56 protein-coding genes (2 of these 56 cut by a window edge) are annotated in these 54,715 nt (G+C 57.9%); 19 read left to right on the top strand and 37 right to left on the bottom strand.

The features are described from left to right. The 4 genes in view from AC2FFF_RS13235 to AC2FFF_RS13220 are tightly spaced (at most 45 nt apart) and all read right to left on the bottom strand, a layout consistent with a single transcriptional unit that may run on beyond the window. A protein-coding gene (locus tag AC2FFF_RS13235; RefSeq protein ID WP_281973288.1) for a 4a-hydroxytetrahydrobiopterin dehydratase crosses the window boundary here: on the bottom strand, positions 1-44 show its beginning. 250 nt of this gene lie to the left of the window's left edge; the window shows 44 of its 294 coding nt (coding positions 1-44); it begins with the start codon at positions 42-44; the stop codon falls past the left edge of the window. After that, positions 41-1,228, bottom strand: coding sequence for a GNAT family N-acetyltransferase (locus AC2FFF_RS13230; protein WP_281973289.1), 1,188 nt, complete (start codon positions 1,226-1,228; stop codon positions 41-43). Before AC2FFF_RS13230 ends, AC2FFF_RS13235 begins: the two co-directional genes overlap by 4 nt. Before the next feature lie 45 nt (positions 1,229-1,273). Then, on the bottom strand, positions 1,274-2,041 hold the full coding sequence (locus tag AC2FFF_RS13225; RefSeq protein WP_281973290.1) for a glycerophosphodiester phosphodiesterase family protein: 768 nt from the start codon (positions 2,039-2,041) through the stop codon (positions 1,274-1,276). Further along, the gene (locus AC2FFF_RS13220; RefSeq protein WP_142638661.1) at positions 2,038-2,493 is read right to left on the bottom strand and encodes a RidA family protein; all 456 of its coding nucleotides are present in this window, start codon (positions 2,491-2,493) and stop codon (positions 2,038-2,040) included. Before AC2FFF_RS13220 ends, AC2FFF_RS13225 begins: the two co-directional genes overlap by 4 nt. Before the next feature lie 345 nt (positions 2,494-2,838). On the opposite strand from AC2FFF_RS13220, the gene AC2FFF_RS13215 reads away from it, so the two are divergent. Next, positions 2,839-3,609: an MlaA family lipoprotein gene (locus AC2FFF_RS13215; protein WP_142638706.1), complete on the top strand. Its 771-nt coding sequence runs from the start codon at positions 2,839-2,841 to the stop codon at positions 3,607-3,609. Continuing rightward, positions 3,599-4,207 (top strand): MlaC/ttg2D family ABC transporter substrate-binding protein, encoded by a 609-nt coding sequence (locus AC2FFF_RS13210; RefSeq protein WP_142638660.1) that lies wholly within the window; start codon positions 3,599-3,601, stop codon positions 4,205-4,207. Before AC2FFF_RS13215 ends, AC2FFF_RS13210 begins: the two co-directional genes overlap by 11 nt. Positions 4,208-4,209: 2 nt before the next feature. On the opposite strand, the gene AC2FFF_RS13205 is transcribed toward AC2FFF_RS13210, so the two are convergent. The 5 genes from AC2FFF_RS13205 to AC2FFF_RS13185 all read right to left on the bottom strand — a co-directional run bounded on the left by AC2FFF_RS13205 (position 4,210) and on the right by AC2FFF_RS13185 (position 8,803). Next, positions 4,210-4,542 carry a putative quinol monooxygenase gene (locus tag AC2FFF_RS13205; RefSeq protein WP_281973291.1) on the bottom strand — a complete coding sequence of 111 codons (333 nt, stop codon included), beginning with the start codon at positions 4,540-4,542 and terminating at the stop codon, positions 4,210-4,212. Positions 4,543-4,634: 92 nt separating this feature from the next. Beyond that, positions 4,635-5,732 carry an ABC transporter ATP-binding protein gene (locus AC2FFF_RS13200; protein ID WP_281973292.1) on the bottom strand — a complete coding sequence of 366 codons (1,098 nt, stop codon included), beginning with the start codon at positions 5,730-5,732 and terminating at the stop codon, positions 4,635-4,637. Between the two features lie 4 nt (positions 5,733-5,736). Then, positions 5,737-6,636 (bottom strand): carbohydrate ABC transporter permease, encoded by a 900-nt coding sequence (locus tag AC2FFF_RS13195; RefSeq protein WP_281973293.1) that lies wholly within the window; start codon positions 6,634-6,636, stop codon positions 5,737-5,739. Continuing rightward, positions 6,629-7,501, bottom strand: a complete 873-nt coding sequence (locus tag AC2FFF_RS13190) for a carbohydrate ABC transporter permease (protein ID WP_142638652.1) — start codon at positions 7,499-7,501, stop codon at positions 6,629-6,631. The genes AC2FFF_RS13195 and AC2FFF_RS13190 overlap by 8 nt, the downstream gene beginning before the upstream one ends. A 57-nt stretch (positions 7,502-7,558) precedes the next feature. Beyond that, a complete protein-coding gene (locus AC2FFF_RS13185) occupies positions 7,559-8,803 on the bottom strand; it encodes an ABC transporter substrate-binding protein (RefSeq protein ID WP_281973294.1) in 1,245 nt (414 codons plus the stop codon). A 214-nt stretch (positions 8,804-9,017) separates the two neighbouring features. On the opposite strand from AC2FFF_RS13185, the gene AC2FFF_RS13180 reads away from it, so the two are divergent. Both AC2FFF_RS13180 and AC2FFF_RS13175 read left to right on the top strand, forming a co-directional pair. Then, positions 9,018-9,755, top strand: coding sequence for a response regulator transcription factor (locus AC2FFF_RS13180; protein WP_142638648.1), 738 nt, complete (start codon positions 9,018-9,020; stop codon positions 9,753-9,755). Further along, positions 9,752-11,203, top strand: a complete 1,452-nt coding sequence (locus AC2FFF_RS13175; RefSeq protein ID WP_142638646.1) for a sensor histidine kinase — start codon at positions 9,752-9,754, stop codon at positions 11,201-11,203. Before AC2FFF_RS13180 ends, AC2FFF_RS13175 begins: the two co-directional genes overlap by 4 nt. A gap of 4 nt (positions 11,204-11,207) precedes the next feature. On the opposite strand, the gene fliP is transcribed toward AC2FFF_RS13175, so the two are convergent. From fliP to fliF, 4 genes are read right to left on the bottom strand one after another with little or no spacing between them, the layout of a single operon-like run. Then, positions 11,208-11,936: a flagellar type III secretion system pore protein FliP gene (gene fliP, locus AC2FFF_RS13170; RefSeq protein WP_281973297.1), complete on the bottom strand. Its 729-nt coding sequence runs from the start codon at positions 11,934-11,936 to the stop codon at positions 11,208-11,210. Next, positions 11,936-12,223 carry a FliM/FliN family flagellar motor switch protein gene (locus AC2FFF_RS13165; RefSeq protein WP_281973298.1) on the bottom strand — a complete coding sequence of 96 codons (288 nt, stop codon included), beginning with the start codon at positions 12,221-12,223 and terminating at the stop codon, positions 11,936-11,938. Before AC2FFF_RS13165 ends, fliP begins: the two co-directional genes overlap by 1 nt. Further along, positions 12,216-12,812, bottom strand: coding sequence for a FliH/SctL family protein (locus tag AC2FFF_RS13160; RefSeq protein WP_281973299.1), 597 nt, complete (start codon positions 12,810-12,812; stop codon positions 12,216-12,218). The genes AC2FFF_RS13165 and AC2FFF_RS13160 overlap by 8 nt, the downstream gene beginning before the upstream one ends. Next, positions 12,812-14,398 carry a flagellar basal-body MS-ring/collar protein FliF gene (gene fliF, locus AC2FFF_RS13155; protein WP_281973300.1) on the bottom strand — a complete coding sequence of 529 codons (1,587 nt, stop codon included), beginning with the start codon at positions 14,396-14,398 and terminating at the stop codon, positions 12,812-12,814. Before fliF ends, AC2FFF_RS13160 begins: the two co-directional genes overlap by 1 nt. A gap of 119 nt (positions 14,399-14,517) precedes the next feature. Between fliF and AC2FFF_RS13150 the strand changes: the two genes are divergently transcribed. From AC2FFF_RS13150 to AC2FFF_RS13130, 5 genes are read left to right on the top strand one after another with little or no spacing between them, the layout of a single operon-like run. After that, on the top strand, positions 14,518-15,015 hold the full coding sequence (locus tag AC2FFF_RS13150; RefSeq protein ID WP_281973301.1) for a flagellar basal body-associated FliL family protein: 498 nt from the start codon (positions 14,518-14,520) through the stop codon (positions 15,013-15,015). A 9-nt stretch (positions 15,016-15,024) separates the two neighbouring features. After that, positions 15,025-15,534: a hypothetical protein gene (locus AC2FFF_RS13145; RefSeq protein WP_281973302.1), complete on the top strand. Its 510-nt coding sequence runs from the start codon at positions 15,025-15,027 to the stop codon at positions 15,532-15,534. Continuing rightward, positions 15,531-16,106, top strand: a complete 576-nt coding sequence (locus AC2FFF_RS13140) for a MotE family protein (protein WP_281973303.1) — start codon at positions 15,531-15,533, stop codon at positions 16,104-16,106. Before AC2FFF_RS13145 ends, AC2FFF_RS13140 begins: the two co-directional genes overlap by 4 nt. A gap of 46 nt (positions 16,107-16,152) precedes the next feature. Continuing rightward, on the top strand, positions 16,153-17,022 hold the full coding sequence (gene motA / locus AC2FFF_RS13135) for a flagellar motor stator protein MotA (RefSeq protein ID WP_281973304.1): 870 nt from the start codon (positions 16,153-16,155) through the stop codon (positions 17,020-17,022). Next, positions 17,019-19,154, top strand: a complete 2,136-nt coding sequence (locus AC2FFF_RS13130; protein ID WP_281973305.1) for a hypothetical protein — start codon at positions 17,019-17,021, stop codon at positions 19,152-19,154. Before motA ends, AC2FFF_RS13130 begins: the two co-directional genes overlap by 4 nt. Positions 19,155-19,276: 122 nt before the next feature. Here AC2FFF_RS13130 and betB read toward each other — a convergent pair whose 3' ends face one another. Next, a complete protein-coding gene (betB, locus tag AC2FFF_RS13125) occupies positions 19,277-20,731 on the bottom strand; it encodes a betaine-aldehyde dehydrogenase (RefSeq protein WP_281973306.1) in 1,455 nt (484 codons plus the stop codon). A gap of 166 nt (positions 20,732-20,897) precedes the next feature. On the opposite strand from betB, the gene AC2FFF_RS13120 reads away from it, so the two are divergent. Next, positions 20,898-21,227, top strand: a complete 330-nt coding sequence (locus AC2FFF_RS13120) for a hypothetical protein (protein ID WP_271952366.1) — start codon at positions 20,898-20,900, stop codon at positions 21,225-21,227. Positions 21,228-21,240: 13 nt separating this feature from the next. Here AC2FFF_RS13120 and AC2FFF_RS13115 read toward each other — a convergent pair whose 3' ends face one another. Continuing rightward, a complete protein-coding gene (locus tag AC2FFF_RS13115; RefSeq protein ID WP_281973307.1) occupies positions 21,241-21,744 on the bottom strand; it encodes a potassium channel family protein in 504 nt (167 codons plus the stop codon). A 73-nt stretch (positions 21,745-21,817) separates the two neighbouring features. Beyond that, positions 21,818-22,723: an oxygen-dependent tRNA uridine(34) hydroxylase TrhO gene (gene trhO, locus AC2FFF_RS13110; protein WP_281973308.1), complete on the bottom strand. Its 906-nt coding sequence runs from the start codon at positions 22,721-22,723 to the stop codon at positions 21,818-21,820. Positions 22,724-22,819: 96 nt separating this feature from the next. Here trhO and pncA point away from each other — a divergent pair, with 96 nt between their 5' ends. Then, positions 22,820-23,413 carry a bifunctional nicotinamidase/pyrazinamidase gene (gene pncA, locus AC2FFF_RS13105; RefSeq protein WP_281973309.1) on the top strand — a complete coding sequence of 198 codons (594 nt, stop codon included), beginning with the start codon at positions 22,820-22,822 and terminating at the stop codon, positions 23,411-23,413. Here the strand turns inward: pncA and AC2FFF_RS13100 are convergent. Next, positions 23,410-23,943 carry a hypothetical protein gene (locus AC2FFF_RS13100; protein ID WP_281973310.1) on the bottom strand — a complete coding sequence of 178 codons (534 nt, stop codon included), beginning with the start codon at positions 23,941-23,943 and terminating at the stop codon, positions 23,410-23,412. The two genes, pncA and AC2FFF_RS13100, sit on opposite strands and share 4 nt — an antisense overlap. A 165-nt stretch (positions 23,944-24,108) precedes the next feature. Here AC2FFF_RS13100 and pncB point away from each other — a divergent pair, with 165 nt between their 5' ends. Next, the gene (gene pncB / locus AC2FFF_RS13095) at positions 24,109-25,401 is read left to right on the top strand and encodes a nicotinate phosphoribosyltransferase (RefSeq protein WP_142638615.1); all 1,293 of its coding nucleotides are present in this window, start codon (positions 24,109-24,111) and stop codon (positions 25,399-25,401) included. Between the two features lie 3 nt (positions 25,402-25,404). On the opposite strand, the gene AC2FFF_RS13090 is transcribed toward pncB, so the two are convergent. Genes AC2FFF_RS13090 through AC2FFF_RS13065 form a run of 6 tightly spaced genes read right to left on the bottom strand, consistent with a single transcriptional unit; the run spans position 25,405 to position 32,818 of the window. After that, complete coding sequence (locus AC2FFF_RS13090) at positions 25,405-26,856, bottom strand: aldehyde dehydrogenase family protein (protein ID WP_496697859.1); 1,452 nt, start codon at positions 26,854-26,856, stop codon at positions 25,405-25,407. A gap of 32 nt (positions 26,857-26,888) precedes the next feature. Further along, the gene (locus AC2FFF_RS13085; RefSeq protein ID WP_496882969.1) at positions 26,889-28,487 is read right to left on the bottom strand and encodes an ABC transporter ATP-binding protein; all 1,599 of its coding nucleotides are present in this window, start codon (positions 28,485-28,487) and stop codon (positions 26,889-26,891) included. Continuing rightward, positions 28,484-29,299 (bottom strand): ABC transporter permease, encoded by an 816-nt coding sequence (locus AC2FFF_RS13080; RefSeq protein ID WP_496882968.1) that lies wholly within the window; start codon positions 29,297-29,299, stop codon positions 28,484-28,486. The genes AC2FFF_RS13085 and AC2FFF_RS13080 overlap by 4 nt, the downstream gene beginning before the upstream one ends. Continuing rightward, a complete protein-coding gene (locus AC2FFF_RS13075; RefSeq protein WP_496882967.1) occupies positions 29,296-30,243 on the bottom strand; it encodes an ABC transporter permease in 948 nt (315 codons plus the stop codon). The genes AC2FFF_RS13080 and AC2FFF_RS13075 overlap by 4 nt, the downstream gene beginning before the upstream one ends. Before the next feature lie 40 nt (positions 30,244-30,283). Further along, on the bottom strand, positions 30,284-31,303 hold the full coding sequence (locus tag AC2FFF_RS13070) for a hypothetical protein (RefSeq protein ID WP_281973313.1): 1,020 nt from the start codon (positions 31,301-31,303) through the stop codon (positions 30,284-30,286). 27 nt (positions 31,304-31,330) lie between these two features. Continuing rightward, a complete protein-coding gene (locus tag AC2FFF_RS13065; RefSeq protein ID WP_271952348.1) occupies positions 31,331-32,818 on the bottom strand; it encodes an ABC transporter substrate-binding protein in 1,488 nt (495 codons plus the stop codon). 170 nt (positions 32,819-32,988) lie between these two features. Here AC2FFF_RS13065 and panB point away from each other — a divergent pair, with 170 nt between their 5' ends. From panB to glpK, 3 genes are all read left to right on the top strand, one after another. Further along, positions 32,989-33,828 (top strand): 3-methyl-2-oxobutanoate hydroxymethyltransferase, encoded by an 840-nt coding sequence (gene panB, locus AC2FFF_RS13060; protein ID WP_142638602.1) that lies wholly within the window; start codon positions 32,989-32,991, stop codon positions 33,826-33,828. Beyond that, positions 33,825-34,667, top strand: a complete 843-nt coding sequence (gene panC, locus AC2FFF_RS13055; protein WP_142638600.1) for a pantoate--beta-alanine ligase — start codon at positions 33,825-33,827, stop codon at positions 34,665-34,667. Before panB ends, panC begins: the two co-directional genes overlap by 4 nt. A 69-nt stretch (positions 34,668-34,736) precedes the next feature. Further along, positions 34,737-36,215 (top strand): glycerol kinase GlpK, encoded by a 1,479-nt coding sequence (gene glpK / locus AC2FFF_RS13050; protein ID WP_142638598.1) that lies wholly within the window; start codon positions 34,737-34,739, stop codon positions 36,213-36,215. 73 nt (positions 36,216-36,288) lie between these two features. Here the strand turns inward: glpK and AC2FFF_RS13045 are convergent, their stop codons facing one another. Then, entirely contained in the window at positions 36,289-37,434 is a 1,146-nt protein-coding gene (locus AC2FFF_RS13045) for an AraC family transcriptional regulator (RefSeq protein ID WP_281973315.1), read from the bottom strand. A 202-nt stretch (positions 37,435-37,636) separates the two neighbouring features. On the opposite strand from AC2FFF_RS13045, the gene AC2FFF_RS13040 reads away from it, so the two are divergent. Continuing rightward, positions 37,637-39,010: a metal-dependent hydrolase family protein gene (locus AC2FFF_RS13040; RefSeq protein WP_496882966.1), complete on the top strand. Its 1,374-nt coding sequence runs from the start codon at positions 37,637-37,639 to the stop codon at positions 39,008-39,010. A gap of 288 nt (positions 39,011-39,298) precedes the next feature. On the opposite strand, the gene smpB is transcribed toward AC2FFF_RS13040, so the two are convergent. The 10 genes from smpB to AC2FFF_RS12990 form a co-directional block, all read right to left on the bottom strand. Then, a complete protein-coding gene (gene smpB, locus AC2FFF_RS13035) occupies positions 39,299-39,775 on the bottom strand; it encodes an SsrA-binding protein SmpB (protein WP_271951849.1) in 477 nt (158 codons plus the stop codon). Between the two features lie 46 nt (positions 39,776-39,821). Then, positions 39,822-40,364 (bottom strand): isopentenyl-diphosphate Delta-isomerase, encoded by a 543-nt coding sequence (idi, locus tag AC2FFF_RS13030; RefSeq protein WP_281973317.1) that lies wholly within the window; start codon positions 40,362-40,364, stop codon positions 39,822-39,824. Between the two features lie 199 nt (positions 40,365-40,563). Then, the gene (locus tag AC2FFF_RS13025; RefSeq protein WP_142638581.1) at positions 40,564-40,977 is read right to left on the bottom strand and encodes a c-type cytochrome; all 414 of its coding nucleotides are present in this window, start codon (positions 40,975-40,977) and stop codon (positions 40,564-40,566) included. Positions 40,978-41,090: 113 nt separating this feature from the next. Then, positions 41,091-42,104, bottom strand: coding sequence for a P1 family peptidase (locus AC2FFF_RS13020; RefSeq protein ID WP_281973318.1), 1,014 nt, complete (start codon positions 42,102-42,104; stop codon positions 41,091-41,093). A gap of 85 nt (positions 42,105-42,189) precedes the next feature. Continuing rightward, a complete protein-coding gene (locus AC2FFF_RS13015; protein ID WP_281973319.1) occupies positions 42,190-42,936 on the bottom strand; it encodes an SDR family oxidoreductase in 747 nt (248 codons plus the stop codon). Between the two features lie 59 nt (positions 42,937-42,995). Then, the gene (gene arfB, locus AC2FFF_RS13010) at positions 42,996-43,415 is read right to left on the bottom strand and encodes an alternative ribosome rescue aminoacyl-tRNA hydrolase ArfB (RefSeq protein ID WP_281973320.1); all 420 of its coding nucleotides are present in this window, start codon (positions 43,413-43,415) and stop codon (positions 42,996-42,998) included. Positions 43,416-43,677: 262 nt separating this feature from the next. Continuing rightward, positions 43,678-44,322, bottom strand: a complete 645-nt coding sequence (locus tag AC2FFF_RS13005) for a queuosine precursor transporter (RefSeq protein ID WP_281973321.1) — start codon at positions 44,320-44,322, stop codon at positions 43,678-43,680. 91 nt (positions 44,323-44,413) lie between these two features. Beyond that, on the bottom strand, positions 44,414-45,298 hold the full coding sequence (locus AC2FFF_RS13000) for an esterase-like activity of phytase family protein (protein WP_281973322.1): 885 nt from the start codon (positions 45,296-45,298) through the stop codon (positions 44,414-44,416). Beyond that, a complete protein-coding gene (mepA, locus tag AC2FFF_RS12995; RefSeq protein ID WP_142638569.1) occupies positions 45,271-46,134 on the bottom strand; it encodes a penicillin-insensitive murein endopeptidase in 864 nt (287 codons plus the stop codon). Before mepA ends, AC2FFF_RS13000 begins: the two co-directional genes overlap by 28 nt. Continuing rightward, positions 46,131-47,498, bottom strand: coding sequence for an MFS transporter (locus AC2FFF_RS12990; RefSeq protein WP_281973366.1), 1,368 nt, complete (start codon positions 47,496-47,498; stop codon positions 46,131-46,133). Before AC2FFF_RS12990 ends, mepA begins: the two co-directional genes overlap by 4 nt. A gap of 132 nt (positions 47,499-47,630) precedes the next feature. On the opposite strand from AC2FFF_RS12990, the gene AC2FFF_RS12985 reads away from it, so the two are divergent. The 3 genes from AC2FFF_RS12985 to yaaA all read left to right on the top strand — a co-directional run bounded on the left by AC2FFF_RS12985 (position 47,631) and on the right by yaaA (position 50,861). Next, on the top strand, positions 47,631-47,918 hold the full coding sequence (locus AC2FFF_RS12985) for a YggT family protein (RefSeq protein ID WP_271951835.1): 288 nt from the start codon (positions 47,631-47,633) through the stop codon (positions 47,916-47,918). A 78-nt stretch (positions 47,919-47,996) separates the two neighbouring features. Continuing rightward, entirely contained in the window at positions 47,997-50,036 is a 2,040-nt protein-coding gene (recQ, locus tag AC2FFF_RS12980) for a DNA helicase RecQ (protein ID WP_281973323.1), read from the top strand. A gap of 33 nt (positions 50,037-50,069) precedes the next feature. Continuing rightward, positions 50,070-50,861 carry a peroxide stress protein YaaA gene (gene yaaA, locus AC2FFF_RS12975; RefSeq protein WP_142638565.1) on the top strand — a complete coding sequence of 264 codons (792 nt, stop codon included), beginning with the start codon at positions 50,070-50,072 and terminating at the stop codon, positions 50,859-50,861. Here the strand turns inward: yaaA and AC2FFF_RS12970 are convergent. The 3 genes from AC2FFF_RS12970 to AC2FFF_RS12960 all read right to left on the bottom strand — a co-directional run. Beyond that, on the bottom strand, positions 50,831-51,292 hold the full coding sequence (locus AC2FFF_RS12970) for a VOC family protein (RefSeq protein WP_281973324.1): 462 nt from the start codon (positions 51,290-51,292) through the stop codon (positions 50,831-50,833). The two genes, yaaA and AC2FFF_RS12970, sit on opposite strands and share 31 nt — an antisense overlap. Before the next feature lie 9 nt (positions 51,293-51,301). After that, complete coding sequence (locus AC2FFF_RS12965; protein WP_496882965.1) at positions 51,302-53,518, bottom strand: response regulator; 2,217 nt, start codon at positions 53,516-53,518, stop codon at positions 51,302-51,304. Positions 53,519-53,830: 312 nt separating this feature from the next. Then, a protein-coding gene (locus AC2FFF_RS12960; RefSeq protein ID WP_496882964.1) for a hypothetical protein crosses the window boundary here: on the bottom strand, positions 53,831-54,715 show its 3' portion. The gene runs 1,158 nt beyond the window's last position; the window shows 885 of its 2,043 coding nt (coding positions 1,159-2,043); its start codon lies off the right edge, out of view; the stop codon is at positions 53,831-53,833.

Below are 54,715 nucleotides of genomic sequence, written 5' to 3'. Positions count from 1 at the left end.
TCCAGCAAGGGGCCACGGGTCTCGGTCGACAGAAGTTCAGTCATTGGTGTTCCTCCGGGTTCGACTTTCTGAACGGGCCATAATCAGTCAGAATCTCGATTTCTTCTCCCACTGCTTGGGCCTCGGCGTCCAGATATTTTTTGATCGCATCGGCAAAGCTGGGGTCATTGACCCAGTGCAGGCTGTGCGTGCGCGTGGGAAGATAGCCGCGCGCCAGCTTGTGTTCGCCCTGCGCCCCAGCCTCGACCCGAGCCAGGCCTTGGGCAATGGCAAAGTCGATTGCCCTATAATAGCACAGTTCGAAATGCAGGCAGGCATGATGTTCGACGCAGCCCCAGTAACGGCCATAAAGCGTCTCGCGCCCGATAAAGTTCAGCGCCCCCGCAATCGGATACCCGCCGCGCTCGGCCAGAACCAATGCCATGTCATCCGCCAAGGTTTCCTGAGCGATATCAAAGAATTGCCGCGTCAGATAGGGCACGCCCCATTTCCGAGCGCCGGTATCCTGATAGAACTCCCAGAACGCGTCCCAATGTTCAGGGCGCAGGTCATCACCCGTCAACGCGCGGATTTCGCCGCCAAAGGCGCAGGCCTGCGCGCGTTCCTTGCGAATGTTCTTGCGTTTGCGCGAGGATAAAGCGGCCAGAAATCCATCGAAATTCGCATACCCGTCGTTCAGCCAGTGAAATTGCTGGGAATGGCGCAACATCAGGCCCATCTGTTCGCCCGCCAGCGCCTCATCTTCAGTGCAAAAGGTCGCATGGACCGACGATACCTGATTATCCGCGGCCAGCTGCACCGCCCCCTGCACCAAGGCGGACATTCCCACCGCCTGATATCCCGGCCGCAGCAGAAAGCGGCGCCCGGTGGCCGGGGTGAACGGCACGGCAATCTGCAGTTTGGGATAATACCGCCCGCCGGCGTTTTCATAGGCATGCGCCCAGTTGTGGTCGAAGATATATTCGCCCTGACTATGCGATTTGGCATACATCGGGGCGGCCCCGATCAACATTCCATCCAGATAAACCGTCAGGTATTGCGGCTGCCAGCCGGTACCCGGCCCGACCGACCCGCTCTCCTCCAAAGCCAAAAGAAAGCGATGAGTGGTAAAGGGATCAAGCGGACGGCCCCCATCCGCAGCCTCGGGGCAGGCACAGCTGTCCCACTCTGCCGCAGTAATCTGCGAGAGCGATCCAAGTACCCGAACCTCGATTTGTGCCTGATCCATGTGCCCTCTGCGTTTGATCTTTATCTGTGACGGAAGGGGCGCGGTTCAACCCGGATGCGCGGCTAAGTACCCTTCGAAAGTCACATTATCGGCAATCTTGCGAGCCTCGGCCTCTTGCGCGGCCGAGCGAACGGTCCAGCACAGGACCGGAACACCCTGCGCCTTCAGCTCGGCAACCCTTGGGCGGGACAGGTCTTCGACTTCGTGGCTGATGAAACTGGCCCCGACCCTTACGAAATCCGGGATGTCCCGCAGGTAATCGCACACCGCCGCAGGCAAAAGTTCGACTTTGGGCTGATACGAACAGGTCGTGATCCCCCTGGGCAAATGCGGCGCCAACCGCGCCAGTTCAGCCACCGAATTGGGGTTGAACGACATCAGCGCCACCGGACCTTCATAACCCTCAAGGGCTCGTACAGTATCGCGCTCGAGCGGGCCCACATTCGGGCCCATCACACCGTCCTGATCCTTAAGCTCGATCAGCAGGGGCACCTTGCCCGCCACGATTTCCAGCACATCATCCAGTGTCGGAATACCGTCATCAGCGTGCAACAGCTGTGTCTCGGACGCTACCTGCGCCGAAATCTGCCGAACTGGCCCCGGTCGCCCGGTCAGTCGCCCCAGGTCATAGTCGTGAAAGACCAAAGCCCGGTTGTCGGCGCTCAACTGCAGATCAATCTCAATCCCGTAACCGGCCTTAACAGCGGCACGAACCGCCGCCCGGCTGTTTTCCGGGCGGTTGTCCAATTTGTCGTGCAGGGCCCGATGCGTGATCGGGGCCTGTAGGAACGTAGCGGGCAGTAACGGGGTCATGCGATCTCGAAGATGCCTTCGATCTCAACCGCGACGCCCAACGGCAACGACGCTGCACTCACGGCCGAGCGCGAATGGCGACCAGCCTCGCCCAGCGCCTCGACCAGAAAGTCCGACGCACCATTTATCACCTGCGGCTGGTCGGTGAAATCGGCGGTTGAATTCACAAACCCTGTCAGTTTGATCACGCGCACCAGCTTTTCTATATCGCCACCGCAAGCAGCCTTGACCTGCGCCAGAAGATTGATCGCGCAGACCTTGGCGGCCGCAGCACCCGCTGCAACATCCATGTTATCACCCAGCTTGCCGGTGATCAGTTCCGCATCCTTGGAAATCTGTCCTGAAACGTAGACGATATTGCCGACCCGCACGAAAGGCACATAGTTGGCGGCGGGCGCCGGCCCGTCTGGCAGACTGATTCCCAGGCTTTCGAGTTTTGCTGCGATACTCATATGTTGATCCTCACCTGATATAGACTCGGCGGGACGCTATCCGGGATCGTTCGGCTGGAAAAGTGTGAAACCAGTAAAACTGCGGTCAGTGGCGTATTAAGCGTAACTTCTCTTATCCCGAGGTGTTGAACTTGTGTCACTTTACCAGATGCAGTCGGCCGGGTTAAACGCGAACTGTTTCAAAATGGGCCCAAAACCTTTATGTGACGACAGATTGAGCCGCAAAATGGCCGCAGGCATTATTGATTGAGCGTCCAGCCCCACTCACAAAACGGCTGGCGCGTTTGGAGTTGAAATACCGTGTTGAGCAAGATCAGATTCAAGCCCCTGATTGTCGTGACCCTGATGACCGTTCTTGGCGCTTGTGCGTCCCAACCCGCCGATCAGGCCGCGCGCGGCGATACTTTCGATCCCTACGAGAATACAAACCGCGGCATTCACAAGTTCAATCTGGGCGTCGACCGGTTCCTGTTCCGTCCGGCCTCGAAAGGCTATGTGAAGATCGTGCCCGATCCGATGGTGACCAGTTTCAACCATTTTGCCGAAAACCTGACTATGCCGGGTCAGGCTCTGGATTATCTGCTGCAGGGCAATCTGAAGCAGTCGGGCAATGCCCTGCTGCGGTTCCTCATCAATACGACCGTTGGTGGCGCGGGTCTGTCTGACCCGGCCAGCGAATTGAACCTGCCGCCCGTGGATACCGATTTCGGTGAAACCCTGCACGTCTGGGGTTTTGGCGAAGGTGCCTATGTGGAATTGCCCTTCTATGGTCCCTCAACATCCAGGGATGCGGTCGGCGTCGTCGTCAACCTGTTTTCGAACCCGATCAACTTCACACCGGTGCGCCCGGTTGAGAATATCGGCGTCTACGCCGAAATCGTAAGGCGGATGGGCGACCGTGGACGGTTCTCGGACACAGTCGATTCCATCCTCTATGAAAGTGCTGACAGCTATAAGCAGGCACAAACAATTTACCTGCAAAATCGACGTTTCGAACTGGCACGCGATGATGAGGACGCCTATCTGGGATTGTATGACGATCCCTATGCAGATATCGGGACCGACCCTGTCAGAGACCCCTACCTTGACCCCTACGAGGATCCATATGCCGAGTAATTATTTGAAGAGAAGAGAGTTTATTGCATCTGGCATCGCCGGCCTGGCGCTAGCCACCCTCCCTTTGCCAAGCTTTGCACAGACAGAGGCCAGTGCAAAAGCGTTGGTCGTTAGCGTTGTGGATGACATCAACCGCGTCATCAGTTCGGGAAAATCCGAAAAGAGCATGATCCGCGATTTTGAAAAGATCTTCGTGCAATATGCCGACGTTCCGATCATGGCCCGCTATGTGCTGGGGGCCGATGGCCGCTCGGCCAGTGCGTCACAGATAAAGCAGTTCACCGACGCGTTTCAGGGCTATATCTCGAACAAATACGGACGTCGCTTTCGCGAGTTCATTGGCGGCGAGGTGACCGTTCGAAATGCGCGCAAGATCAAAGCCGGATACGAGGTGCGTACCTCGGTCAAGCTGCAGGGCTCCTCGCCCTTTGAGGTGACCTTCCTGGTGTCCGACAAATCCGGCCGCGACAAATTCTTCAACATGTTTATCGAAGGCGTGAACATGCTGCTGACCGAACGTACCGAGATTGGCGCCATGCTGGACGCGCGCGGCGGTGATCTGAACCGTCTGATCAAGGATATGAAGCGAACCGGGTGAATTCACAGCGATTTGCTGCAGTCAAAACTTTCAAATCCGATCGTAGTTTCGACCAGTTCGGCCTCATAGTGTGCGATCATTGGCATTGCAATGGGTTCGATCTGGTCATTCCAGACCGCCTCACCATAGAAGCTGTCCTTTATCCTGTCGCGTTCTTCCAACGAAGAAAACGCGCGCATCCAATGCACTTTGTCAGGATTTTCCAGGTCTCTGAGCGGCCCAAACACAAGCATTCCTGCATCCCGCAACGCAGCGCGATTGTGTTTCTCAAAGAATTCTATGAACGCTTCTCGGCGGCCCGGTTTTAGTGTGTAATGTCGAATTTCCAGTATCATCGATATTCCCCGGGCAATCTCGTTGGCCTGACATGGCATCAGTACTTGGCGAAATTGCCCGAGTTTAGCAAGAACAAGTCCTGCGCAGTGCGCTAGTTCAACCGCTCGCCGGTTTCCTTGGCAAAATAGGACACTTTGCTCATGTCAAAGGCCAGGTTCAGCTCTTGTCCGGCCTGGGCGCTGGTTTCCGCGTGCAGGCGCGCAGTGACCAGTTTGCCGCCCAGTTCGGACACTACATAGGTGTCAGCTCCGGCAGGTTCGACCATGTCGACCATGCAGACCGCCTCCTGCACACCGTCGCCTGCGCGGAATCCGGCCTCGGCGATATCCTCGGGGCGCAGGCCCAGAATCACGTCCTGCGGCAGCGACAGATCACGGGCATCCTTGAGAACCAGCGTTTCACCGGATGACCGCTCAATGGCGATTTCGGTGCCCGTGCCGTTCTTGGTGGCCTTTGCAGGGATCAGGTTCATCGCAGGCGAGCCCATGAAATCGGCGACGAACAGGTTGGCGGGGTTGTTATAGATCTCCGCCGGGCTGCCGATCTGTTGCACGATCCCGCCTTTCAGAACCACAATCTTGGTGGCCAGCGTCATCGCCTCGATCTGGTCGTGGGTGACATAAACGATCGAGGCATCCAGCGTCTGGTGCAGCTTCTTGATCTCGGTCCGCATCTCAACCCGCAGCTTGGCGTCGAGGTTCGACAGCGGCTCGTCAAACAGGAACAGCTTGGGATCACGCACCAGCGCCCGTCCCATCGCCACCCGCTGACGCTGACCGCCGGACAGCTGGCTGGGGCGACGGTTCAGCAGAGGTTCGATCTGCAGCAGGGACGCGACCTCTTTCAGCTTGGCGTCCTGCGTGGGCTGATCCACGCCGCGCACTTTCATGCCAAAGGTAATGTTCTTGGCCACCGACATGGTTGGGTACAGGGCGTAGGACTGAAACACCATGGCGATGTCCCGGTCCTTAGGGCTGACATGGGTCATGTCTTTGCCACCAATGGCCAGCGTACCGCCGGTGATCGGTTCCAGCCCGGCAATGCAGTTCAGCAAGGTGGATTTACCACAGCCCGATGGGCCGACCAGCACCAGAAAGTCGCCCGGTTCGATCGAGATGTTGATATCCTTCAGGATCTCGGTTGCGCCGTAGTTCTTGTACAGCTTGTTGATATCAAGGATGGGAGCCATCATTCTATCCCTTCACAGAGCCAGCGGTCAGGCCGCGGATGAAATACTTACCGGCAACGACATAGACGAGCAGCGTCGGCAGACCCGCGATGATCGCGGCGGCCATGTCGACATTGTATTCTTTGACACCGGTGGTGGAGTTTACGATGTTGTTAAGCGCCACAGTCACAGGCTGTGTGCCCGCCTGGCTGAACGACACGCCGAACAAGAAATCATTCCAGATCTGCGTGAATTGCCAGATCACGGTTACCACGATGATCGGCAGTGACAGTGGCAGGAAGATCGACCAGAAAATCCGCAGGAACCCGGCCCCATCGACGCGAGCGGCCTTGGTCAGCTCGGCCGGGATAGAGACATAATAGTTGCGGAAAAACAGCGTGGTGAAGCCAAGACCATAGATTACGTGGACAAAAATCAGACCCGGAATGGTTCCGGCAATACCCATCATGCCCAGAAGGCGCGCCATCGGCAGCAGGACGACCTGAAACGGAATGAAGCAACCAAACAGCATCAGCGAGAAGATGATGTTAGCCCCTTTGAACCGCCACTGCGCGACAACGTAACCATTCAGAGCGCCCAGCAGGGTCGAGATAGCCACCGCAGGCACCGCAATCAGGACCGAGTTCCAGAAGTAAGGCCGCAGACCTTCGCATTGGATACCCGTGCAGGCGCCCGACCAAGCGGTTTTCCAGGCCTCGAAACTCACCTCACGCGGTAACGATATCAGACTACCGGTTCGGATTTCCTCAAGACTTTTGAGCGATGTCGTCAGCATCACAAATAATGGCGTCAGGTAATACAGCGCGAACAGGCACAGCACCACGTAAAGCAGCCAGCGCAGGACGATTTTGCTCATGTTACTTTGACTGCGGGTTTGGGTGTGGGGCATCGACAGATCAGTCATTTTTGGCCCTCAATTCTGAGTAGAGATAAGGAACCACGATGGCAAAGACGACCAGCATCATGATCATTGCAGAAGACGCCGCCTGACCGATATCGCCGCGCGAAAAGGCCATCGCATACATGTAAGTGGCGGGCAGATCGGTGGCATAACCCGGGCCGCCGCCAGTCAGGGCGATGACAAGGTCAAAGCTTTTGATTGCCAGATGCGCCAACACGATGAAAGCGGACAGGAAAATCGGGGCCATCGACGGGATGATGATCGCGGTATAGATACGCCATGTGGGAATACCATCGACCTGTGCGGCCTTGATGATCTCGCCATCGACCGAGCGCAGACCGGCCAGAAACAGCGCCATCACAAAGCCCGAGCTCTGCCAGAGTGCAGCGATCACAATAGTGTAGATCGCGTAATCGGGGTTCACCAGCCAATCGAATTCGAAGTTGGGAAAGCCCCAACCCTGCACCATGGACTCAATCCCCAGACCGGGGTTCAGGATCCACTTCCACGCCGTGCCCGTGACGATCATCGACAGCGCCATGGGGTAGAGATAGATTGTTCGGATCGCTCCTTCGACGCGGATTTTCTGATCCAGCAGGATGGCCAGCAGCAGGCCCAGCAGCATCGCGATCACGATGAACAGAGTGCCAAAGATATACAGGTTGCCAATCGCCGTATCCCAGCGAGGAGAGTCGAACAGGCGCTCATACTGGATGAAGCCATGGATCTCGTATTTCGGCAGCAGTTTTGAGCGTGTAAGCGACACCCATGCGGTCCATCCGATAAATCCGTAGACAAAGATCAATACGGCGATGAACGACGGTGCCAGCACCACCTTGGGCAGGTGGTTTTCCAGCCATTCGGACATGTTTTCCTCCGGGGAAAGATGCTCTGCCCCACACCTTGGGGGGCAGAGCGTATTGGATCAGTAGCTGTTGGCCACCGCGTCCGCCAGTTGCTGAACCGCGTCAGCCGAGGACATATCCGAGTTGAAATGCGCGGTCACAACATCTGTGATCGCACCAGCCTGCGACCCGCGCAGCGCCATGCCATGCGCGTAAGACGGCAGCAGCGAACCATTCGCCGATGTCGAGCCCATGTCTTCGGCCGAGATTTGCGCGCAGATGTCAAAGGCATCCAGCGACACATCGGTCCGGGCCGGAATCGAGCCCTTGTTCAGGTTGAACACTTCCTGAAAGTTCGGTGCAACAATCAGCTTGGCCAGCAATTCCTGACCGGCGCGATTGTCGTCGCCCTCAACCTCGAACATGGCAAAGCTGTCGACATTGTACAGATATCCATCGCCGGGGGTCGAGGCGCACAGGAAATCCTCACCAGGCTTCTTGCCCGCTGCAAGGAATTCGCCCTTGGCCCAGTCACCCATGATCTGAAAGGCCGCTTCGCCGTTCATCACCATCGCGGTGGCAAGGTTCCAGTCGCGACCCGAGAAATTCTCGTCCACATAACCACGCAGGGTGCGCATCTGGTCAAAGACCTGGATCATTGTGTCCGAGGTCAACGCCTCGGGGTCCAGATCGACCAGGGCTTTCTGATAGAATTCCGGTCCGCCAAGACCCAGCGCGACGGCTTCGAAAACCGTAGCGTCCTGCCAGGCCTGACCGCCATGCGCCAGCGGGATCACACCGGCGGCCTGCAGTTTTTCGGCTGCGGCGTTGAACTCGTCCCATGTGGTCGGCATCTCAATTCCGTTTGCGGCCAGCACATCGGCATTGGCCCAAATCCAGTCAATGCGGTGAACGTTCACCGGTGCCGCGCACCAGGTGCCCTCGCACATCATGTGACCGGCGATCGACGCGGGCAGAACCTCGGCCCAGCCCTCGGCGGCGGCCACGTTCGAGATATCGGCCAGTACGCCCTCTTCATACCATTCCTGAATCGCCGGGCCTTTCAGCTGAACCGCTGTCGGCGCGTTGCCTGCCAGAACCCGCGCCCGCAGCGCTGTCATGGCCGCATCACCGCCGCCGCCTGCGACAGGCATATCGGTCCATGTGCCCCCGTTCGAGGCAAACTCTTCCTGAAGCACGGCCACCGATTTGGCCTCGCCACCGGATGTCCACCAATGCAAGACCTCCGCCTGTGGTTCGGCCACCACAGATGATCCGGCTGCGACGGCCAATGCGGACACAGTCGCAAAAGAAAATCGTTTCATGTTTTCTCCTCCCTGAGAATTCGGTGCCAGTCAAAATGGCAATGCCGCAATACTGTGCCCCTATCTGAGTCTGACAACGCTTAATCCGGGCCAATACCCGGGAAAGGCGCAAATTTTCACCGCTTTTGTTACAGCGTGTTACGTTAGCATTGAATCTGTTTCCGTTCGTTACAATGGACGAAGTTAGGGGCCAGAGAACAGGAGGACAAACACTGTGAGCATTCCGCGGCTGTTGGTGGTGGATGACGACCCTGAAATGCGGTCGATGATGACCCAGTTCCTGCAACAGAATGGCTTCATTGCGCTGCCCGCCAGTTCCGAAAGCGAAATCCGCGCGCATCTCAAGTCGGGTCGGATCGACCTGATTCTGTTGGATGTGATGCTGGGGGATGAAAACGGCGTTGATATCTGTGCCCGCCTGCGGGCCGAACAGGACGTGCCGATCATTCTGGTCTCGGCCTTGTCCGCCGATCATCAACGCATGGCCGGGTATGAGGTGGGCGCCGACGATTACATCGCCAAGCCTTTTAATCCGCAACTGATGCTGGCTCGCGTACGCGCCGTCATGCAACGGGCGCGTCGTACACCTTCGCTTGCCTATCGCCGCCGCACCCGCTCCTTTAGGTTTGACGGCTGGCTCTATGACGGCAAACGGGACGAAGTGCATTCGCCCGACGGATATCTGGTATCCCTGTCGCAGCGAGAAACAGCAATGCTCAAGGTTTTTCTGGCCAACCCGCATATTCCCCTGACCCGGGATGAAATCGCCGCGGCCCTGGATGTAACAGGCGCTAATGACAAGAGCGAAGGCCAGGGACGCGCCATCGACATGCTGGTCGGGCGGCTGCGATCCAAGATCGAAGCCAACCCCAAAGACCCGCAAATGCTGAAGACCGAACGCGGTGTGGGCTATATCTTTGCCGCAGAGGTGTCTGTGGACGAAACCGCATGACCGTCCGCGCCACGCGCCTGCGCAGCCTGGGCTGGATCTGGACCTGCGCCGCTTTTACCTCGGGGTTGCTGGCCGCAGGCCTTTGGTTCGCCTCGGCCCGGGCATGGCAGGAATTCCAGACCCGTGCATATGTTGCCGGGTTCGCTATTTACGAGGATTTGCGCATCGGTAAATCCCCACCGCCAGGCATCTCCATCGTACCATTGCCGCCCAAAGCAGCCAGCCTGGCGGATGCCGGGCAGTTTGAGCAACTTCCCGGGTTTTCGGATCGCAGCTTTGTCACCAACCTGTCGATCCTGACTGACAGCTCAGCACCCGTTTCAGGCCGAGAGCTGACGCTGGCTGTGATGTCAGACCGGCTGGTTTACCCGGTGTCCGACATCCTCTCCGGCATCGACCAGACCGGCCCAGAGAAAATGGGCAATCTGACCCGGCTTTTGGCGACCTATTGCAGCGAACCGATACTGATCGCCCGCTATGGGCGCGGCGCATGGCAACAGGTGGACGGGACAGATATCTGGGGATGCCGTGCAGCCCCAACCGACCTGCGTCTGCCTACGATTCTGGTCGCTATTGTCGCGCTGGCGGTGATCCTGACCTCGGTGGGCAATGTATCAGACAGTTTCACCCGCTTTTCTACTGCCTTGCGCGACCGCAAAAGGCGGGGTGGGCCGAACAGTTATGAGGCCGATGGCCCGGCCGAACTGCGCGACATCGTCTCTGCCGTGAACGAGCATCTGGACGCAGAGCGCATGCAACTGGAAAAGCGCGCCACTGTTTTATCGGGTGTCAGCCACGATCTGGGCACCCCGGCCACCCGCGTCCGGCTGCGTGCCGCATTGATCCCAGATGCCGAGCTGCGCGAAAAACTTGAGGCCGATGTCGATCAGATGACCGGCATGATCGAAAGCGTTCTGACCTACACACGGTCCGAGCTGAGCATCGAAGAACCGCGGCAGATTTCACTGACGTCGCTGGTCGAGGCTCTGGTCGCGGACTATCAGGATATGGGACTGCCGGTGACCCTGAAAAAGCTGGCCCCAGTGGCGGTACAGGGCGGCACGTCCGTTTTCATGTCGCGCCGAGGGCATGGATCACTGCCCGAGACCCGGCGGATACTGGTCGTTGGCAGGCCAATTTCGCTAAAGCGCGCCCTGACCAACCTGATCGACAATGCGCTGAAATATGGGCGCCATGCCGAGGTTCAGCTGGAAACCGATGCCAAAATAGCAACCATCACCGTCGAGGACAAAGGGGCCGATCTGTCCGTCTCGGATATCGAAGCCCTGATGGCCCCGTTCCGGCGCGGGTCAAACTCCGGGTCTTCGGATGGGTTTGGTCTGGGACTGACAATCGCGGCGACAATCGCGGAACAGCATGGCGGCACCCTCAGCTTCGAAGCCGGAGAGCAAGGCCTGCGCGCACGTCTGCAGATCACCAGGCAGTGACGATTCATGTCATATAGCTACGCACCAAAGCGCTTGCGATCAGCGACCAGCCGTCGGCAATGACAAAGAAGGCTAGTTTGAACGGCAGAGACACTGTTGCAGGCGGAACCATCATCATCCCCATCGACATCAGCACAGCGGCCACCACAAGATCAATGATCAGAAACGGCAAGAAGATCAGAAACCCGATCTGAAAGGCCCGCGCGATCTCAGATAGCATGAAAGACGGCATCAAGATCGACAAGGGTGCCTCGGCCGACAAGGACACAGTATCACCCCCGGGTCGTAATGCTGCCATGGCGTGGAAAGTATCCGGATCAAGGCGTCCGGCCATGAAAGCACGAAACGGCTGCAACGCGCGCTCCAACGCTGGTTCGACCTCCATCGTTTCTTCGACCATGGGGCGAATACCTGTGGTCCAGGCCGCCGAAAAGACCGGCTCCATGATGAAATAGGTCAGAAACAGTGCGAGGCTGACGATCAGCATGTTGGGGGGGGATTGCTGCAATCCGATCCCTTGCCGCAAGATGGCCAGAACGGTGATCAGGAAAGGGAAACAGGTGATCATGATCGCCAGCCCAGGCGCAATGCTGAGCACGGTAATCAGCAAAATCAACTGAATGGTGCGCGCGGAGATCGAACCACCTTCGCCCAGTGACAGCGACACCTCTTGCGCGGCGGCCAGAGACGGGGTCAGCGTCAGCAACACCGCCACCCAAAACAGGAAACGCATTACCCGATCCCGTTCTGCAGATCCGCGATTTCGGTTAGGCGCACGGCCAGTTGCCCGGCTTGATCACCCTCCATCTCTTCCAGCAGACCGCGCGCCACCAGTTGATCGCCAACATATAGGTCCACAGGATCTTCGATCCGTTTGTCCAGGGTGAGAACAGCATTCTCGCCCATATTCAGCAGATCTCGGATTAGCGGGCGCGCCCGACCGACTGACACGGTTACCTCGATCGGAACGGTATCAAACGGGCTGGCTTTTTCGGATTTTGGGGATTGCGGGTCACTCATTGTTCAATGCCTCTTTTGCCTCATACACGTAAGCGTCAAATGCTGAACGGATTGTCTCTAGCAAGGCGCTGCTATCCACCTCTCGCTGCGAGGTACCAACCTGCAGACGTGCCTGACCAGCCCCAAGAGACGGGTCCTCGACAACGCGGGTCGGGGTGGCCAATTCGGGGGGCAACAGCCCTTCGACAACACTCGCGAACCCCGAAGGCACAAAGATTTGCATCGGTTGGCCAATCTGTTCACCGGCCATTTCTGTAAGCTGTTCGACCAGCCGCGTGGCCTGCCCCCGATCCAGGGTGTTCGGCAACACCAGATTGACGAGGCTCTGGAACATGGGCTCCAACGACATTGTCATCCGGCTCGTCGCCTCATGATAGGTAAAGGACATATCCTCGAGTGCGCGGGCAAGGTTGTCTGATACCTTTCCACGACCCTGTTCCTGGGCCTGAAGGGCATCGTCCCATCCGGCGCTATAGCCGTGTTCGAAGGCACCAAGCCGCTGTTCTTCCAGCGCCTCTTCGTCCAGTAAATGAACTTTGCCGCCGCCTGCCTGTACAGTGAAATCCTCAAGAAGATGAGCTATCGACATCACGCACGCTCCTCACTTTCTTCAAGCCAGCTGCGCAGAATTTCCACGGTTTCCTCCTGCTTGTCGCCGATCATGGCGCGCAGCCGATCAACCGGATCAGCGCCTGGATTTGCCGCCAATGCCGGCACGTCTGCTCGGGCGTGCCCCGGAATGGCGGCAAATTGCACGCCCTCTTCGGTCGCGATCTCACCGGTCAGAACCGCCTCGGGCTCTGGCGGTGTTCCCGCCGGCAAAAGGGCGGGTGCAAGGGCCGGTTTCATCAGGATCGGGCGGATCACGAACAATCCCAGAACCAGCATCACGATCGCCAGAACGGCCATTTGGACCAGTGACATCGCGTCAAAATGAACCTGCTGCCAGATCGAGGACGAAACCACAGTTCCGCCAGGCTCTACTGCGGGCAGATCCAGCGATTTCAGTGTGATGACGTCGCCACGTTCGGCATCGAACCCAACGGCCGAGGCCACAAGCTCAGCCAGCGCATCAAGCTCTGTCTGAGGCAACGGCACAAAGCTTTCAGCACCAGAGGCATCCACAGAACGCGTTCCATTCACCAGAACCGCAACGGTCAAGCGCTTGATCGCACCGGGTGCGGTGTGAACCTCTAACTCAGTCTCGGATACCTCATAGTTGACCCGTTCCCGTGTCTGTGTGGCATTCGAATTGGATGCATCCCCGCCCGCGCCGTCGCCATCGGGCAGGTTCGACGCCACCGTGACATCGGACGATTGGTTCCGGGCGCTGTCAGACCGTTCCTCGACATCGGTGCTGATGGCCACGCGCCCCTTAGGATCAAAGCGCCTTTCACGGATGGATTCGGTTTTAGTGACCGTATCAACACTGACCTCAACGACTGCATTTCCGGCCCCCACTCGGGCCTCAATCAGACGAAGGACCCGTTCGCGCAGCTGGCGCGACTTGTCATCCGCAGAATCTGCTGCCACCGCAGTCTCTTTTGCGCCAATGACCGCACCATTGGAATCAATCACCGCCACATTCTCGGGTGCGAGGCCGCTGACGGCAGAAGAGACCAGAAAACGGATCGCCTTGGCCTGATCCGAAGTGATATCCGCACCCGAGGACACCAGATAGACCGAAGCCGTCGGCGCGACGCTGCGCTGAAACGGGTTCGTTGACCCGTTGGCAATATGCACGCGCGCCTGACTTATGTGAGGGCTGCCGACAATCGTGCGCGCGAGCTCACCCTCTTTCGCACGCCAATAGGCCGCATCGAACATTTGCGAGGTGGTGCCAAAGCCGCTGAGTGAATCCAAAAGCTCATACCCGCGGTTTCCGTTCGCAGGCAGGCCTTCGCTGGCCAGAGTCATGCGCAATTCGTCCCGCTGCGAGCCGGGCACGTAAATCGAACCGCCCCGAATCTCATACTGTACGCCGCGCTGATCCAGCGATCGGACGATATCCCCCGCCGCGCCGCTTTCCAGCCCGGCATATAGCAGGGTCATCGACGGCGCCGTCGCCAACCGCGACATCGCAAGGACCCCTAGAAACACCAGCACAACTGCACCGGCGACAATGACTTGCTTTCGCCTGTCCAAACTTGCCCAGACAGTTCCGATCTGCTGCACGCTCACCTCCGACTCGCCGACATTCTGCCCGGCGCATCCCCTGTTTGGACGATTGCCCTTAACAATCGGTTAGTCCCTGCCGGGTTATGACATCCCCAGACTGAATGAATGAGGACGTCATGACTGACGCGGCTGCAGAACAGGCAGAAGCCCCGGAAAAATCGGGGAAAAAAGGATTGATCATAGGGGTGATTCTGGCCGTTGCCGGGGCTGCGGGCGGGTATTTCCTGACCACTTCTGGACTGCTGCCATTTGGCGGCCAACCAGCCGCGGAAGACGCCAAGGAAAAAGACAAAGGGACCGAGGTTAAAACCCTGCCCGAGGTTGGTTTTATCGACCTGCCGGCGGTGATCGTCTCGGTCAATGCCGGCGATTCGCGGCATCTGAAATTCCACGCCCAGCTTGAGGTGAACAGCAACTACGTCTCGGATGTCGAGAAGATGAAGCCTCGAATCATGGATGTTCTGAACGGGTATCTGCGGGCGGTCGAAGTGTCGGATCTGGAGGATTCGCTCGCACTGATGCGTATCCGTGGCCACCTTTTGCGTCGCATTGAAATCGTCGTCGGGGAAGGGCGCGTGCGCGATGTCCTCGTGATGGAATTCGTATTGAATTAGGAGGCCGAGATGGAGCTGATTGCAGATATTTTGCTGGTCGCAGGTGCGCTGGGTGCGGGTCTTTACTGTTTCGTGCTGTCCCGTCGGCTAAAGCGGTTCACTAATCTGGAACAAGGGGTCGGTGGCGCGGTCGCTGTCCTGTCATCCCAAGCGGATGAGTTGAAGAAATCGCTTGATTCGGCACGAACTGCTTCGGACCAGTCGGGCCTTGTACTTGAGGCACTAACCCAAAGGGCGGAATCGGTTGCTCAGCGGCTCGAACTGATGATGGCTTCGATGCATGATGTCATTCCGGCCGAAGAACCCGCCGAAGACATCACGGTTGAAGAACCCAAGCCGCAAGAACCCAAGGCCGAGGAACCAACGACGGATCCTGAGCCTGAAGAGGCTCCGGTCGAAGCGGTGGAAAAGCCAGAAGCCCCTGTCGCGCCCAAATCCGGGGACGCTCAGGAAAAAAAGCGCCCGGGCGGGCTGATGTTTTTCCGCCACGACCGCAATAGCGGAGAGGCCGCGACATGAGCGGACACGTTGTAGAGAAACGACCAAGAAGCGGTGTCCTGACAGTTATTTCACTGTTGATGCTTGGGTCAGCCGCGATTCGGCTGGGGTTTGAGGCTGCACCAGCCCTGGCAAAAGGGGCCGAGCAGGCAGAAGCAAAACCGAAAGAGACCCCAGCAGAGCTGCCCGGAGCCCGGATACTGCTGACCGAATTGCTGCGGCGCGAAGAAGCGTTGAAAAAACGCGAAGCCACAGCCATTGATCGGGAAAAGGCGCTGGCCATTGCCGATAAGGCCATCGAGACCCGCCTGGCCGCCCTGCAGCAGGCAGAAGAGGCGCTGCGTGAGACGCTGGCCATTGCAGAAAAAGCGGCTGAGACAGACCTGACGCGCCTGACGGATGTCTATCAGAACATGAAGCCGAAAGACGCGGCCGCCCTGTTTGAAACGATGGACCCGACCTTTGCCGCCGGATTCCTGTCACGGATGCCGCCCGATGCCGCAGCCGGTGTTTTGGCAGGCCTGAACCCCGGGGCTGCCTATACAATCAGCGTGATTATGGCCGGGCGAAACGCTTCGGCTCCGCAGGAGTAACCCCCATGATTTTCAACCCTGCATCGGAATTCGCCGGAGACCTCTTATGATCGGAATTGTCGGAATTGTTGTTATTTTCGTCATGGTGTTCGGCGGCTATTTGGCGGCTGGCGGGAAAATGAACATCATCATGAAATCCCTGCCGTTCGAAATGATGATGATTGGTGGCGCTGCGGTCGGCGCATTTATGATCAGCAATGACCTAAGCGCCGTGAAGCACACGATCAAGGATATGGCAAAAGTATTCAAAGGGCCGAAATGGAAACCGGATGACTACCGTGACCTGCTGTGCCTGTTGTTTTCGCTGATCCGTATCGCCAAGGCCAACCCGGTCGAGGTTGAACAGCATATCGAAGACCCCGAAAACTCGCCTCTGTTTTCGACTTATCCGAAAATTCAGGCCGACAAAGAAGCCGTCGATTTGATCTGCGACACGATGCGGGCTGCCTCTTTGAATTATGACGATCCCCACCAGGTCGAAGAGGTGCTGGAAAAGCGGATGGAGGCGAATTTTCACCACGCCATGCACTCTAGCCACGCGCTACAGACTGTTGCTGACGGCCTGCCCGCACTTGGAATTGTTGCGGCAGTTCTGGGCGTTATCAAAACGATGGGCTCGATTGATCAACCCCCAGAAGTGTTGGGAAAGCTGATCGGTGGCGCTCTGGTCGGGACGTTCCTGGGGGTCTTTCTGGCTTATGGGTTGGTCGGCCCATTTGCAGGAAAACTCAAATCCGTGGTGGAGGAAGACAATCATTTCTATCAGTTGATCAAAGAGGTTCTGGTTGCCAACCTGCACAACCACAACCCTGCCATGTGCATCGAAGTCGGACGGCAGAACACTCCCACCCATAACAGGCCGGGTTTCTCAGAACTTGAAGAGGCCTTGAAAGAGCTAAAGCAGGCAGCGGCATGATCCGATACGCCCTAATGGTTTCAGCGGCGCTTACGGCCGCTGGACAGGCTGGCGCGCGCGACATTTCTGTGCGATCGGGCGAGCATGACGGATATACGCGTCTTGTTGTGCAGGTGCCCCCGGGTACGGAATGGGGTCTGAAGCAAACGAAGAATGGCGCAAGACTCGACATAGCGCTTCCTGATGCCGAATTTCAAACCGGAGCGGTATTTCAGCGGCTGTCGCAGAACCGTCTGTCTGCGATCTCACAGACCAACCCGGGTGATGCGTTAGAGATGGAATTCGGCTGCGACTGCTTTGCCACCGCATTTCTGCATCAAAACACGATGATCGTTGTGGATATTGCGCCGGGGGCAGCCCTTCCACCGATCAGCAGCGACACTCCACCCCCAACGCTGCCCAAAACGGTAGTGGTAAACGCCCCGCTGCCCGGGCCACAGGCGCTTGATCCTCTGGTATTGCCGCTTTTGAATCTCAATGCGCAAGTATTTGAGGACCAGCTATCGACGCGATTGTTGCAGGGCGCTGACCGAGATCTGGTTGATCTTGAACTATCTCAGATTGGGCCCAGGAACTCGAATGGCAAACAATCGCTCGACATGCCACCGCGTATGGACCTGAACATCGCAGTTACGTCGGTACTGGACGATCTGGATGGCTTGCTGGGACCATCCATTCCAAAACTGGAAAAGAAACCAGCCTGCATTTCCAGCGCCGAGCTAGGCTTTGACAGCTGGTCCGATGGGCGCCTGTTCCCCGAACAGGTGGCAGAGCTGCGCACTGGCCTGTTTCAGGAGTTCGATCGCGTTGACAAAGAACCGGCCATGAAGCTTGCCAAGCTCTATGCGTATTTCGGCTTCGGTGCCGAGGCGGTTCGCAGCCTTGGCTGGATGGGTGAAGAGACGCCGGAAACGAACCGGATTTCTGTGATTGCCACTGTTCTGGACGACCGGCCACTGAAAGGGTCAAATCCATTCCGCGACCTACAGCGTTGCGAAAGTGACGCCGCAATCTGGGCCGCTCTGACCGAGGGTAAGCTCGCCGAAGATGCCCAGATAAGGGTTATGGAACAATCGTTTGCGCGACTACCGGATCATCTGCGCCGGCAAGTCGGACCTATGCTGTCCGACATTTTCGTTGCAGCCCAAAAACTTGAAGCCGCGCGGCGCGTCTTGCGGGCTGTTGATCGCATCGAAACCAAACCCAGCCCCGGCGCGATTCAGGCCGAGGCCGGTATTGCAAAGGCCGAAGGCGATCAGGAGAAATCCGAAACCTTGTTGAAAGACGTGGTGGGCAGCTCGGAAGCAGGGCTCGAAGCGCCTCTGGCGCTGGCGCGACTGATTGAACAGCGGTGGGCGGAACGCGGGTCAGCCTCCGCCCGGGAGCTCGAACTTGCCGCATCTTACACGGTCGAATTGCGCCGATCTGAGATCGGCCCACTTATGCAACGGACATATGCGCTGGCGCTGAGTTTGGGCCAAGAGTTCGACCAGTCTTTTGATCTGTTAGAAGATATTCCGAATTCAGCTGAAACGCTGGACCGGGCCGTTCAAGTACTGACTGCGCGCGCCGACGACGATACCTTTTTGCGGCGCATCTTCAACCTGCCCGAACCGATGGCACAATCGCTGACAACCGAAACCGCAATCTCGATTGCCGAAAGGTTGGCATCGCTGGGGTTTGCCCGTTCAACGTTATTTTGGTCCAACCGACCTCAGGACACTATCAGGCGAAAGGACCGAGCCCTTTTGCGCGCGCAAGCGGCATTGTTGTCCGGCCAGCCACACAAAGCCTTACTGGAGTTAGGAGATGACCCCTCGGACAAGGCCATGTCACTGCGGGCGCAGGCCAATCTGGATATAGGTGAGTTTGAAAATGCAGGGCGGGTACTGTTGCAGTTTGACAGGGTGAACGAAGCAGAAAGATTGTTCTGGCTTTCTGATATGGAAGACGTCCCGCAGCCTGCGGTCGACCAAAAATTCGGACAGGTCAGGCGGGCGACTCTGGCATTGGCAGAACCTGTAACCAGGATTGAAGAACAACCATTGGCGGATGCAACTGCCCTGCTTGAAAACAGCGCCAACGCCCGAGAGAATATCGCTCAGCTTCTCGCACTTGTGAGGGCAGACTGAAACGTCTGGGCAAAACTCAGGGTGGCCACTCAGTCAGGGCTGATCTCCTGACGAACCGCGGCATCCAATGCTCTGTTCCAGAGGGAAAACCCCATGAACAGAGCCTGAATTGGTGGGTTTAGTCAGTAAGGCGCCTCGACGTCATTCATCGAGACATAGACCGTTTTCATCTCGCTGAAATGATTGATTGCCAATTTCGAGTTTTCCCGCCCGACCCCAGACATTTTTGACCCGCCAAACGGGGCTTCAACCGGTGCGAGGTTGTAAGTGTTGATATAGCAGGTGCCCGCCTCGAACGCGGCCACGATACGATGGGCTCGGGTCAGATCTTTGGTGAACACACCGGCTGCCAGACCGAATTCGGTGTTATTGGCGCGGGCCATCACCTCTTCCTCGGTTTCGAATTCCAACACTGACATAACCGGGCCGAAGATTTCCTCGCGCGCGATGGCCATTTCATCGGTCACATCGGCAAAGACGGCGGGCTGAATGTAGAACCCGTCGCCTTCGATACGCACACCGCCATAGACCAAACGGGCACCTTCTGCCTTGCCTTTTTCAACATAACCCAGAGCGATATTCATCTGGTTTTCGCTAACCATCGGACCGAAATTAACCTCTTCATCCATCGGGTCGCCGATTTTCACATTCGCCAGACGCTGGGACAGGCGATCGAGGAAGGCTTCTTTGATGCCTTTGTGTACAAAAACGCGGGTGCCGTTGGAACAGACCTGACCCGAGGAGTAGAAATTCCCCAAAATGGCGCCAGACACGGCGTTTTCGATATCTGCATCGTCGAACACGATTATGGGGGACTTGCCGCCCAGTTCCATCGTGACATGCTTCATGCCATCGGCTGCTGCGGCATAAACCTTGCGCCCTGTCGGTACCGATCCGGTCAGCGAGACCTTGGCAACACGGGGGTCCGTCACAAGTGATGCGCCCACATCGCCATAACCCTGAATTACGTTATAGACACCCTTTGGTGCCCCGGCCTCGACCAGGATTTCGGCCACTTGCAGAGCAGACAAGGGCGTGGTCTCGGAAGGCTTGAATACCATCGTGTTGCCGCAGGCCAAAGCAGGCGCGCCTTTCCAGCAGGCAATCTGGGTTGGATAGTTCCACGCGCCGATTCCGACGCAAACCCCAAGCGCCTCACGGATCGTATATACGAAATCCCCACCACCCAGCGGGATATGCTCGCCGGTCAGCGAGGCCGCCAGACCTCCGAAATATTCCAACGCATCGGCTCCGCTGGTAGCATCGGCAACCAACGTTTCCTGCAGCGGTTTTCCAGTATCGTGGGTTTCGATGATCGACAGATCACGATTGCGTTCGCGCATGATGTCCGCGGCGCGGCGCAGAACACGGCCCCTTTCGGTCCCAGACATCGCGGCCCAGTCTGCCTGTGCCGATTTTGCACTGTTTAGAGCCTGATCTATGATCTGCGGAGTAGCAGAATGCAGCCGTGCGATCACTTCCCCTGTTGCAGGGTAGATCACGTCTATGGGTGCTCCGGTCGTGTCGTCGACATATTCACCGTTGATGAAATGGCTCGCCTTGGGCTGAAATCTCATTGTGGGGATTCCCTGATCAGAAGCTGTTTCCTCCGCGTTTATATTTTATTGACTCAGCAGTCAATAAAACTGATCCAGAGCGATTTCCTGCCAATTCCAACAGGCCGTGGCTTGAAATTTTCGGTAAATGTTCTATTTATGTTCTACATAGTCAGAGGATCAACCGATGGCCCATTCATTGCGAAACACCGCCCCGCACGGCCCGACAAACGACTATCACCTGCTGCCCGCCACCGATCGGCAGATACGCTATGCCCGCGCCATCGCGGAGCAAACTGCACTTGAGATTCCGGTCGAGGCGCAGCGCGACCGTCAGTCCATGTCCGCCTGGATTTCCAAACACAAACCTGATGATCCCTCGCCATTTGCGAATTACCCGACCGGCAAGCAGGTTGCCTTTGCCGAACGTATCTCGCGCAGCAAACGCCGCCCAATCCCGTCGGAGTGCTTTCGCGACAAACAGATGATGTCGCGTTGGATAGATCAAAACAAATAGACGAAATCAGAGCCTAATCCGGACTATGATTGCGGGCATACAACGCCACCGCCGCCGCGACGAACAGGCCCAGTAGGATATAGCCGGTCACCGCCTCGGCCACGGCCAGGGCGCGGCACAGCCCGGTTGGGGACATATCGCCGTACCCAACGGTGGTGAATGTAACATAAGAAAAATACAGGATATCAGCGGGCCCTTGCGCCCCGATGACGCAATTATCCTGGTACCCGAATGCGCCATAGGCAGCGGCGAACAGGAACGGAACGACCTGAATAAAGGACACACCCATCAAAAACAGAATGCGGCGCGGTGATTTCACCTGAGTCATATAGAACCAGGATTGAGACACCATCCACACAACCAGCCCCACAGAGGCGATCGTACCGATCGTGTCACCTGCGGTGCCCTCGCTCAGACGGGACAGACCGAACCATGCGAGGAAACTGGCAACCACCATTGCGGCTGCCGCCAGCAGCGTTGATTTCCATTCTTCCAAAGTCGTGGGTTTTCGGGACATGGAACCTCCAACGCGCTGAAATCTCCGGGATTATCCGGTGGACTGTCCTGCGTGGCAACCAGATTTCAGCAAATCAGTCTGCGCCCAGATGCTCCTGTCCCCGCTGACGTGCCAGCAGGATCTGTTTTTGACGTTCCCGGAACCGGGTTTTGTCGACCTCAGAGGTTTCCTCTATGCATTGATGGCAGGACACGCCGTGTTCGTATTCGGCACGTTTCACATCCTCGGGAAGGATCGGGCGACGGCAGCCATGGCACAGGTTGTGCGGCCCTTCGACCAGCCTATGCCCAACAGATACGCGGTTGTCGAACACAAAGCATTCGCCCTGCCAGGTGCTGTTCTCGACGGGCATTTCCTCGAGGTATCGCAAGATGCCACCTTTCAGGTGATAGACATCCTCGACCCCCTGACCCAACAGATAATTGGTGGATTTCTCACACCGGATGCCACCCGTGCAGAACATCGCCACACGCTTATTGTGGAACCGGTCTTTGTTTTCTTCCCACCAAGTGGGGAATTCACGAAAACTGCTTGTTTCAGGGTCTAACGCGCCCTCAAACGTACCGATTGCCACCTCGTAATCATTTCGGGTGTCGATCACCACCACATCATCCGAGCGGATCAGATCATTCCAGTCTTCGGGCTCGACATAATTGCCGACACGGGCGCGCGGATCGATATCCGGTTGGCCCATGGTCACGATCTCTTTTTTCAGGCGTACCTTGATCTTGCCAAATGGCGGTTGGTCAGACGTGGCCTCTTTCCACTCCAGATCAGCACAGCCGGGCAGCGCACGGATATGGGCCAGAACCGCGTCAATGCCAGCGCGGGGTCCGGCAATAGTGCCATTGATCCCTTCCTGTGCCAGCAAGAGCGTCCCTTTGACCGATTGCGCGCGGCACAGCTCAAGCAAGGGCGCACGAAGGGCTTCGTGGTTGGCGAACCGGGTGAAATGATAGAGAGCAGCGATCGTATACATGCGCGCGGTCTAAACCCGCGCGGACAGAGTCGCAAGAGACCGGATTGACGCCCCTTGTCGCGCCCACTACCGATAACGCAATCGAAGGAGGTCCCAATGACCCATGCCCTTATTGTGATCGATGTTCAGAACGATTTCTGTCCCGGCGGTGCGTTGGCGGTTCCCGGCGGGGATGAGATCGTGGCTCCGATCAACGCGATGATGCCAGATTTTGACACGGTGATCCTGACTCAAGACTGGCACCCTGCGGGGCATTCGTCCTTTGCCAGCAGCCATGCGGGCAAAAACCCCTTTGACATGACCGAGATGCCTTATGGGCCTCAGGTTTTGTGGCCAGATCACTGCGTGCAGGGAACAAATGGGGCAGCATTTCATGCGAACCTGCGTACGGATGGCGATCTGATCCTGCGCAAAGGGTTCCGCAGCAACATCGATAGCTATTCGGCGTTCTTTGAGAACGACCAGACCACGCCCACCGGGTTGGAAGGGTATCTGCGCACCCGTGAAATCGAGAGACTGACACTCGTCGGGCTGGCCACGGATTTCTGCGTCTACTACTCTGCGGTTGACGCAGCGCGGCTGGGTTTCGACGTGTCAGTTCAGATGAGAGCCTGCCGGGCAATTAACCTGGATGGGTCATTGGCCTCGGCAGAGACCGCGATGAAAGATGCTGGCGTTCGGCTGATTTAAGGGGTTGCCCCCGCAGCCGCCAGATACTTGAGCAGCGCAAAGATAATCACCGCCAACCCCAAAGCAAACCCAACCCGGCCTGGTACAGTTCGGCGATTTGGTCCGGCCGATTCCGCCTGCTGTGGCCTGGGTTTCCACATTGGAACCTCTTTGGGCAACCCGGCGCGCGGCTTGGCGGCTTTTACATCGTTCATGAACTTCAGGAAATCAAACTCGCCGCAATATTCGCCTTTGACTCCCGTCGTCCGGATATTGTGAAACAAGGCTCGCAGAATGCGATCCCTGTCCGCCGTATCCTGTGGACGGTAATATCCATGGGTAATCTCGCTGCGCGTCGAATCCAGACCAAAACCGGCATCATGAAAAATTTTGCGTATTTTGGGTGACGCTGCCCGCAATGCATCGGCTGTTTTCACATTCCGAAACAGCGCACGCACTTTGCGTCCGTTTTGCGCCCCTGACGGGGTCGCCTCCGGATCGTTTTCCCCCGAAGCGATCGTTACAATATCAAAGTCGTACTCGAGAACCATTCACTAACTAAACCTCGACTATCCATCCCCCTCTTTCCACTAACCGGTGAAAAGACCCCACAATATGCTCGCATTGTGACTTGACCTTGTCATTGTCATCAATTTAGCGACTCTTGCCATTCCACGCACCTATTGATCTAACAACGGAAATCGCAGGAGTTCCCAATGGTCGATATTGCGACGCGAGTATACAATCACAAATGGAAGATTGACCCGATTGTCCGGTCTTTAATCGACACAGACTTCTACAAACTGCTGATGTGCCAGTCAGTGTTTCGAAATAAGCCCCAAACGGATGTGGTGTTTTCACTAATTAACCGGTCGAATCACATTCCATTGGCTGAATTGATTGATGAGGGGGAGCTGCGCGAACAGCTGGACCACATTCGGTCACTCAGCCTGAGCCGGGGGGAAAGCACTTGGCTGCGCGGCAATACCTTTTATGGCAAACGTCAGATGTTCCGTTCGGATTTCATGGGGTGGTTCGAGAACCTGCGACTGCCGCCCTATCACCTTGAACGCAAAGGTGATCAGTACGAATTGACCTTTGAAGGCAAATGGCACGAGGTCATGCTGTGGGAAATTCCCGCATTGGCAGTCCTGATGGAGCTGCGATCCCGCTCGGTGCTGAATGCGATGCGGCGGTTCGAGCTACAAATTCTCTATGCTCGTGCGATGACCCGTGTATGGGAGAAAATCGAACACTTACGAGGGATTCAGGGGCTGGGCATCGCCGATTTCGGCACTAGGCGGCGGCATTCCTTTCTATGGCAGGACTGGTGCGTCCAAGCCATGATCGAAGGTCTGGGCCCTGCATTTACCGGCACCTCGAACTGCCTGATCGCCATGCGGCGCGAGGTCGAGGCCATCGGCACCAATGCCCACGAGTTGCCCATGGTTTACTCTGCGCTGGCTGATACTGATGAGAAACTGGCGCAGGCACCCTATGATGTGCTTAGCGATTGGCACGAGGAACATGACGGCAACCTACGGATCATCCTGCCTGATACCTATGGCACCAAGGGTTTTCTGGACGACGCGCCAGATTGGTTGGCGGGATGGACCGGCATCAGAATCGACAGCGGTGATCCGGCAACCGGTGCAGAAACTGCGATCAAATGGTGGCAATCGCGCGGTGAGGATCCCAAACAGAAACGCGTGATCTTTTCTGACGGTCTGGATGTCGGCAAAATCCGCGAACTGCAAAGTCAGTTTGCAGGCCGCACCAAAGTATCCTTCGGCTGGGGCACGCTGCTGACCAATGATTTCAGAGGGCTGGTTCCCGATGACGCGCTGGCACCCTTCTCGTTGGTCTGCAAGGCGGTTTCGGCCAATGGTCGCCCGACGGTCAAACTGTCGGACAACCCGGAAAAAGCGATGGGTCCGGCAGATCAGATCGAGCGCTACAAACGTGTCTTCGGCGTCGGCGTGCAACAGCCAATCGAGGTCATCGTTTAGGCCCTAACCATGGAACGCAGCTACCGTTTTCACCTGTGAGAACCCGTACAGCGCTTCGAACCCTTTTTCGCGACCATGGCCGGATTTCCCGACACCGCCAAAGGGCAGCTCCACGCCGCCGCCAGCGCCGTAATTGTTGATAAACACCTGCCCCGACCGCAACTTCTTCGCCAGCCGCATCTGCCGCGCGCCATCGCGTGTCCAAATGCTGGCAACCAGCCCGTAATCGGTGGAGTTGGCGATCTGCAGGGCCTCTTCCTCGGTCTCAAAGGGGATCAGCACTTGGACTGGGCCGAAAATCTCATCCTGTGCCAAAACATGATCAGGGGGTACGTCGGCAAACAGGGTCGGTTGCACATAGGCGCCAGTCTCGGGTGCGTGACCAACAATCGGCCCCTGGCCCACGATATTCAGATCTGCGCCTTTGTCGATAAATCCGGTCACGATGTCCTTCTGACGTGCTGATATCAGGGGCCCCAGGCGCAAATCTTCGGACGCGGGCCCAACGGTCAACTCGGAATAGGCCGAGGCCATGCGCGATTTGACCTGCTCATACACTCCGCGTTGCACCAGAACGCGGGAGGAGGCCGAACAGGTCTGCCCTGCGTTCTGAACGCCCGCATTCACCAGAAATGGCAGGGCCGCATCCAGATCTGCATCGTCGAACACCAGCTGCGGGGATTTCCCGCCCAGCTCCAGCGTCACTGGCACCACGTTATGCCCAGCGGCCTGTTGCACCAACGCGCCGGTGGCAACGGAGCCGGTGAAGGACACATGCTGAATCCCCGGATGCGCCGACAGCGCCGCCCCGGCCTCGGCCCCCAGCCCCGGAACCACGTTCAAAGCACCCGCCGGCAACCCGGCCTGCTGCGCCAGATGGGCAAAGGCAAGCGCGGTCAAACAGGCCTCTTCCGCTGGTTTCAGCACACAGGCATTGCCCATCGCCAAAGCCGCCCCGACAGAGCGGCCGATGATCTGCATAGGGTAATTCCACGGCACAATGTGGCCCGTCACACCATGCGGTTCACGCAGGGTATAGACGGTATAGCCATCCAGATAAGGGATCGTTTCGCCCATCACCTTATCCGCCGCGCCTCCGTAAAACTCACAATACCGCGCCAGTGCCACCGCATCGGCGCGCGCCTGTGTCAGGGGTTTGCCGACATCCATCGCCTCCAACGCAGCCAGATCATCGACACATTCCAGCACCATCTGGCCCAATCGGGTCAGAATGCGGCCCCTCTCCAGTGCGGTTTTGCGGCCCCAGTCCCCATCCAGCGCCTTTTGCGCCGCGTTCACCGCAGCATCGATGTCATCAGCATCCCCGCGCGCGATCCGACATAGCTCGGACCCGTCCGACGGGTTGATCAGCGGCAGATCGGCCTGCGAGGCTGGGCGCTGCCATGCGCCGCCAATCAGGCACAAGCTGGGATCGAACCACAAGGGGTTGGTCATGTCAGGCTCCATTTCGTCTCTAACATTGAAGTTTACGCCACATCCTGACCGACATCCGGCAGGATAGGCGCAGCGGCAATCAGGGTTTGGGTATAAGCGTGCTGCGGGTTGGAAAAGACCTGTTCGGTCTCACCCTGTTCGACAATCTGCCCCGCCTGCATCACCAAAACCCGGTCGGTAATGGTGCGCACGACGCTTAGGTCGTGGCTGATGAACAGATAAGTCAGGTCATAGGCGCCGCAGAGCTCGGCCAGCAGATCAAGGATCTGCGCTCGGACAGAAACATCAAGGGCCGAGACCGCCTCATCAAACAAGATCAGTTCGGGCCGGATGATCAGGGCACGGGCGATGGCGATACGCTGCCTCTGCCCGCCCGAGAATTCGTGAATGTACCGACCCGCGTCATCGGGGCTGAGACCTACGGCCGTCAGAATCTCGGCGATCCGATCCTGCCGCTCGGACCCGGTTGGGGGATGTTCGAGCAGGTGAAACGGCTCGGTGACCAGGCGCGTGACCCGGTGTCGGGGGTTGAAGCTGCCATAGGGGTCCTGGAACACAACCTGCATCTTACGCCGGACGGCCAGATTGGGTTTGTGCCCGGTGAATACTGGCTGCCCGTCCAGCAGAATCTGGCCGCTCTGCACTTCTTCCAGCCCCAGGATAGCCCGTGTTAGGGTCGATTTTCCGCACCCGGACTCTCCGACCAGGCCTAAGCGCTCGCCTTTGTTCAGTGTAAAGCTGACCCCAGCTACAGCCCTGTGGTGTCGCGGCGCATCAAACAAGCCCTTTCGGGGCAAACGGTAATCCCGGACCACCTGTGCAACCTCAAGCAAAGGCTGTGCCGGTTTGGGTTCCGGCAGGTTGACCTGATGGCCCGAAGCCCGGAACAGCATGCGTGTATAAGGGTGCTGCATGTTCCGCAGCAAGGGTTCGGTGGCGCCGGCCTCGACGACTTCGCCATAGCGCATGACGATGATCCGGTCGGCCATATCGGCCACAACCGCCAGATCATGTGTGATCATTAGCAATCCCATGTCGTATTCGCGCACCAACCCCGTGAGCAGGTCTAGAATCTGCGCCTGCGTAGTGACGTCCAGCGCCGTCGTAGGTTCGTCCGCGATCAACAACCTTGGGCGCAACGCGATGGCCATGGCGATCACCACGCGCTGACGCTGACCACCGGACAGCTCATGCGGATACCGGGACAGAGGGAACCTTTCGGGTGGAAGGCCGACGCGCGTCAGCACTTCTTCGGCACGGGACCGGGCCTGTGCAGTAGGCATGGCCTTGTGGATCAGGATTGTCTCCATCACCTGATCCCCGATGGTTTTGACCGGGTTCAGCGCAGTCATGGGTTCCTGAAACACCATCCCGACCGAGGCGCCACGCAGGGCGCACATCTCATCCTCGGAACAGTTCAGCAGGTCCAGCCCGTCCAACCGGATCGCGCCCGCGGCATCCGCACCGTTTGGCAGCAGTTGCATCACCGCCAACGCCGTCATGGACTTGCCCGAACCGCTTTCACCGGTGACGGCGACGATCTCACCCGACGCAACAGACAGGCTAACCTGTTTGAGGATGTCCATGCCATGAATCGACAGGTTGAGATTTTCGATTTCCAGCAAGCTCATGCGCGCGCCACCCGTATTCGGGGGTCCAGCCAATCCCGCAAACCGTCGCCCAGCAGGTTCAGCCCCAAAACAGTGACAATGATTGCAAGCCCCGGAATCAGAGCCAAATGCGGGGCAAAACTGACCATCGTCTGCGCATCTGCCAACATCCGGCCCCAACTGGGCGTAGGCGGTTGCGCACCCAACCCGACATAGGACAGGCCTGCCTCGGCCAGAATGCCAAGGCTGAACTGGATGGTGCCCTGTACGATCAGCAAGTTCGCCACATTCGGCAGGATGTGTTCCGCCGATATCCGCGCCGCGCCCTTGCCCGAGACCCGGGCGGCCAGGATGAACTCTCGCTCCCACAGGGACAGCGCAGCGCCACGGGTGATACGGGCAAAGACAGGAATGTTGAAGATACCGATGGCAATAATGGCGTTGACCGCCCCGGCACCGAAAACGGCAGTGATCAGGATAGCGATGACCAACGACGGGAAAGCAAAAACCAGATCGTTGCCGCGCATGATCACCTCATCCAGCCACGTGCCTTTGCGCGCCGCTGCCGCCAGACCAAGTGGCACGCCCAATGTCATGCCGATCCCCACCGCCACCAAGGCCACAGCGATTGAAGTGCGCGCACCCACCATGATCATTGAGAACATGTCCCGCCCAAAATGATCGGTGCCAAACCAGTGCTGCGCGTTGGGTGGTTGCAGCTTGGCGGGAATATTCAGCGCGGCGTGCACATAGGGCGTCCAGACAAAGGAAATTGCCGCCGCCAAGACCACCAGCGAGGAGAGCACTGAACCAAGGATGAGGTTGCGGCTCATGTCCTGCTCCTTAAACGGGGATCAACTGCGGCATAGGCCAGATCGACCAGAAAATTCACCGTGATCACCGCAAAGACCAGCAGCATGACCACCGATTCCACCACGATCAGATCGCGGGCAGAAATCGCTTGAAACACCAGTCGCCCGAGGCCGGGCAGGTAAAACACCTGTTCGATAATGATGGACCCGGCCAGAAGAAAGGAAAACTGCAGCCCGATGATAGTCAGCACCGGGATCAGCGCATTGCGCACCCCGTGACGCGACAGCGCCTGTCGGCGGGACAGGCCCTTGGCCCGTGCGGTGCGCATGAAATCCTCACCCAGAATATCCAGCAGGGCCGACCGCATGACCCTTGCAAGAATCGCCGCCTGTGGCAGAGCCAGCGCTATGGCTGGCAGGGTCAGCGAGTGCAGACCGGTCCAAAACCCGCCGTCCCAGCCTGCGAACCCTCCAGCGTTGAACCAGCGCAGATTAATGGCAAAGACCAGCACCAGCATCATGGCAAACCAGAAATTTGGCACGGCGATGCCGAGCTGTGTGGCCCCCATGACCGCCACATCGCCGGGCCGCCCCCGGCGCGCAGCAGCGTAAATCCCTGCGGGAAAGGCGATCAGGGTTGAAAGGGTCAGTGCATAAAGCGCCAGCGGCAGCGACACCCAAAGTCGGTCCGCAATCATCTGCGACACCGGCGTGCGATAGGTGTATGAAGTGCCGAAATCCCCGACCAGCATTCCGCTGACCCAGTTGAAATAGCGCTGCGGTTTGGACACATCCAACCCCAGCTCGGCCCGCAGCGCGGCCAGCGTGTCCGCCTGCGCGTTGACGCCAAGCATGAAGGATGCCGGATCGCCCGGCGCGACCTCGATCACTGCAAAAATGACCACCGAGGCGATAGCCAGGCTGATCACCAGCGAAATCAGACGTTTGAGGGCATAGCGTAGCATTACAAACAGGTTACGGGTGCGAGCGGCGCCTACGCAACAGCTACTTGTAGGACTGCTGCTCTTGCCGGACCAAATCAGTCGCGCAGGTCGAAAGCTTCGCCGCGGGTGCGCTGTCCACCAGCGTTTCCAGATTTGTCTCGGTCCGGGCCAGTGCCGCCCGACGAAGGACCATCAGGCGCGCGCGAGGACTGTCCAGAAACTGCTCCTGCGGGATGAGCGTTTCCAGCGGGCTGTCGATGCGGATGACCTCGAAATAGCCGCCAAACAGGGCAAGGAAGGCAAAGGCGCAGTTTGGTGCCTCGGCCCCGCATTGGTCAGAACAGAGCTGCGCGATGGGGCGGGTCGACTGGGATGTCATCAACCAGTTTTCCACCGCCGGGCGCCAGCTATTGTCCACAGACAGATCGCCATATCCCAGCCCCAGGGCCAGCAATCCCGCCATGCCCAGCGCCTGATCGGAATTCATGTCAACTGGATCAGGCTGAATGTGGCGCAGCGCTGCCAGACCGTCGCCGCGCGGCTCGGGATCGACCGTCAGATAACTCAGATAAGGTTTGAGGTCCTGCATCAGCTGCCCATCCGCCAACAGATCGCCGCGCATTTCTGGATCGCCATAGAGCGCCACAATTCGCGTCGGGTAGTCCGTAGCTTGATGTTCTCCCAACGCATTGAGCTGTGCAATCAGCTTCGGGTCTGGTGTGGGGCGTTTGGCATCCAACAGCGCTTGGGCAAGCTCATTTCCACCTTTCGCCTCAACCAACAGCCAGGATCGGCCAAAGGCCGTCAGGTCTTTTTGACGAAACAGCTTGCGCGAACCCTTTCGGCCCAGCGATTGGCGGAACGGAGATGGTCCAAGATCGGCGGTTTCAATTCGCCCCAACAGCAGACGAGCCTGCGCGTCACCATCAGCCGCCAGTTCTGCCAGCAGTGGCAGAGCGCGTTCATCATCGCCCTCCAGCCACAGTGTCACCGCCTGTTCAAGCGGCGTATCCCCTTTGGCGACCGGCGCAATCACGGCTAAAACCGCGATCATCAACGCAACGAGGGTTGATCTTCTCATGCGCCGGTCTCCTCTCTGGAACTGGTCTTATTCCGCCCAACTGATGGCGGTCAGGTCGATGGCCGCTGTGGGTGCGTTTTCCCAAAGGCCCTGAACGCCAGCCTTGGCAACGCCAAGCTTGGCCAGCTGGAACAGATACCCGTTGACGTAATCATTTGCGATCAGACGCTGCGCTTCGCCCAACAGGCGGGTACGCTCATCAGGGTCGGTGGTGGCGTTCAACGTCTCCATCAGCGTCTGAAAGTCGATGCTGTCATACTGGAAATAATAGTCGGGCCGCGCATAGATGCCGATATCCATCGGCTCGGTATGGCTGACGATAGTCAGACCAAAATCCTTGCCCTTGAACACCGATTCCAGCCACTGCGCCCATTCGACATTGATGATTTCAGCCTCGATCCCGACCTCGGCCAGTTGCGCGGCGATGATCTCGCCTCCGCGGCGAGCATAAGAAGGCGGCGGCAGGTGCAGAGTGGTCTTGAACCCTTCGGCATAGCCCGCATCGGCCAGCAACTGCGCGGCCTTCTTGGGGTCATACGCCGAATTGCCGGTCAGATCGACATAGGCCGGGTTGTGCGGGGCAAAATGCGTTCCGATGGGCGTGCCATAGCCGAACATCGCGCCGTCAATAATTGCCTGACGGTCGATGGCATGGGCCAGCGCCTGCCGCACCCGGATGTCGTCAAAGGGCGGCTGTTTGTTGTTGGTGGACAGAATCGTCTCACCCTCGGTCGAGCCGACAAGCACCTGAAAGCGCGGATCAGCCTCGAACTGCGGCATGTTCTCAGGCGCCGGGAAAATGTCGAACACATCCACATCCTCGGCCATCATGGCGGCAAAGGCGGCGGTCGGGTCCGAGATGAACTTGAATGTAGCAGACTCTAACGCGGGCTGATCACCCCAATAGTCGGGGTTTCGCGTCAGCGTGATGCTGTCCCCCTGCACCCAGTCCCCAAAGGCAAACGCGCCGGTGCCGACCGGGTTGGTCTTGATCGCCTCTATGCTTTCGGGGGCGACAATCACCGCATCCCCCCAGGCCATATTGAACAGGAAATTCCCGTTTGGCCCTGACAGGGTGACCTTGACGGTCAGCGGATCCACGACCTCAACGCTTTCGATCCCGGCAAACAGGGCCTTTTGTGCATTGGCGCTGTCTTCAGCACGGGCCCGGTCAAGGCTGAATTTGACGTCCTCGGCATCCATGGTGGTGCCATCGTGGAAGGTCACACTATCGCGCAGCTTAAAGGTATAGACGGTGCCGTCGTCTGAAATCTCCCAGCTTTCCGCCAGCCCGGGCACGACCGATCCGTCGCCCATGAACCGGGTCAGACCTTCGAAGATATTGGTATAGACAACCGAATCGATGGCCTGTGCCGCAGCGCTGGTCGGGTCCAGATGCGGCGGCTCAAGCTGCATTGCGATGGTGATGTCGGATTTGGCCAGGGCTTGGGTGGCTATCAAACTGGCTCCAATCGCCAGCGCCGATGCAAAAGACCGAAACATCTGCTTTGTCATATCGTTGTCTCCCCACTGAAACTGCGTGGTCCTGCATGTCGCGGACCGGTCTGCGGACCAATGTCCCTTTAAACCTTAGGTCAATCAAGGAAATGTTCGCGCAACCGGGCTATCTTTGGCCCGGTCCAATCTGCTATGCCGCACCGCAACATGAACCGCGAGGAGCGAGCATGAGCGCCACCGCCCGCAAAAGAGCCCCGAATGCCGTGGATATTCGCGCCCGAAAAGGTGGCGAGCCACTGGTCAGTCTGACCGCATATACAACTCCGATGGCCCGACTGATGGATGATCATTGCGACTTTGTTCTGGTCGGTGACAGTGTCGGCATGGTGCTACACGGGTTGGAATCCACCCTTGGCGTGACGATGGAGATGATGATCCTGCATGGTCAGGCTGTTGCTCGCGGGCTGGACAAGGCGATGATGGTCATCGACATGCCCTTTGCCAGTTACGAGGAAAGCCCCGCACAGGCGTTCCGCAATGCCGCCCGCCTGATGGCCGAAACCGGTGCCGGTGCCGTCAAGCTTGAGGGCGGTGTCGAAATGGCCGAAACCATCCGCTTTCTGGTCAAGCGCGGCATCCCGGTGATGGCGCATATCGGCCTGACCCCACAGTCGATCAACACGCTAGGTGGATATAAGGTGCAGGGCCGTGATGATCAGGCACAGACGGTACTGGCCGATGCCCATGCCGTGGCTGATGCAGGCGCCTTTTCCCTTGTGTTAGAGAAGGTCCCGCAGGGTCTAGCCAACCAAATCACTGCCGAGGTCGCCATCCCTACTATCGGCATTGGCGCGTCCGCCGAATGTGACGGGCAAATACTTGTGGTGGACGACATGGTCGGCTTTTTCACCGCTTTCAAACCGAAATTCGTCAAACGATATGCCGAGCTGGGGCCACTGGCCGAGGCCGCCATCGCCGAGTACGCCGCCGAAGTGCGCGCACGCGCTTTCCCCGCCGATGAACATGTCTTTGCCAATCAGGCTCCGTCACAGGGCACAGCTAAATGACCGCTCCGATCCTGCGTCGCCTCTCCGATCTGCGCGCCTTGACCGCCAACTGGCGCAAGAATGGTGAGGCAATCGGCGTCGTCCCAACTATGGGCGCGTTGCATCCGGGGCATCTGTCTCTGGTTGAGGCGGCCAAAAATGGCACCGACCGAGTTATCGTGACGATTTTCGTGAACCCAACGCAGTTTAACAACCCCGAGGATCTGGCCAATTATCCGCGCACCGAAATCGAAGATGCTCAGAAACTGGCCCCCTATGGCGTTGATGCAATTTATGTGCCGGACCCGGACGAGATCTACCCGCAAGGCTTTGCCACCACCGTATCTGTAACTGGCCTGACCAGTGTGATGGAGGGCGAATTCCGCCCCGGCCATTTCGATGGCGTCGCCACTGTGGTCGCCAAACTGTTCCTGCAAACCCAGGCAGACAGAGCCTATTTTGGGGAAAAAGACTATCAACAGCTGCTGGTCGTGCGCCGCATGGCGCGCGATCTGGATATCCCGATCGAAGTGATCGGCTGCCCCACGGTGCGTGAACCCTCGGGTCTGGCCATGTCCTCGCGCAATCAGCGCCTCTCGCCCGAGGGGGTGGAGATTGCAGCGCACAAACACCGCATCATGCTGGATCTGGCCAACGCGCTAAAGAACGGCGCCCCGTTCGACACACTGGCAGCACAGGCCAGTACCGATCTTTTGGCCGCAGGTTTTACACAAGTGGAATATATCCAACTGCGCTGTGCGGAATCTCTGAACCCGCTGACACATGCCGACCGACCCGCCCGCCTGTTTGCCGCGGCCTGGGCGGATGGAGTGCGTCTAATCGACAATATTCCCGTCTGAACACTCTGGTACGCAACCGACTGTTTGCGCTAAAGTCTCGCAAAACCAAATGCGAAGGGGGGCGCAGGCGTGACCTATATTCTTGCCATTGATCAGGGCACCACATCATCACGGGCCATTCTGTTCGACGCGGACATGCAACGGGCAGGCACCGCGCAGCATGAATTCACGCAGCATTTCCCACAAGAAGGCTGGGTCGAACACGATCCCGAGGAAATCTGGGACAGCGTCCTACGTGTCTGCCGCGAGGTGATGCAGAGCGTTGGCGCAACCCCCGATCAGATTGCCGGTATCGGCATCACCAACCAGCGTGAAACAACCGTGGTCTGGGATAAACAGACCGGCGAGCCTATCCACAACGCAATCGTCTGGCAGGATCGACGCACCGCCGATATCTGCGCCCGCTACAAGCAGGCCGGTTGCGAGGATGACGTGACCCAGCAGACCGGGCTGTTGCTGGACCCGTATTTTTCGGGCACCAAAGTCAAATGGCTACTGGATAATGTCCCCGGCGCCCGCGACCGCGCCGAGGCAGGCGATCTACTGTTCGGCACCATCGACAGTTTCCTGATCTGGCGCCTGACCGAAGGCTGCAACCACGTGACAGACGCCACCAACGCTGCCCGCACACTGCTGTTCGACATCCACAAAGGCTGTTGGAGCACCGAGATCTGCGATCTGTTGGATGTGCCCATGTCCATGCTGCCCGAGGTACAGGATTGCGCCTCGGATTTCGGAAAAACGACTCTGATTGGGGGAAATATCCCGATTCTGGGTGTTGCGGGCGATCAGCAGGCCGCGACCATCGGGCAGGCCTGTTTTCAGCCCGGCATGATGAAATCAACCTATGGGACGGGGTGTTTTGCGCTGTTGAATACCGGGCCACAGCCGGTCGCGTCGAAGAACCGCCTGCTGACGACGATTGCCTATCAGTTGGACGGGCAAAAAACCTATGCGCTTGAGGGTTCGATTTTTGTCGCAGGGGCCGCGGTGCAATGGCTGCGCGATGCGCTGCAGATCATCGAAACCGCCCCGGAAAGCGGCGAGCTGGCGCAGCAGGCCGACCCCAACCAGCATGTTGTGCTGGTGCCCGCATTTACCGGATTGGGCGCGCCCTATTGGAAACCAGATTGTCGGGGCGCGGTCTTTGGCCTGACCCGCAATTCCGGGCGGGCAGAATTTGCCAAGGCAACACTGGAAAGCATCGCCTATCAGACTCGTGACCTTTGGCATGCCATGCAGGGCGACTGGGGTGCAGATACCGATGTCATCTTACGCGTCGACGGCGGTGCCAGCGCATCTGATTGGGCGATGCAAGGCCTGTCGGATTACCTCGGCGCCGAGGTCGACCGACCCGTGATGCAGGAAACCACTGCTCTGGGCGCGGCCTGGCTGGCGGGTATGCGCGCGGGCATCTACCCTGATCAACAACAATTCGCAGAAACCTGGGCGCTGGATCGCCGGTTTGAACCCAAACTATCCGCAAATGACCGCGATGCCGCCTATGCACGCTGGCAACGCGCTGTTCAGGCGGCCATGGCGTTCTGATCGCTGCCGCATTTGGGCTCTGCTTTGTTCAAAGTTGGGTTCTTATGGGGCCACCTGTGCGAACGGTGAATTTCTACGGCAAGTCAGTGCTGCGAGTTAGGCTGATGGTCAATGTCGGTAGAGCGGACGAAGCAGCCGTCGGTCTTGCCGGGATGAGTGTCTGGTTCGGCGAACAACTCAGTTTTTTTTCACCGTCCTCGACTTCTTGCAATTTTCTAAAAGCGGTTGGCGTCATGCCGTTTGCGCGGCGGAAGGCTCGGGCGAAATTGGCGGCGTCCGTGAACCCGAGAACGGTCGCGATATCGGAAATCGACCTACTGGTCGTGACTAGAACCTCTCTTGCGTATTGCTGCCTCACGAAGCTTATCTCGTTGGTAATATTGGTCCCGTTCTCAGCTAGTCGTCGTTTCAGCTTGTGCTGGCTCATCGATGCGAGAGCCGCACATTTTGAAGCGCTCAGGTCAATCTGTTCGATGTGTGCCCGGAGCATTTGCCTAAAGGATTGAACAAACCCGTCGGCAGCCGAGCTGGATATCTCCTCCGTGGCTAAACTGGACGACACAGGATTCAGTTTTAGGGACAACCAAGACGACGGAAAGTGGATGCAGAACCCCATTCTGTTCCCCCTCATAGGATGCATCAGGTCGAATTCCGATGGCAAAACCTTGGGGTCGCTTACAGTAACTGTTACTTTCGATGGGTCCAACCGATTGCGCAAAGCCCGCCGGAGAACGGCCAGGCCGAGCGCCACCATGAATGCATCGTTCTGAGCGGGCAGGATTTGGGGTGCAAAAGAGCGCGTTTCACCAAAAACTGCCGTTTGGCCGACTATATTGAGATGTTCTGTGACAGAGCTGGCAATTTCGTTGGACCGCGCAATAAAGATCGACAGGAAGTCTCCCACCGTTGACGCGCGCGCCTCAGCGTCCTCAAGTATCGCCCAACCCTGAACATCGAGTTTGCTTCCAACGCGGGCCCCAAAAAAGGGATCTTCGGCAGACTTGGCGGCGTTCTCGACAAACTGGTGGATGACCATGACGTGAACTGAGAGGTCGGCCTCAAAGATTGCACCCTCAGTTAACCCGACGCTCTCAAACACTGGTTCCGGGTCAATACCGCGTTCGTGGAGTTCCGTGGCGAAGGGGCGCAAAACACTCAGCTTTACGAGTGGTAAGGTGTGATTCATCGATTCAGTATTCGCTTTGATGTTCAGTTTCATCCTAGCGTCTCAGAACAACCAAGAGGGAATAAACTGCTCTAAATAGTCCTTATGGGGCAAAAAACTGCCACCACCGCGCCCCGAAGACAGGCAATGGGTCCGTCAATTCTTATACTGTTTCTCAGTTCAAACGCTCCGAGCACAGGGGCTGATCCAATGGGAGATCGATATGAAGAGCATACTACAATCTGTTGCAGGTGTTTTGCTCGCGACAGCAACGGCTACGTCGGCGCTCGCTCAGGAAGAGGCTTCACCGGCACTGGTTCTATTCACGAACTGTGCGGTGTTTGATGGTCTCACGGAAACCTTGATTGAAGGGCAAAATGTTCTGGTTGAGGGCAATCTGATTTCGGCTGTCGGCGATACGTCACTTGAGGCAGAAGGGGCAAACCAGATTGACTGCGATGGACGCACTTTGATGCCTGGGCTGATCGATGCGCACTCGCATCTTTACCTGAACATTAGTGGCGGCCTTGGTGCCGTGGAGGCTGCAACCTGGGACGAAATTGCAGCGCGTGCGGCGCACATGGCCAATGAATACCTGTATAGCGGGTTTACCAGCGTACGCGAAATGGGCGGCGGAGGGTCGGGTGTAAAGAAGACGGTCGATGCGGGTCTGATCGATGGCCCGCGCATTTACCCAGCCGGTGCCTTTCTCTCACAAACGTCAGGCCACGGCGACTTTCGGACCGCATCAATGCGCAACCCGAATTTGCCTCCCTATGCCAATGACAGCAATGCGCAACGTCTCGGAATCACGTATGTGGCAGACGGTGTAGATGGTGTCATGGCGGCTGTTCGTCAGAACCTGTCTCAAGGGGCCACCCAGATCAAAATGATGGCGGGAGGTGGCGTCGCTTCGATTCTTGATCCACTTCACACACTTCAATACCAACCCGAAGAACTTGAAGCGGCGGTACGCGCTGCAGCCGATTGGGATACCTATGTCGGCGTTCACGTCTTCTCTGACGAGGGAATTACGCGTGCCATTGAGGCGGGTGTAAAAAGCATCGAGCATGGCTTTTTCGCCAGCCGGGAAACACTTCAGCTGATGAAGGACAATGATATCTTCCTTGTCTCTCAGATGACTGGAATATCCCCTTATATCGAACAGAACCCAGGCCTTCAAACCAAGGAAAACCAAGCGAAACTCGCTTTGGCAACTGAATTTTCCAAGGATTTTGTTGAAAACGTCAAGGAAATCCGACCAAAAATGGCGTTCCAGTCTGACATCGTTTTTGCCCCTGCAGAACAATTCCGGACACAAATGGATCACGAAAAGTGGTTCCACGCTGAACTCTTCGGCAACCATGCGATGCTTGTAGCGGCAACCTCTTCGGCAGGGGAGCTTCTGGCATACTCGGGGAAAGCCAATCCTTACCTCGAAGGTCCTCTCGGTCTGATTGCGGAAGGCGCTTATGCCGACGTTCTAATTGTCGATGGAAACCCGCTTGAAGACATCAGTGTCATCGGCGGCAACGAGAAATGGTACGACGCCGAACCGCGTCCTCGTGACATCCCGACGATGCGACTGATCATGAAAGATGGCGTGATCTATAAAAATACTCTGAACTGATTAATAAGCGTGGCGGCTTCAAGACGGTCGCCACGCGTTTCCGGCATCTCATACCTGAAGTAGCTGTCTAGATCGCATTTTGTACAACAAACACTCCCAATGAAAGCGTGCTGGGCTCATTCCCTGAAGCGTGAAGAAACCGATAACTAAAAGCAGCCATTAATGAGTGGTGCAGAAAGTGTCACTTTGGGCTCTAACCGGACATCTGCTGTATCTGTGACACAGCCCCGGTAGCCTGATTGAGAACGCGAGGATCAAATCTATCTGACAACCGATAATCGAGCGCCTTTAGCTGTGATCTTTCAGTAAGCGTTGCTTTTGCCGTGACCAGTCGCGCTTGGCCTGGGTTTCGCGCTTGTCGTGGTTTTTCTTACCCTTGGCGATGCCGATCTTAATCTTGGCCAGGCCCTTGTGGTTGAAATACAGGACCAGCGGCACAAGCGTCATGCCTTTGCGTTGGGTCGCGTTCCACAGATTTGACAGCTCTTTGCGCGACACCAACAACTTACGGCGACGACGTTCTTCGTGTTTGAAGACCTTGGCCTGTTCGTAAGGGGCGACATAGCTGTTGACCAACCACAACTCTCCGTCATCAACCGTGGCATAGCTTTCGGCGATGTTCGACCCGCCTGCCCGCAGGGATTTGACCTCGGACCCGTGCAGAATGATGCCGCACTCGATATCCTCTTCGATCGCGTAATCGAAGCGGGCGCGCCGGTTTTCGGCGATGACTTTGTAATTCGGGTCTGTCTTCTGCTTGGCCATGACGGGTTGATTTATGCCCCTTGGGCGGACCTTGCAAGCAGGTGCATCAGGATTTGGCCGAGATAATCAGATCGGGGCCGAAAATCGTGTCGGCGTGGTTGTGCAGATAGATTTTCAGCCAAGGCGTAAACCGGTCAGGATGGCGCTGCACCTCGGCCAGCAGATCGTGGTAGTCGATCCAGCGGATATCCATCACTTCCTCGGGGTTCGGCTCGATCTTCAGTGGTCCTCGAACATGGGCCAGGAATACGTCTACCACCTCATGCTCGATCAGCGAATTGCCGACATCGGCGTGATATTCCAAACGGTGACGATATTCGGGGTACAACCCGGTGATCCCCAGTTCCTCGCGCAGGCGGCGGACGGCACAGACCGAGGGCATTTCACCCCAGTCAGGATGGGTACAACAGGTATTCGCCCAAAGACCCGGCGTGTGGTATTTGCCCATCGCCCGGCGCTGCAGCAAAATCTCGGTGCCGCGCACAACAAAGACCGACACCGCTTTGTGCCGCAGACCCTTTTCATGGGCTTCAAGCTTTTCAACGGGGGTCAATTCACCATCAACCCAGGCCGGGATCATGATTCCCATTTGTCGTCTCCTGCTGCCGATCCGCCTGGGCGACCGGGAATTCCGGAATAGCTTTGGCCTGATAGGCTTGGCTGTGGTGCAAAGCGGGCAATGCACCACGCGATTCCAAACTGGCGTCTATTGATCCGGTTATCAACCGCACGAAAGGCCGCAGGGGCTGCGGCCTTTTCTGGTCTTACCGATTGCGTGGTTTCCCAGGTTATTCGCCCGAAACACTGACGATATAGGCGTAAACGTCCTCAGCGCCCTTTTTCAGCTTGAAGGTCATTTTGGACTTGGCCGAGGTCTGATCCAGATAGGATTGCAGGAAGGCTTTGGGGTCCTGGGCATATTCGACAAAAGTTGCCTCGTCCCAGACCAAGCCGTTTTCACCGGCTTCGACAATGCTGTCACCGTATTTGAACCCTTCGACCGTCCCAGCAGTACGGCCTGCAACCCCATAGAGGTTCGGGCCGGTTTTTCCGCCCTTTACGATCACCTCGCCATCGGGATCAGCAATCAGATGGCAGGATTTGCATTTGTTGAAGGCTTTCTTGCCAGCTTCGGTGTCACCTTCAGCATAGACTGGAAGGGCCAGTAGGCCGGCAATTGCGGTCGCGAGGATACGATTCATAACTTTTGCTCCGATACGAATTGGCTGCACAGAAAGGACCTCTGGCGCAGCAGAGAGTCAACGCGCAGATTGCCGCGCGATGGCACTGTGTCACAGCCGGGATCGGGTCGTCCTTAACTTAAGTCATGTACGTCTGCCCAACAGGGCAGAAGATCGCCTGCACTGGGTGACGCCAGATAAATCGCACGGGCGATCGCCCGCGACAGGCAAACCGAGGCTGCATGCGCGATCATAGGCAGCACGCTTGGGTCAACAGCTTGACCGGAAGTGCTGATGCCGAAAACCAGATCACCATCTTGTGAAGTATGCGCAGGCACAATCGCGCGAGCGATGCCATCATGAGCTGTCACCGCCAGGCGGTGGCACTGTGTCTTGGTTAACGCGGCATCAGTTGCGACAATTGCAATGGCCGTGTTGGCCCGGTCTGGGTCAACCTGCCCCATAGCTAGAGCTTTGCGGCTTTGCTGAATCTGTGCTTGACCCGATGAGAGGTCTGGCCCCAGGCCGCCAAATTCGTTGTCGATCTCGAATGGCGCCGCCCAGAAGTGGCGATCCCCAGGTGTCGTGACGCTGCCAACCGGATTGGCTGCCACAAGCGCGCCTACAGTGATGCCGTCGTCCAGAACCAACGATGCAGAACCCAGGCCACCTTTTTGCATAGCCGCCAATGCGCCGGTTCCTGCCCCGACTGAACCGAGCGCAAAACGTTCTGCGGCAGCGTGGTAGGCTGCCTTTCCGAGAGCGCGGTATGGATTCTCGGACCAAGTTTTATCGCCGCCATTGAGTAAATCGAACAGAATTGCTCCCGGCACGATGGGCACAATCGCATTCCCGACAGCAAAGCCGCGCCCGTCGGCCCGCAAACCATCCGTAACCCCTGAGCAGGCGTCCAACCCGAAAGCCGAGCCACCAGACAGCGCGATCGCATCGATTTGATCAACGGTTTTGTCCGGTGCCAACAAATCAGTTTCACGCGTGCCCGGTGCGCCCCCCATTACATGGACAGAAGCAACAAAGGGTTTGTCTGCCGTCAGAACAGTTGTGCCCGATTTCAACGCCTCGTCCTGCGCGTTGCCGACCTTCAGCCCTGAGACATCGGTGATCAGGTTTTTGGATCCGGGAGTCATCGAAACCTCTGACGTTGGGCAGGGAAGCGCGCCTCGGCGCGCTGCCTCTGGCGGAGATATTTTTTTGGGCCAAATGAAGTCCGGATCAAATGCATCGGCCCCCGTCCACTTCGAGCGCGGTGCCCGTAATCATACTGGCTTCATCCGAGCACAGAAAGCAGGCGGCGTTGGCCATGTCTTCGGGAGTCGAGAAGCGACCCAATGGGATGGTCGACAGGAATTTGGCGCGAATCTCGGGGGTTTCTTCGCCCATGAAGGATTTCAGCAGCGGAGTTTCCCCAGCCACAGGGCAGATCGCGTTGACACGCACGCCGGACGGAGCAAGTTCTACCGCCATGGTCTTGGTTGCGGTGATCATCCAACCCTTGGACGCGTTATACCAGTTCAGGTTGGGGCGTGGGGACAGCCCGGCGGTTGAGGCGACGTTCAGGATCGCCCCGGTTCCGCGTGCCTTCATCATCGGCACAAAGGCGCGGCCAGTCAGATAGACGGATTTCATGTTCACGTTGAAGACACGGTCGAAATCCTCTTCGGAGACGTCCTCCAGCGGGGTCGGCAGATGGGTCACTCCGGCATTGTTGACCAGGATGTCGAGCCCGCCAAAGGCGTCGTGGGCGGTGTCCGCCATTTCCTGAACCGATGCCGTGCTGGCCACATCAACCTGCTGCGCGATAGCCTGCGCGCCCAGCGTTTCTGCCATTTCGCGGGCCGCAGCGCCGTTGATATCCGCGATCATCACGCGCGCGCCCTCTGCAATGAACTTCTGCGCGATACCGGCCCCGAACCCGGACGCGCCGCCGGTTACGATTGCGGTTTTTCCCTCCAACCTCATGGCTTTGCCTCCTTGTCGCCTGTCAGGGCAGAGTAGCAAGGCGCAAAGAAGTTACCAGATCAATCTTCGTCGACCCTGCCGCGCAGAGATTTGACATCCGAACGGGCCTTTTTGGCGGCCAATCGACGTTTGACCGAGCCAAAGGTGGGCTTGGTGGCGATACGCCGTTTGGGTTTGACCAGCGCGCGGGTGATCAGTTCAGCCAATCGCACCCGCGCAATCTCGCGGTTGCGGGCCTGGCTACGCGTTTCCTCGCACTGGATGATGATCGCGCCCTCTTTGGTCCAGCGCCGCCCAGCCAACCGTTTCAGCCGCGCCTTGACCGGATCAGGCAGTGAGGGCGAGCGCGCCGCTTCGAACCGCAGCTCAACCGCGGTTGAAACCTTGTTCACGTTCTGCCCGCCAGGGCCGGAAGAGCGCACAAAGCTTTCGGTCATTTCCCAGTCTTGCAGGGTGATATCGTCATTGATCCGCAACATGGGGCGGACCTTACAAGTGCTGTGCGGAAACAAAAAGGGCCGCCCTAGCAGGACGGCCCTTCGAAAGTTCAGGAGGTTGGGTCGGTTAGATCAATCGACCAGCCGGAGCGAGCGCTCCGCCAAGGGCTGCCCTAACGGGCGATCCCCCCGGTTGTTCCAACACCTCTCTCCAATCTCTTTCTCGACACTGGATCACCTCCTTTTCTATCTGTTGCGGTTAACAAGGATGGTGACACAAGCTGTGCCATTCTCAAAGCGTTTTTTACACGGGCTGCGCGGTCAGGCGCGCAACGATCACCTTGAAGGGGATCAGCGCAATCAGTGCCAGCGACAACTTTACCAGCCAGTCCGCAAAGGCCAGCGTGACCCACAGGGGTGCCATCGGGCCAGACAGCATGAAGGGAACAGGCTCCCACGCCCAGCTGATCGCAGCGTCTGCATTGGCGCCAAAGATCGCGATCGAGGCGGAAAAGGCGATGGTGAAGAACAGCGCGGTGTCCAGTGCGGACCCAACCAGGGTTGAGACCAGCGGCGCGCGCCACCAGCGACCCCCGCGCATTGCATTGAACACGGTGACATCGGTCAGCTGGGCGATCAGGAAAGCAGTGCCAGAGGCAACAGCGATCCGCAGCGGCACAGCGGCATAGGTGAACCCGTCGCCCTGCAGCATGATCTGGCTGCCGATCAGCGAGCAAACGATGCCGGTGACGAACCCGGCAAACACGACCTTGCGGGCGGTTGCCACGCCATAGACGCGGTTCATGATATCGGTGACCAGAAAGGCCAGCGGATAGGTGAAAGCACCCCAGGTCAACAGCCCGTCAAGGATCAGGAACTGGACCAGAATGTTCGAAGCCACAACGATGGTGGCCATGGCAAGGATGCCGGGAATAAAAGCGCGTTGCATATTTTGATGCCCGTTTTGACAAGGTAGCGGCGACTTGGCCAAGGGACTGTCCCAAGGCAAGCCGTGCGTTTAGACCTTTGTTTCAAGCCTGTCAATCGGGCAGCAGATATTCCACCAGTTCCGTCCGCTGAATGGCCAGAAAATTGTCATCCGAAATCATCGTAACCCGCAACCTTCCCTGATCGTCACGCCAGACCGACAGGCCTTCGAGGTTGTCATGCGTCCCGCGCGCGGTTTGCAGCAAGATCTCTTCGGATTGCGGAGTGTCACCATTCAGTTCCCAACGCCTGAGCTGCGACCGAAAGCCTGTCAGGGACACCGATCGTTCCAGCACATAGAACCGCCCGTCGGGGCCGAAATCCGCGGCTACTGGCAGGAACTTGCCCCGTTGCGGCAGGACAAAAGGTGTCGACCACGACAGACCATCCCAACGATATACCGGTATGTCCCCCGATACGGTACGGCTCTTTTCGGTCAGGGTGTACAGCCGCCCAAGCCTGTCAATGGCCAGTGCCTCGAACGAGCCGTTATGGTCAAGAACCTCAAAGGCTTTGGGGCGTGGCAGAACCTGCGCCGGGCCGGTTGGATCGGAATAATAAGCCACCCGGTGCACACCCTCGAATGAGATATAGACCCCACCGTCAGGGGCGATTACCAGGCCTTCGGAATCGCCCGCGGTGCCCACCAGAACCTTGCCGGTGCTGGACAGGATGGGCCAGAGCCGCTGGATCTCGATGCCAGTAATCTCATCTTCGTTTCGATCAATACGAGCGTCCAACATCGTTGCACGATCACTCAGCGCGATCATGCGGGTGCCACCGTCAAAGATGTGAATTCCGGAATATCCGCCGAACCAATCCGCCTGATGTCGCCATGCAAAATTGTTCAGCAAAGCGGCAGGCTTTACCCCCTCCGCCCAGACCATACCTGTCAGCAGCAGCGCCGCGATCAGTTGGATTGCAAGACGTTTGTGCATTGCTTGGGCAGATCGGCCAGCCGGTATTCGCGTCGCTTCTTGGGTGCAGGCGCGTTTGGATCGGGCGGTGGCGGGTTGAGGATGTTGTTAACCCATTGCTGTGCTTCGGCGCAACCATCACCCTTGGGCGGCGGATCCTGATTCACGCAGCCGCTTGATCCTCTTGGACAGGCCAACCGCACGTGGAAATGATAGTGATGGCCCCACCACGGCCGGATTTTACGCAGGTAAGCGCGGTTTCCCTTTTCGTCATTGCACATCTGCACCTTGGCACCGGGAAAGACAAATATCCGAGCCACGCGCTTGTCTTTTGCGGCCTCACGCAGCACTGCGTGATGCTGTTTGGTCCAGCTGCCGTTGACGAAGGCACCGTTCGAGCGGCGCAGGGAAATCGAAGAGATATTCTCGCGCGCCTTGCGGGAAAGACGCATGTTGTCACCGGGCAGCATCCAGATATCGATGTCCAGACCCAGCTGATGGCTGCGGTGGCCCGATGTCATCGGCCCGCCGCGCGGCTGGCTGATATCGCCGATATAGAGACCATTCCATCCTGACTGCTTGGCGGCAAACCGGCTGAGGTCCTGCACATAGTCAATCGCCTGCGGATGGCCCCAGTTGCGGTTGCGTGACAGACGCATGGCCTGCCATGTGGGTCCGGTTTCGGGCAGTTGCACCGCCCCCGCCGCACAGCCGCGCGAATAACTGCCGAAAGCGGCCGGTTTTTGTTGTGAACTTTGCTTTTGGCCTCCGAATAACTGCTTGGCCAGCGGCTCGGAACCTGCGGTACCGGCGAATGTGATTGCGGCAATGACCGCGAAAAAACGTAATAAAATCATCTGCTCTGATCCCCTTCCGGTTTGACCCAGCGCATTAGGAACAGTCCCAGAATAAACAACAGAACTATGGGTGACACCCCCAGTCGCGCACTACCGGTCAGGGTTGTGGCAATCCCGATCAACAACGGGGCCGCAAATGCGGTGGCGCGGCCGGACAAGCCATACAGGCCAAAGCTCTCGACCGGGGCGACGGGATCGGTGTGGCGCACCATCAGAGAACGGCTGGCCGATTGTAGGATACCCCCCATGCCGCCGATCAGAACACCACAACCAAAGAACACCAGATCCGGCAGGCCCGACCCTTCGGGCAGGGCGATGCCGTAGATCTGGGTCCGGTCCATCATCACGACGGTGATACAGACAAAGATCAGTACCCAGATCGCAACCAGAATGACAGGTTTGGGGCCGTATTTCTTGTCCAGCTTGCCGCCAAGCCAGGCAAAGGCTGCCGCAGCCAGAACGCTGACAATCCCGAATACGCCGATCTTGATCAGATCCCATTCCAGCACCAGCCGCGCATAAACGCCGCCAAATGTATACAGCCCGTTCAACGCGTCACGATAGAACATGGACGAGCCCAGATAGCTGGCGAGGCTAACGCGATTGCGCAGGTTAGAGACTGATTTGACCAGCAGCTGCAGCGCCTCTTTGACGCTGCCTTTCTTTTCGACATCTGTTTCGTCGCGCACCCACAGGAAATAGGGGATCATGAACAGAATGAACCACACGGCGGTGAACGGCCCGACAAATCGCGTGCCTTCGCGTGCTGCGGCGTCCAGACCAAAAACAGGGTCCATGCCGATCAGGGTCTTGCCATTACCCTGCTCAACAAACAGGGCCAGCATGATTGCAAGCGAGATAAGCCCGCCGAAATAGCCAAAGGCAAAACCCGAACCCGATATCTCGCCCACCTCACTGTCATCACCCAGATCGGGCAGCTGAGAATTGGCGAAGATCAGCGCGTATTCCGCCCCGACAAAACCCAGGCCAAAGGCCGACAGCATCAGCCACATGTTTGACCCGTCCGGCAACGTGTACCACAGCGCAGCAGAGCCCACCGCGTACATGATGGAAAAGCCGAATATCCATGGTATACGACGGCCCGAAACATCCGCCATCGCCCCCATCAGCGGGGCACCGAAGGCGATGATCAGCCCCACGATGGTCATGCAGTTCGCCCACACCGTCTGCGCCCGTGCGTCTGCGGCATCGGAACCCAGCCCGGCGTTCAGATAATACTCGGCGGCTACTCCGGCAAAATAGGGCCCAAAAACAAAGGTCACCAACAGCGTGTGATAGGGCTGACTTGCCCAGTCGAAGAACCACCAGCCCCAGATGCGTTTGCGCTTGGAAATCTCTGCCATACCTGCCCCGTTTTTTATTGTTGGCATCATAAGACGGGGCTTTGGCTCAATTCGCAAGCGTTCTGTTGGCGCGGACTTGCTCTTTTGTGCAGGGGCGCTTAGGTCTCAGCAGATGTGAAATCCGGAGGCCCCATGCTGTCGTTGATCCAAATTCTGCTGCTGATTCTGGACATTGTCTGGTTCATCATTCTGGCCCATGTCATCATGAGCTGGCTGATCAATTTCCAGGTGCTGAACCTGCATCAACAGTTGGTTGCGCAGATCTGGTACGGGCTGAACCGCCTGTTAGAGCCGATTTACGGCCCGATCCGACGCGTTCTGCCTGCAATGGGCGGGCTTGACCTGACGCCCCTGGTGGTTCTGATCGGCGTCTATGCGCTGCGTATTATCCTGATCAACAATATGGTCTATTTTGTCTGACCTCTTGTTCAGTGAATCTTAGTATGTGATTGTCCTGTCTTAAGAGCAGATAAACCTTAAAACAGGGCACCCCCGCACATGTTCGACGCCGCGCCTTTGCTGCGAGATGTCTTTGGATTCGACGACTTCCGCCCCGGTCAGGAAGAGATCGTCGATGCCGTCACGCTGGGCGAAAACGTGCTGGCCATCATGCCCACGGGTGGCGGTAAATCCCTGTGTTTCCAGCTGCCTGCGCTGATGCGTGAAGGGGTCACGGTGGTGATCTCTCCGCTGATTGCCCTGATGCGTGATCAGGTGCGCGGCTTGCAGGAAGCAGGCGTCGAGGCCGGCGCGCTGACCTCCGGCAATACCCCCGAAGAAACCGATGCCGTGTGGGAGGCGTTGGAGGCCGGACGGCTCAAGCTGCTGTACATGGCTCCCGAACGTCTGGCCGCCGGATCGGCGCTGGGCATGTTGCGGCGGATCAATGTCAGCTTGATTGCGGTGGACGAGGCGCATTGCGTCAGCCAATGGGGCCATGATTTCCGCCCCGATTACCTTCGGATCGGAGAGCTGCGACGTGCGCTGAACGTGCCCCTGGCCGCCTTCACCGCCACGGCGGATGCGGAAACCCAGGACGAGATTGTCGAAAAGCTGTTTGACGGCGCGGCCCCGCGCAAATTTCTGCGCGGGTTCGACCGGCCTAACATCCACCTGGCCTTTGCCGCCAAGGATGGGCCCCGCAAACAGATCCTGGATTTTGCCGCCGCGCGCAAAACCCAATCCGGCATTGTCTATTGCGGCACCCGTAACAAGACCGAGGTTCTGGCACAGGCCCTGCGTGCCGAAGGCCACACCGCCTGTCACTATCACGGCGGCATGGATCCCGAGGATCGCCGCATCGTCGAGACCCGCTTTGCGCGCGAGGATGGTCTGATCGTGGTGGCCACGGTTGCCTTTGGCATGGGCATAGACAAGCCCGATATCCGCTGGGTCGCCCATGCGGACCTGCCCAAATCCATCGAAGCTTATTATCAGGAAATCGGCCGCGCCGGGCGTGATGGCGCCCCGGCAGAAACCCTGACCCTGTTTGGGGCAGATGACATTCGCCTGCGCCGGTCACAGATAGACGAGGGGCTTGCTCCGTCTGACCGGCGGATGGCCGATCACGCCCGTTTGAACGCCCTGCTTGGCTTGGCCGAGGCGCTGGCCTGCCGCCGTCAGACTTTGCTGGGTTATTTCGGTGAACAGACCGAACCCTGTGGCAAATGCGATCTGTGTGACAGCCCGCCGGAAGTGTTCGATGGCACCACCCCGGTTCGTATGGCCCTGTCCGCGATCCTGCGCACCGAGGAATGGTTCGGCGCAGGCCATCTGATCGACATCCTGTTGGGCAATGAAACCGACAAGATCCGCGCCCGCCGACATGACAATCTGTCGACCTATGGCATTGGCAAGGACTGGTCCCGCCCGCAATGGCAGGCGATCTTCCGGCAGATGATGGGCCATGATCTGGTCCGTCCTGATCCCGACCGCCACGGTGCGCTGCGCATGACTGAGGCCGCCAAGCCGATCCTGAAAGGCGAGGCGCAGATCAACCTGCGTAAGGACACGATCCGCAAAGCAACCCGTCGGCCTGCGGTCAAAGAGATGGTATCCGAAGAAGACGCACCGCTGCTGAGCGCACTCAAGGCGAAACGCCGTGCGCTGGCCGAATCCGCGCGGGTCCCGGCCTATGTTATTTTTCCCGATCGCACGCTGATCGAAATGGCGGAAACCCGCCCTGCAACGCTGGATGATATGGCCCGGATCAGCGGGATCGGTGCTAAAAAGTTGGAACGATACGGGGCCACGTTTCTGGAGGTTCTGACCGGCGCGGTCGAAGAACTGCACCCGGCCCGCCGCAAACTGGCCGGGCGCGATCAGGGTGAGATTTACGACCGCCTGCTCGAAGTTCAGTCGCAACTGTCGCGCGGCCCTGATGGAATCGACAAGCCGCTGACCTGTACCGCCTCGCAACTGGCAAAGGTGGCGCAGTTGCGATCAGACGACCCGCGCGCCATCGAACAGGTTCTGGGTGACCGCCGTCACGAAAGGTTTGGAGCCGCCTTTCTGGACGTGCTGCGTATGGCAAGCTAGATACCCACCAACAGGCAAGAAACGAGGGCGACTATGCTGGTAGTGATTTCCCCGGCCAAACGGCTGGATTGGGCAGAACGGAATGTTGAGGTCACGCAACCCGACTTTCAGGATGACGCGATCCGCCTGTCGAAAACCGCCCGCAATCTGACGCTGGGCGACCTGAAAAAGCTGATGGATCTGAGCGATGATCTGGCCCGCCTGAACCGCGACCGTTATCGCGCCTTTTCCGACGCCCCCGATGCTGTGGCGACACGCCCGGCCGCACTGGCCTTTGCCGGAGACACCTATCAGGGGCTCGAAGCGACTTCGCTGGATGTGGAAGAGATGGCCTGGGCCCAGGATCACCTGCGCATCCTGTCCGGACTGTATGGCATATTGCGTCCGCTGGACGCCATTCAGCCCTATCGGCTTGAGATGGGCAGTAGGCTGAAGACCCGGCGCGGCAAGAACCTGTACGATTATTGGCGCGACCAACTAAGCAAGGCGCTGAACGCTCAGGCAGCCGGTACCGGTAGCGATGTGCTGTTGAATTGCGCCAGTCAGGAATATTTCGGTGCAGTAGACCCCAAAGCGCTGAAATTACGGGTCATCACGCCGGTCTTCATGGAAGACAAGGGCGGCACGCCAAAGATCGTCAGCTTCTTTGCCAAAAAGGCACGCGGGGCGATGGCCCGCTATGTCATTCAACACCGTCTGTCCGAACCCGCCAGCCTGACAGAGTTCGACTCGGGCGGCTATGAATACCGACCCGACCTGTCAGAGAACGACAAGCCGGTCTTTATCCGGCCCTATCAGGCCTCAGCCAGCATCGACGGGTCGTAAGAGACCAGTTCAACTGTGTTGCCTTCCGGGTCTTCGGTGAAAATTCCGCGCCAACCAACCCATCCGAACTGCTCGACGCGATAGGGTTGGCCGATCTTGTCATACCAACTTATGACCGCCGCCTGCTCGTCGAAGGGCAGCGACAATGCGATATGATGCAGCGACGATCCCGCTCCTGTTACGGGACCTTCTGCACCGGCCCGATGTTGCCCCGGTCGTGGCGCGGTGCTGTGGTGAAACAGGGCCAGAACTTGCGTATGGCCGCCAAACCCCTCGGCTATCCGGAAGAAGGTTATAGCGCTGTCATGGTCACCGCTCAGACGCTGCAGGCCGATCACCTGTTCATAGAACTGCACCATAGCGGCCATATCTGCGCAGCGAATGGCAATCTCGCCCAGCGCGCGGGGGTGAAATCCACGGTCATCAGTCATGTCGGCAGCCTAGATCGCTCGGGTTTCGTCATCAAGAACCGGTTGCGTCCCGTCTGGCCGATGGTCAAGGATCATCTGGTGGATTTTCTGTTTTTGCAGCGGTTTGGTCAGGTAATAGTCCAGACCAGCCGATAAAATACCCTGGTCATCTCCGCTCATTGCATGTGCGGTCAGGGCAACGATCGGGACGTGCTGATTGGTTTCAACCTCGCGGCGGCGGATTTCACCTGTGGCCTGTTTACCATCCATTCCGGGCATCGAGATATCCATGAATATCAAATCCGGGTCGAATTCCAGATGGGCGGCGACCGCCTCAAGCCCGTTGCCCGCAAAGCGAAGATCAATGTTCAGATCCTTGACCATCTTGCGCAGGATCAGCTGGTTGGTCTTGTTGTCCTCAGCAGCCAGAACCCGCATGAGCCTTTGATCCTCGGCAATCGGTCTGACCTGCGCAACCGTTGGGTTTTGCGTGTCGGAACCATTCGATATCGAATCCGCTGATCGTCCCAGAGCGGTCAGACGTGCATATAATTCTGAACGAGGGATCGGCTTTTGCAACACTCCGTCAATGAGCTGGCAGGCCGGATGAGCATGAATCACGCCAGGATTGGCCGACATGACCACGACAGAGGTATCCGTCCACCCCCGGCCCTTTATCGTGGCCGCCAAATCCAGCCCGTCCATGTTCGGCAGATCGTGATCGCACAGCACCAGATCCACGGTGTCATCAAGCATAGCCAGCGCCTCGGTTCCGGTGGTACATTCGGTAACCTTGGCACCCAGCCGACCAAGTTGCTTTGACAGGATCGCTCGATTGACAGCCAGATCTTCAACCACGACCACATGGCGCAGACATCCTTCCAGATTCGGGGGGGCGGGTTGCGGACCTTCGACCGTCGGCAGCGTTATCCGAAATCCAAAACAGGACCCCTGGCCCGGCTCGCTTTCGACCCAGATGGCACCGTCCATCAATTTGATCAGTCGTTTGGTGATGGCCAGACCCAACCCGGTCCCTTCAAACTGTCGGTTTTGTTCATCCTCGACCTGATTGAATTCACCAAAGATATGCGCCGCTTTATCCTCGGCAATACCGATACCGGTATCTTCTATGGCAACATGAATATCACAGGCCTGGGCCTCCGCGCGGGGGACCCCCGTGACGCGGATCAAGACATGCCCTTCCGCCGTGAACTTGACCGCGTTGCCTACCAGATTGGTCAAGACCTGACGCACCCGGCCCGGATCACCCACGAACAGGGTTGGCAAAAACAGGTCATAGTCGAATAAAAGGCTTAAACCCTTATCACGAACACTGGGCTGCAGCAGCATCGCCACCTCAAGGATACAGCGTTCGAAATCGAACTGTTCGGGGTGCAAGACCAGCTTATCCGCCTCAATCTTCGAGTAATCCAGAACATCGTTGATGATCACCAGCAAGGCTTCACCGGAATTGCGGATCGTGTTGAGATAGAGCCGTTGTTCTTCATCCAGCGCGGTTTCGGTCATTAACTCGGTCATGCCAACAATACCGTTCATGGGCGTGCGGATTTCATGGCTCATATTGGCCAGGAATGCAGATTTCGCGCGGTTTGCAGCCTCGGCCCGTTCGCGCGCCGCGGTCAGTTCGGCCTGATGCCGGACCGAGGCGGTTATATCAAGCGCAAGGCTGACCACATCGCCACCGCCACCGCGTTGATCAATCAGCTTGATATAGAGCCCGTTCCACAGCTTGACGATTTCTGACGGCGGGTTGGACAACTTCCAACGGGCCAGCATCCTGGCGCGCCAATCATCCTGCGCCTCGTCGACGGTATCAATCAGACCCTCCTGCGTGAGGGTTTCCAGAATTCTGCCATAGCTGATACCGGGCGCTACTTCATCCAGCCCCTCAAACAGGCTGAAATATGAGGCATTTGCCCCGATCAACCGGCTCTCTTCGTCGAAGAATGCAAACCCGTCTGGGAAGGTCTGGATCGAATGCCATAGCCGCCGTTCGGCCACTTCGATCTTAGCATTGGCCAATGTCAGGTCCGATTTAACTTTTTCATTTTCATCGCGCACCGTCTCAACCTCGGCCCGCGTTTCACCAATGCGTTTAGTCAGAGCCATCGCGTGCAGGCCCAATTTCCGGTTGGCCGCTGATAGCTCGGCCTGTTTCATCTCCAGCAGACGTTCAGCGGCAAGCCGTGCGCGTCTTTCCTGTGCCAGTTTGGTTGCAAGACTCATCAAAGGTGATCCCGGTACAATCTGCCCACAGCATCCTGACAGAGCGTGAAAAAGTGTTTAAGCCGTGCCTGTTGCCACAGACCAATGGCAGGCTCAGAGACCGCAAACGTCCAAAACTGCCTGCCTCGCCGGTACCTGCCTTTTCCTACTCAACGCAAAATCTGCGGTATCTGAATGCGCTACAGGCGCTCAGATCAAAGAAATTGTGTGGGATTACACGACAAACCTGACGCAGCAAAGCCGGTTCAAACGGTGCTTTACCAAGACTGATGCTGGTGGTTGGGGCCACAATCAGCGTTGTGGTCGAATGACCTAACGTCGACCTTCACGCAGCCAACCCGCCAGAAGGAAACCACCGGCCAGCAAAAGCACCAGCCAGGGCGGTAGAACACCAGCCTGTGTTACAGAGCTGGTCTGGTAGGCATCGCGCGGGGTCAGCCCGATCCAGCCCCGCCCTGCCGCAGGCCGCCCAGCGCGGACATTGCGGATCGAAGGCAAACCGTCCTCGACCCGGATCACACCGCCGCGCAATTCGGCCAGAACCGGCTCAAGGATCTGATCAGTAGCAATCGTGCGCTCAAATTCTTTGGGGGCCGCAGGGCCCAACCCAATTACCGCCGAATGTTCACCCTCTTTCAGACGATAGAGGCCAATCTCGGGGCCGAAGATCTGAGCTTCGAACCGCCCTGGAGAAACTTCGTTCAGCGTCACCTCAAGTGTCTCGCCATTGGGCTGCGTGATGGTAACTGTTCCGACGTCATCCCCCAGGGTTTGACGGATGACGCGCATGATTTGACCATTTGCTTCGGCCCACAGAGCCTCTTCCTCAAGCTCGGGTTCTTTCATCATCCAATGTGCCAATCGCCGCAGCAGTTCAAGCTGCGGACCACCGCCGTCGAAGCCACGGCTCCAGAGCCAAGCGTGGTCAGAGGCCAGCATTGCCACGCGCCCCTCTCCGACCCGGTCCAGCACCAGCAGCGGCCGGTCATCGACGCCGGTCATCAGCGTTTCACCTGATCGGAACAGGACATCAACCTGGCGCAACCATGCACCCCAATGCTCGGAATCGCCCAGATCCGTGGTCACCGGGTGCCGGTGCCCCATATCTGTAACTGTGGGGACAAAGCGTTCTTCGATGACCCGCGCGGTGGGTTGGGCCGGAAGAATCGGCGCCAGCGGCGAGCGGAAGATACTGTC

This window comes from Ruegeria sp. YTSA226 (genome assembly GCF_059609905.1).
This window is presented reverse-complemented; position numbering and strand designations above follow the sequence as displayed.

What these genes read in the sequence shown, in the direction of transcription:
- AC2FFF_RS13230 (WP_281973289.1), bottom strand. Translation starts at nt 1,228, where the DNA reads ATGGATCAGGCACAAATCGAGGTTCGGGTACTTGGATCGCTCTCGCAG.
- AC2FFF_RS13225 (WP_281973290.1), bottom strand. Translation starts at nt 2,041, where the DNA reads ATGACCCCGTTACTGCCCGCTACGTTCCTACAGGCCCCGATCACGCAT.
- AC2FFF_RS13220 (WP_142638661.1), bottom strand. Translation starts at nt 2,493, where the DNA reads ATGAGTATCGCAGCAAAACTCGAAAGCCTGGGAATCAGTCTGCCAGAC.
- AC2FFF_RS13215 (WP_142638706.1), top strand. Translation starts at nt 2,839, where the DNA reads ATGACCGTTCTTGGCGCTTGTGCGTCCCAACCCGCCGATCAGGCCGCG.
- AC2FFF_RS13210 (WP_142638660.1), top strand. Translation starts at nt 3,599, where the DNA reads ATGCCGAGTAATTATTTGAAGAGAAGAGAGTTTATTGCATCTGGCATC.
- AC2FFF_RS13205 (WP_281973291.1), bottom strand. Translation starts at nt 4,542, where the DNA reads ATGATACTGGAAATTCGACATTACACACTAAAACCGGGCCGCCGAGAA.
- AC2FFF_RS13200 (WP_281973292.1), bottom strand. Translation starts at nt 5,732, where the DNA reads ATGGCTCCCATCCTTGATATCAACAAGCTGTACAAGAACTACGGCGCA.
- AC2FFF_RS13195 (WP_281973293.1), bottom strand. Translation starts at nt 6,636, where the DNA reads ATGACTGATCTGTCGATGCCCCACACCCAAACCCGCAGTCAAAGTAAC.
- AC2FFF_RS13190 (WP_142638652.1), bottom strand. Translation starts at nt 7,501, where the DNA reads ATGTCCGAATGGCTGGAAAACCACCTGCCCAAGGTGGTGCTGGCACCG.
- AC2FFF_RS13185 (WP_281973294.1), bottom strand. Translation starts at nt 8,803, where the DNA reads ATGAAACGATTTTCTTTTGCGACTGTGTCCGCATTGGCCGTCGCAGCC.
- AC2FFF_RS13175 (WP_142638646.1), top strand. Translation starts at nt 9,752, where the DNA reads ATGACCGTCCGCGCCACGCGCCTGCGCAGCCTGGGCTGGATCTGGACC.
- fliP (WP_281973297.1), bottom strand. Translation starts at nt 11,936, where the DNA reads ATGCGTTTCCTGTTTTGGGTGGCGGTGTTGCTGACGCTGACCCCGTCT.
- AC2FFF_RS13165 (WP_281973298.1), bottom strand. Translation starts at nt 12,223, where the DNA reads ATGAGTGACCCGCAATCCCCAAAATCCGAAAAAGCCAGCCCGTTTGAT.
- AC2FFF_RS13160 (WP_281973299.1), bottom strand. Translation starts at nt 12,812, where the DNA reads ATGTCGATAGCTCATCTTCTTGAGGATTTCACTGTACAGGCAGGCGGC.
- AC2FFF_RS13150 (WP_281973301.1), top strand. Translation starts at nt 14,518, where the DNA reads ATGACTGACGCGGCTGCAGAACAGGCAGAAGCCCCGGAAAAATCGGGG.
- AC2FFF_RS13145 (WP_281973302.1), top strand. Translation starts at nt 15,025, where the DNA reads ATGGAGCTGATTGCAGATATTTTGCTGGTCGCAGGTGCGCTGGGTGCG.
- AC2FFF_RS13140 (WP_281973303.1), top strand. Translation starts at nt 15,531, where the DNA reads ATGAGCGGACACGTTGTAGAGAAACGACCAAGAAGCGGTGTCCTGACA.
- motA (WP_281973304.1), top strand. Translation starts at nt 16,153, where the DNA reads ATGATCGGAATTGTCGGAATTGTTGTTATTTTCGTCATGGTGTTCGGC.
- AC2FFF_RS13130 (WP_281973305.1), top strand. Translation starts at nt 17,019, where the DNA reads ATGATCCGATACGCCCTAATGGTTTCAGCGGCGCTTACGGCCGCTGGA.
- betB (WP_281973306.1), bottom strand. Translation starts at nt 20,731, where the DNA reads ATGAGATTTCAGCCCAAGGCGAGCCATTTCATCAACGGTGAATATGTC.
- AC2FFF_RS13120 (WP_271952366.1), top strand. Translation starts at nt 20,898, where the DNA reads ATGGCCCATTCATTGCGAAACACCGCCCCGCACGGCCCGACAAACGAC.
- AC2FFF_RS13115 (WP_281973307.1), bottom strand. Translation starts at nt 21,744, where the DNA reads ATGTCCCGAAAACCCACGACTTTGGAAGAATGGAAATCAACGCTGCTG.
- trhO (WP_281973308.1), bottom strand. Translation starts at nt 22,723, where the DNA reads ATGTATACGATCGCTGCTCTCTATCATTTCACCCGGTTCGCCAACCAC.
- pncA (WP_281973309.1), top strand. Translation starts at nt 22,820, where the DNA reads ATGACCCATGCCCTTATTGTGATCGATGTTCAGAACGATTTCTGTCCC.
- AC2FFF_RS13100 (WP_281973310.1), bottom strand. Translation starts at nt 23,943, where the DNA reads ATGGTTCTCGAGTACGACTTTGATATTGTAACGATCGCTTCGGGGGAA.
- pncB (WP_142638615.1), top strand. Translation starts at nt 24,109, where the DNA reads ATGGTCGATATTGCGACGCGAGTATACAATCACAAATGGAAGATTGAC.
- AC2FFF_RS13090 (WP_496697859.1), bottom strand. Translation starts at nt 26,856, where the DNA reads ATGACCAACCCCTTGTGGTTCGATCCCAGCTTGTGCCTGATTGGCGGC.
- AC2FFF_RS13085 (WP_496882969.1), bottom strand. Translation starts at nt 28,487, where the DNA reads ATGAGCTTGCTGGAAATCGAAAATCTCAACCTGTCGATTCATGGCATG.
- AC2FFF_RS13080 (WP_496882968.1), bottom strand. Translation starts at nt 29,299, where the DNA reads ATGAGCCGCAACCTCATCCTTGGTTCAGTGCTCTCCTCGCTGGTGGTC.
- AC2FFF_RS13075 (WP_496882967.1), bottom strand. Translation starts at nt 30,243, where the DNA reads ATGCTACGCTATGCCCTCAAACGTCTGATTTCGCTGGTGATCAGCCTG.
- AC2FFF_RS13070 (WP_281973313.1), bottom strand. Translation starts at nt 31,303, where the DNA reads ATGAGAAGATCAACCCTCGTTGCGTTGATGATCGCGGTTTTAGCCGTG.
- AC2FFF_RS13065 (WP_271952348.1), bottom strand. Translation starts at nt 32,818, where the DNA reads ATGACAAAGCAGATGTTTCGGTCTTTTGCATCGGCGCTGGCGATTGGA.
- panB (WP_142638602.1), top strand. Translation starts at nt 32,989, where the DNA reads ATGAGCGCCACCGCCCGCAAAAGAGCCCCGAATGCCGTGGATATTCGC.
- panC (WP_142638600.1), top strand. Translation starts at nt 33,825, where the DNA reads ATGACCGCTCCGATCCTGCGTCGCCTCTCCGATCTGCGCGCCTTGACC.
- AC2FFF_RS13045 (WP_281973315.1), bottom strand. Translation starts at nt 37,434, where the DNA reads ATGAAACTGAACATCAAAGCGAATACTGAATCGATGAATCACACCTTA.
- smpB (WP_271951849.1), bottom strand. Translation starts at nt 39,775, where the DNA reads ATGGCCAAGCAGAAGACAGACCCGAATTACAAAGTCATCGCCGAAAAC.
- idi (WP_281973317.1), bottom strand. Translation starts at nt 40,364, where the DNA reads ATGGGAATCATGATCCCGGCCTGGGTTGATGGTGAATTGACCCCCGTT.
- AC2FFF_RS13025 (WP_142638581.1), bottom strand. Translation starts at nt 40,977, where the DNA reads ATGAATCGTATCCTCGCGACCGCAATTGCCGGCCTACTGGCCCTTCCA.
- AC2FFF_RS13020 (WP_281973318.1), bottom strand. Translation starts at nt 42,104, where the DNA reads ATGACTCCCGGATCCAAAAACCTGATCACCGATGTCTCAGGGCTGAAG.
- AC2FFF_RS13015 (WP_281973319.1), bottom strand. Translation starts at nt 42,936, where the DNA reads ATGAGGTTGGAGGGAAAAACCGCAATCGTAACCGGCGGCGCGTCCGGG.
- arfB (WP_281973320.1), bottom strand. Translation starts at nt 43,415, where the DNA reads ATGTTGCGGATCAATGACGATATCACCCTGCAAGACTGGGAAATGACC.
- AC2FFF_RS13005 (WP_281973321.1), bottom strand. Translation starts at nt 44,322, where the DNA reads ATGCAACGCGCTTTTATTCCCGGCATCCTTGCCATGGCCACCATCGTT.
- AC2FFF_RS13000 (WP_281973322.1), bottom strand. Translation starts at nt 45,298, where the DNA reads ATGCACAAACGTCTTGCAATCCAACTGATCGCGGCGCTGCTGCTGACA.
- mepA (WP_142638569.1), bottom strand. Translation starts at nt 46,134, where the DNA reads ATGATTTTATTACGTTTTTTCGCGGTCATTGCCGCAATCACATTCGCC.
- AC2FFF_RS12990 (WP_281973366.1), bottom strand. Translation starts at nt 47,498, where the DNA reads ATGGCAGAGATTTCCAAGCGCAAACGCATCTGGGGCTGGTGGTTCTTC.
- AC2FFF_RS12985 (WP_271951835.1), top strand. Translation starts at nt 47,631, where the DNA reads ATGCTGTCGTTGATCCAAATTCTGCTGCTGATTCTGGACATTGTCTGG.
- recQ (WP_281973323.1), top strand. Translation starts at nt 47,997, where the DNA reads ATGTTCGACGCCGCGCCTTTGCTGCGAGATGTCTTTGGATTCGACGAC.
- yaaA (WP_142638565.1), top strand. Translation starts at nt 50,070, where the DNA reads ATGCTGGTAGTGATTTCCCCGGCCAAACGGCTGGATTGGGCAGAACGG.
- AC2FFF_RS12970 (WP_281973324.1), bottom strand. Translation starts at nt 51,292, where the DNA reads ATGACTGATGACCGTGGATTTCACCCCCGCGCGCTGGGCGAGATTGCC.
- AC2FFF_RS12965 (WP_496882965.1), bottom strand. Translation starts at nt 53,518, where the DNA reads ATGAGTCTTGCAACCAAACTGGCACAGGAAAGACGCGCACGGCTTGCC.